Source organism: Hymenobacter glaciei (assembly GCF_039539585.1).
In the GTDB taxonomy this organism is placed as follows: Bacteria; Bacteroidota; Bacteroidia; order Cytophagales; family Hymenobacteraceae; genus Hymenobacter; species Hymenobacter glaciei.
On sequence record NZ_BAABDK010000029.1, the window covers coordinates 1 to 57,671 of the forward strand.

39 protein-coding genes (1 of these 39 running past the window's edge) are annotated in these 57,671 nt (G+C 61.6%); 12 read left to right on the forward strand and 27 right to left on the reverse strand.

What is annotated here, in order from left to right:
• Positions 1-171 precede the first annotated feature (171 nt).
• Positions 172-381, forward strand: a complete 210-nt coding sequence (locus ABD837_RS17900; RefSeq protein WP_345057206.1) for a hypothetical protein — start codon at positions 172-174, stop codon at positions 379-381.
• A gap of 86 nt (positions 382-467) precedes the next feature.
• Here ABD837_RS17900 and abc-f read toward each other — a convergent pair whose 3' ends face one another.
• Complete coding sequence (abc-f, locus tag ABD837_RS17905) at positions 468-2,384, reverse strand: ribosomal protection-like ABC-F family protein (RefSeq protein ID WP_345057209.1); 1,917 nt, start codon at positions 2,382-2,384, stop codon at positions 468-470.
• A gap of 99 nt (positions 2,385-2,483) precedes the next feature.
• Between abc-f and ABD837_RS17910 the strand changes: the two genes are divergently transcribed.
• The 3 genes from ABD837_RS17910 (at position 2,484) to ABD837_RS17920 (ending at position 7,125) form a co-directional block, all read left to right on the forward strand.
• Positions 2,484-3,854: a choice-of-anchor L domain-containing protein gene (locus tag ABD837_RS17910; RefSeq protein WP_345057211.1), complete on the forward strand. Its 1,371-nt coding sequence runs from the start codon at positions 2,484-2,486 to the stop codon at positions 3,852-3,854.
• 464 nt (positions 3,855-4,318) lie between these two features.
• On the forward strand, positions 4,319-6,400 hold the full coding sequence (locus tag ABD837_RS17915) for a tetratricopeptide repeat-containing sensor histidine kinase (RefSeq protein WP_345057213.1): 2,082 nt from the start codon (positions 4,319-4,321) through the stop codon (positions 6,398-6,400).
• Between the two features lie 533 nt (positions 6,401-6,933).
• Positions 6,934-7,125, forward strand: coding sequence for a hypothetical protein (locus ABD837_RS17920; protein WP_345057215.1), 192 nt, complete (start codon positions 6,934-6,936; stop codon positions 7,123-7,125).
• A 238-nt stretch (positions 7,126-7,363) separates the two neighbouring features.
• On the opposite strand, the gene ABD837_RS17925 is transcribed toward ABD837_RS17920, so the two are convergent.
• The 7 genes from ABD837_RS17925 to ABD837_RS17955 all read right to left on the reverse strand — a co-directional run bounded on the left by ABD837_RS17925 (position 7,364) and on the right by ABD837_RS17955 (position 19,976).
• Positions 7,364-8,470, reverse strand: a complete 1,107-nt coding sequence (locus ABD837_RS17925) for a pectate lyase family protein (protein WP_345057217.1) — start codon at positions 8,468-8,470, stop codon at positions 7,364-7,366.
• Between the two features lie 678 nt (positions 8,471-9,148).
• Positions 9,149-9,898 carry a CPBP family intramembrane glutamic endopeptidase gene (locus tag ABD837_RS17930; protein WP_345057219.1) on the reverse strand — a complete coding sequence of 250 codons (750 nt, stop codon included), beginning with the start codon at positions 9,896-9,898 and terminating at the stop codon, positions 9,149-9,151.
• A 396-nt stretch (positions 9,899-10,294) separates the two neighbouring features.
• Entirely contained in the window at positions 10,295-13,123 is a 2,829-nt protein-coding gene (locus tag ABD837_RS17935; RefSeq protein WP_345057221.1) for an alpha/beta hydrolase family protein, read from the reverse strand.
• A 251-nt stretch (positions 13,124-13,374) separates the two neighbouring features.
• Positions 13,375-14,781, reverse strand: coding sequence for an amidohydrolase family protein (locus ABD837_RS17940; RefSeq protein WP_345057223.1), 1,407 nt, complete (start codon positions 14,779-14,781; stop codon positions 13,375-13,377).
• A gap of 219 nt (positions 14,782-15,000) precedes the next feature.
• A complete protein-coding gene (locus ABD837_RS17945; protein WP_345057225.1) occupies positions 15,001-16,209 on the reverse strand; it encodes a porin in 1,209 nt (402 codons plus the stop codon).
• A 319-nt stretch (positions 16,210-16,528) separates the two neighbouring features.
• Positions 16,529-19,078, reverse strand: coding sequence for an ABC transporter permease (locus tag ABD837_RS17950; protein ID WP_345057227.1), 2,550 nt, complete (start codon positions 19,076-19,078; stop codon positions 16,529-16,531).
• A gap of 202 nt (positions 19,079-19,280) precedes the next feature.
• The gene (locus ABD837_RS17955) at positions 19,281-19,976 is read right to left on the reverse strand and encodes an ABC transporter ATP-binding protein (RefSeq protein ID WP_345057229.1); all 696 of its coding nucleotides are present in this window, start codon (positions 19,974-19,976) and stop codon (positions 19,281-19,283) included.
• A 312-nt stretch (positions 19,977-20,288) separates the two neighbouring features.
• On the opposite strand from ABD837_RS17955, the gene ABD837_RS17960 reads away from it, so the two are divergent.
• Both ABD837_RS17960 and ABD837_RS17965 read left to right on the forward strand, forming a co-directional pair.
• Positions 20,289-20,954: an arylesterase gene (locus ABD837_RS17960; protein ID WP_345057231.1), complete on the forward strand. Its 666-nt coding sequence runs from the start codon at positions 20,289-20,291 to the stop codon at positions 20,952-20,954.
• A gap of 161 nt (positions 20,955-21,115) precedes the next feature.
• Entirely contained in the window at positions 21,116-22,804 is a 1,689-nt protein-coding gene (locus tag ABD837_RS17965) for a cellulase family glycosylhydrolase (protein ID WP_345057233.1), read from the forward strand.
• A 19-nt stretch (positions 22,805-22,823) separates the two neighbouring features.
• Here ABD837_RS17965 and ABD837_RS17970 read toward each other — a convergent pair whose 3' ends face one another.
• The 5 genes from ABD837_RS17970 to ABD837_RS17990 form a co-directional block, all read right to left on the reverse strand.
• Positions 22,824-23,147: a hypothetical protein gene (locus ABD837_RS17970; protein WP_345057235.1), complete on the reverse strand. Its 324-nt coding sequence runs from the start codon at positions 23,145-23,147 to the stop codon at positions 22,824-22,826.
• Between the two features lie 369 nt (positions 23,148-23,516).
• A complete protein-coding gene (locus ABD837_RS17975) occupies positions 23,517-25,601 on the reverse strand; it encodes an Ig-like domain-containing protein (RefSeq protein ID WP_345057237.1) in 2,085 nt (694 codons plus the stop codon).
• Positions 25,602-25,844: 243 nt separating this feature from the next.
• The gene (locus ABD837_RS17980) at positions 25,845-27,506 is read right to left on the reverse strand and encodes a cellulase family glycosylhydrolase (RefSeq protein ID WP_345057239.1); all 1,662 of its coding nucleotides are present in this window, start codon (positions 27,504-27,506) and stop codon (positions 25,845-25,847) included.
• 159 nt (positions 27,507-27,665) lie between these two features.
• Complete coding sequence (locus ABD837_RS17985; RefSeq protein WP_345057241.1) at positions 27,666-27,803, reverse strand: hypothetical protein; 138 nt, start codon at positions 27,801-27,803, stop codon at positions 27,666-27,668.
• A 359-nt stretch (positions 27,804-28,162) separates the two neighbouring features.
• On the reverse strand, positions 28,163-29,197 hold the full coding sequence (locus tag ABD837_RS17990) for an expansin EXLX1 family cellulose-binding protein (RefSeq protein ID WP_345057243.1): 1,035 nt from the start codon (positions 29,195-29,197) through the stop codon (positions 28,163-28,165).
• Between the two features lie 613 nt (positions 29,198-29,810).
• Between ABD837_RS17990 and ABD837_RS17995 the strand changes: the two genes are divergently transcribed.
• Both ABD837_RS17995 and ABD837_RS18000 read left to right on the forward strand, forming a co-directional pair.
• A complete protein-coding gene (locus ABD837_RS17995) occupies positions 29,811-30,608 on the forward strand; it encodes a response regulator (RefSeq protein ID WP_345057245.1) in 798 nt (265 codons plus the stop codon).
• Positions 30,553-32,583 (forward strand): tetratricopeptide repeat-containing sensor histidine kinase, encoded by a 2,031-nt coding sequence (locus tag ABD837_RS18000; protein WP_345057247.1) that lies wholly within the window; start codon positions 30,553-30,555, stop codon positions 32,581-32,583. The genes ABD837_RS17995 and ABD837_RS18000 overlap by 56 nt, the downstream gene beginning before the upstream one ends.
• A 105-nt stretch (positions 32,584-32,688) precedes the next feature.
• On the opposite strand, the gene ABD837_RS18005 is transcribed toward ABD837_RS18000, so the two are convergent.
• The 4 genes from ABD837_RS18005 to ABD837_RS18020 form a co-directional block, all read right to left on the reverse strand.
• Positions 32,689-33,444: a S1 family peptidase gene (locus ABD837_RS18005; RefSeq protein WP_345057249.1), complete on the reverse strand. Its 756-nt coding sequence runs from the start codon at positions 33,442-33,444 to the stop codon at positions 32,689-32,691.
• 74 nt (positions 33,445-33,518) lie between these two features.
• The gene (locus ABD837_RS18010; RefSeq protein WP_345057251.1) at positions 33,519-34,421 is read right to left on the reverse strand and encodes a hypothetical protein; all 903 of its coding nucleotides are present in this window, start codon (positions 34,419-34,421) and stop codon (positions 33,519-33,521) included.
• A gap of 300 nt (positions 34,422-34,721) precedes the next feature.
• On the reverse strand, positions 34,722-34,949 hold the full coding sequence (locus tag ABD837_RS18015) for a hypothetical protein (RefSeq protein WP_345057253.1): 228 nt from the start codon (positions 34,947-34,949) through the stop codon (positions 34,722-34,724).
• Between the two features lie 95 nt (positions 34,950-35,044).
• Entirely contained in the window at positions 35,045-36,886 is a 1,842-nt protein-coding gene (locus tag ABD837_RS18020; protein ID WP_345057255.1) for a family 10 glycosylhydrolase, read from the reverse strand.
• A 199-nt stretch (positions 36,887-37,085) separates the two neighbouring features.
• Between ABD837_RS18020 and murI the strand changes: the two genes are divergently transcribed.
• Positions 37,086-37,937, forward strand: a complete 852-nt coding sequence (gene murI / locus ABD837_RS18025) for a glutamate racemase (RefSeq protein ID WP_345057256.1) — start codon at positions 37,086-37,088, stop codon at positions 37,935-37,937.
• A 120-nt stretch (positions 37,938-38,057) separates the two neighbouring features.
• On the opposite strand, the gene ABD837_RS18030 is transcribed toward murI, so the two are convergent.
• From ABD837_RS18030 to ABD837_RS18040, 3 genes are all read right to left on the reverse strand, one after another.
• Entirely contained in the window at positions 38,058-38,594 is a 537-nt protein-coding gene (locus tag ABD837_RS18030) for a YceI family protein (protein WP_345057258.1), read from the reverse strand.
• Positions 38,595-38,743: 149 nt separating this feature from the next.
• The gene (locus tag ABD837_RS18035; protein WP_345057260.1) at positions 38,744-40,363 is read right to left on the reverse strand and encodes a T9SS type A sorting domain-containing protein; all 1,620 of its coding nucleotides are present in this window, start codon (positions 40,361-40,363) and stop codon (positions 38,744-38,746) included.
• Positions 40,364-40,474: 111 nt separating this feature from the next.
• Entirely contained in the window at positions 40,475-42,130 is a 1,656-nt protein-coding gene (locus ABD837_RS18040) for a tail fiber domain-containing protein (protein WP_345057262.1), read from the reverse strand.
• Between the two features lie 996 nt (positions 42,131-43,126).
• Between ABD837_RS18040 and ABD837_RS18045 the strand changes: the two genes are divergently transcribed.
• From ABD837_RS18045 to pelA, 3 genes are all read left to right on the forward strand, one after another.
• The gene (locus ABD837_RS18045) at positions 43,127-44,908 is read left to right on the forward strand and encodes a T9SS type A sorting domain-containing protein (protein ID WP_345057264.1); all 1,782 of its coding nucleotides are present in this window, start codon (positions 43,127-43,129) and stop codon (positions 44,906-44,908) included.
• Positions 44,909-45,287: 379 nt separating this feature from the next.
• A complete protein-coding gene (locus ABD837_RS18050) occupies positions 45,288-45,644 on the forward strand; it encodes a cupin domain-containing protein (protein ID WP_345057266.1) in 357 nt (118 codons plus the stop codon).
• A 31-nt stretch (positions 45,645-45,675) separates the two neighbouring features.
• Complete coding sequence (gene pelA, locus ABD837_RS18055; RefSeq protein WP_345057268.1) at positions 45,676-47,700, forward strand: pectate lyase; 2,025 nt, start codon at positions 45,676-45,678, stop codon at positions 47,698-47,700.
• A 98-nt stretch (positions 47,701-47,798) separates the two neighbouring features.
• Here the strand turns inward: pelA and ABD837_RS18060 are convergent, their stop codons facing one another.
• From ABD837_RS18060 to ABD837_RS18090, 7 genes are all read right to left on the reverse strand, one after another.
• A complete protein-coding gene (locus ABD837_RS18060; protein WP_345057270.1) occupies positions 47,799-49,625 on the reverse strand; it encodes a hypothetical protein in 1,827 nt (608 codons plus the stop codon).
• A gap of 4 nt (positions 49,626-49,629) precedes the next feature.
• On the reverse strand, positions 49,630-51,885 hold the full coding sequence (locus ABD837_RS18065; protein ID WP_345057272.1) for a hypothetical protein: 2,256 nt from the start codon (positions 51,883-51,885) through the stop codon (positions 49,630-49,632).
• Positions 51,882-53,501, reverse strand: coding sequence for a BatA domain-containing protein (locus tag ABD837_RS18070; protein WP_345057274.1), 1,620 nt, complete (start codon positions 53,499-53,501; stop codon positions 51,882-51,884). The genes ABD837_RS18065 and ABD837_RS18070 overlap by 4 nt, the downstream gene beginning before the upstream one ends.
• Before the next feature lie 60 nt (positions 53,502-53,561).
• Complete coding sequence (locus ABD837_RS18075; protein ID WP_345057276.1) at positions 53,562-54,437, reverse strand: DUF58 domain-containing protein; 876 nt, start codon at positions 54,435-54,437, stop codon at positions 53,562-53,564.
• Positions 54,438-54,578: 141 nt separating this feature from the next.
• A complete protein-coding gene (locus ABD837_RS18080) occupies positions 54,579-55,556 on the reverse strand; it encodes an AAA family ATPase (protein ID WP_345057278.1) in 978 nt (325 codons plus the stop codon).
• A gap of 128 nt (positions 55,557-55,684) precedes the next feature.
• Complete coding sequence (locus tag ABD837_RS18085) at positions 55,685-56,308, reverse strand: DUF4159 domain-containing protein (protein WP_345057280.1); 624 nt, start codon at positions 56,306-56,308, stop codon at positions 55,685-55,687.
• Between the two features lie 151 nt (positions 56,309-56,459).
• Positions 56,460-57,671: the 3' portion of a TldD/PmbA family protein gene (locus tag ABD837_RS18090; RefSeq protein WP_345057282.1), read on the reverse strand. Its footprint extends 114 nt past the window's final position; only the last 1,212 of its 1,326 coding nucleotides appear in the window; its start codon lies beyond the right edge, outside the window; it ends in the stop codon at positions 56,460-56,462.

A 57,671-nucleotide genomic window follows, 5' to 3' on the forward strand; every position in this document is an offset into this window, starting at 1 on the left:
TAAATCCAGCGTGCAGGCCATCGAAAAGCGTATTTAAATCGGAAAAATACTGCGTAACATCAGCTGTTAAAGGAAAATGTTGTTTGTGTTTTTCCAAAAGGAAATGGGTGGTGTACATGGGATTTAAGCGGCTACGACATTATTGTTCCCAAGGGAGACTTGTTCGTCGCCATGGAATTTGGTGAGATGGAAGTCCGTTATGACAAACATTCTTTGGATGAATATTTTCCATCGGGTTATATCCTGCGCCCATCTTTCGATTTAGAGAAGAGCAAAACCTGGAGTTATGCACTGGGAGAAGGTTGGAGCTTGCTACCTCAAACCAATGGCTTGCGCAGGTACAATGGCATGATTAAGCTCGAAGTCAAGTCTTCTAAGTAAAAAGCATTGCTCACGGGTAGTAACCAAAACAGGCCGCCCCGATTGTTTCGGGGCGGCCTGTTTATTTAAAATAGCAACAAGATTGACTACCCCAATTCTGCCAGTTCCAGCCACCGTTCTTCCTTCTCGCCTAGCTCTTTTTCGATAGCTGACAACCGCGCACCCCAGGCGGCAAAGTCCTGTGGGCTACCTGCGCCGCCATTCAGCTTGGCGGTGATTTCTTCCTTCTCCGTTTCCAGCGTGGCCATGGCTTTTTCGAGCTGCTCGTATTCCTTCTTTTCAGCGAAGGTGGCGCGGCGCTTTTGGGGCGTAGGGGCTACGGCCGTGCTCACGGCTACGGGCGCGGCCAGCTTGGCGGCGGCGCGGGCAGCTTTGGCGGCTTTTTCTTCTTCGACGATGGCGGCTTCGGCTTCGCGCTCTTCGAGGTACTCGCGGTAGTCGGTGTAGTTGCCAGGGAAGTTGAGGACGGCCCCGCCGGGTTCGAGCACGAAGAGGTGCTCGGCGAGGTGGTCGAGGAAGTACCGGTCGTGGCTCACGATGAGCAGGCAGCCGGTGAAGTGCAGCAGGAAGTCTTCCAGGATGTTGAGCGTGGCCAAGTCCAAGTCGTTGGTTGGCTCGTCAAGAATGAGGAAGTTGGGGTTTTTGATGAGGACGCGCAGTAGCTGCAGGCGCCGCTTTTCGCCGCCGCTCAGCTTGTTTACCAATGTGTACTGCTGAGCCGGCGGGAACAGGAACAGGTTGAGGAACTGGCTGGCGGTGAGTACGTCGCCGTTGGCCAGCTCCACCACTTCGGCCACTTCCTTCACAATGTCGATTACGCGCTGCGTGGGGTCGAATTCCAGCTCGGTTTGGGTGTAGTAGCCGAACACGGTGTTCGTGCCCACGTCGATGGTGCCGGAATCGGGCTTCAGCTTGCCGGTGAGCATGTTGAGCAGCGTGGACTTGCCTGCGCCGTTGGGACCCACGAGGCCAATACGGTCCTTCTTTTTGAAGACGTAGCTGAAATCGTCGAGTACCACGTTGTCGCCGAATTTCTTGTTCAAGCTGTCGGCTTCGATGATTTTACCACCCTGGCGGGTGGTTTTCACGCTCAGCTCAATTTGCTGCTTGGTGAGGTTGGTGCTGGCCTTTTCCTTGGTGACGTAAAAGGCGTCGATGCGGGCTTTTTGCTTGGTGCCACGGGCCTGGGGCATGCGGCGCATCCAGTCGAGCTCCTTTTTGAAGAGCTGGCGGGCCTTTTCCACTTCCACGGTTTCGCGCATTTCGCGGTCGGCCTTTTTCTCCACGAAATAGGCGTAGTTGCCCTGGTAGCGGTACATGGTACCCTTGTCGAGCTCCACGATTTCATTGGCCACTTTGTCCAGGAAATACCGGTCGTGGGTCACCATGAGTAGGGTGAGATTGGGCGAGTTCAGGCGGTTTTCGAGCCACTCGATGGTGGCCAGGTCGAGGTGGTTGGTGGGCTCGTCGAGCAGCAGTACGTCGGGCTCTTCGATGAGCACGCGGGCCAGGGCCACGCGCTTGCGCTGCCCGCCCGAGAGCTGGCTGACGTTGCGCGTGAGCAGCTCGCCGAGAATGCCCAGTTTGCCGAGTATCTGCTGCACCTGGGCTTCGTAGTCCCAGGCGTTGAGGGCGTCCATGCGTTCGAGCACGCGCTGGAGGTCGTCGGATTTGTGGTCGGGGTCGTTTACGACGTGCTCGTACTCCTGGATGGCCTTAAGCGTGTCGTTCTGGCTGGCGAAGATGGTTTCTTCCACGCTCAGGCTTTCGTCGAACACGGGGTTCTGGCCCAGGTATGTCACGCGGATGCCCTTGCGGGAGCTCACCAAGCCGGTGTCAGGGGTTTCGAGGCCGGCCAGTACGCGCAGCAGCGTGGTTTTGCCGGTGCCGTTGATGCCCACAAAGGCCACGCGCTGGCCCAGTTGCAGGCCAAAGTTGAGGTTTTGAAACAGCCAGCGGTCGGCGTAATTCTTCGAGATGTTCTCGGCGGATAACAAGTTCATAGGCCGCAAAGGTACGGCCGGGACGGGTGGGGTTGAGAGTGCACGCAATATTGACTATCGGAATAACGTAATCCAAAATATCACACTTTCCTTTACGCTATGTACCAAATTCTCCTGCTACTGGTAGCTATCTGCTTGTTCTTGCATACTGCTGCGTTCTCCCAATCACGGATGCGAATTGAGTCTACATCTTCTATTGATTCTGTAGTTGATAATGTTTTGGTAGGCCAAGGCGTACGCATTGGCAACGTGAAGCTGACAGGCCTGCGCACTAGTCTCGGCTACTTTGCCAGCGACACCAGCATCATTGGCATGAAAGGCGGGCTACTGCTTTCAACAGGAAACGTGGATTCTGTGGCTCGTGCCAATATCTCTCCCGGAACAAGCGGAATTGCGGCCGATATGCAGCAAAAGTTTCGTCCTGATAAAGACTTGGCCCGCGAATGTCATTGTCGGGTTTACGACCAAGTTATTCTAGAATTCGACTTCGTGCCTTCTCATAATTCAGCATCTTTTCGCTACTGCTTTGCTTCGGAGGAATACAACGAATATGTCGGTTCAACATTCAATGACGCCTTTGTATTTATGCTGACTGGTCCTAAAGTCAAGCGTAAGAACATGGCTTTGCTACCAAGGAGTACGGCACGCGTAGCGGTAAATTCCGTCAATCTTCGACGGCGGCCAGAGTTGTACGTTAATAACGACTATTTCTTAAATTACGGACTACTCAAAAACATTGCACAACGGCCGCGAATCTTTTTTCTGCGCCGATGGTGGAATAATTTATTCAATAAAAAGAATGATTCACCACTTGGTTTTTTTACGCTTCCTGGTGAGAAGAAAAAACTGAATCAGGTTTTGGTAAATAATGTGGAATACGACGGCTTTACGCGAGTGCTTACAGCTTCAGCTTATGTAAAGCCTTGGCAGCTTTACCACTTAAAAATGGTTCTTGGCGATGTGGGAGATGATATTTTTGATTCAGGCGTTTTCTTGGAACAAGGTTCGTTGCGTAGCGAAAAAGATAAAACGGAACCTGGCTTTGCTGAATACCGCGACCTAAGCCGAACTATGAACTGGGACAGCATTTTCGGACAAGTAATAAAGCCTGTGTCGACTACATTGATGCCTCCTGTTTTACCTACTGCTTCTGTCACGTTCGGGGTAGATGAATATGCGATAACATCTACAGAACGCGATAGACTAGATGGCTTTGCCCGTTATGTTGTGGCGCATCCGGGCAAGTTGCAGATTCAAGGTTTTACAGATAATACTGGCACGCGCAGTCACAACTATCAACTCTCTTTGCGGCGTGCTTTAACGGTGATGTATTATCTCACAGGCCGGGGTATACCACGCAGCCAGATGCTATGCTTGGGCGATAATGGTGGAAGTATTATGATAAATAAGCAGGATGAAAAAGCCCAAGCCAATAGTCGTCGGGTAGAAGTTAGTTTTATTGAAGAATAAAAACTGTGTGCACCACAGCTACCGCACCTCCAGCGGCCCCCGCCACTGCCCGTTGCGGCGGTGGCAATGGCCCGAAGTGGGGAAAGCCACCCCTGCACTGCCTAACCAGAAGATAATCTCCACGTGTGTCGGCCAGCGCCCTGCGTAGCCCAACTGCATCTGGCACCCGGCGCAACTGTTGCACTAGTAGGTGCGGAATCGCGCTAGCAAAGCTTGGTATAACTGCAGTGAACCAACAGTTCCCAATTTGGTGTTGTCATAATTATTCATTTAAAAATCGGTATATTTATAGTGGCTGACGGCTACTGGTCGGCATTGGGACTGCTACAGACGGCTTCGGAGTGGGGGCAGGTCTGAACAAGGACGGTAGCAGGTGTTCGCGGCCAAGCACGGAACACCACTGTTTTTGCCGGGCTCTTGGTGACGGTGATAAGTTTTCCATCCGAGTGCTTCAGCTTTTCGCGATGACTACGTTTTGCGCTCTTTTTTTGTGGTGGCTGGCGCCCGCCTTTGGGCACCTGGCCCATTCGCCGGGCCGGGTCGACAGCCTTAGGTTTGCGTTGAGGACGGCCTCAGTCGATACAGTCCGGGTGTTGCTGCTCAACGAGCTGGCTTATGAGCTCACCCAGACTGACCCGCTGGCGACCATCGGTTACGGCAAGCAGGCACTGCAGCTGGCCCAGGAGTTGCGGTTTCGGCGGGGCGAGGGGTGGGCGCTGGTGCGGCTGGGCTCTGGGTTCCGGGAGGCCGGCAATTACCCGGCGGCGCTGCAAATCGGGCTGCAGGGCTTGCGGCTGGCCGAAGCTTTGCGCGACCCGGCGTTGCAGGGCCGGGCCCTCAACGCGCTGGGCTACCTGTACTGGGAGCAGGGCAACAGCCGCCCGGCGCTGGCGTATTTTTTTCGGGCCAAAGTCGTGGCCGAAAAAAGCGGGAACGTCAAGCTCCTCACCCGGGTAATGGGCAACATTGGCAATGTGTACGAGCAGCTGCAGCAGCTGGATTCGGCGCTTTTCTACCTGAAGCAGGGCTTTGCGATGGATGCGCGCGAGCACGACCTGACCAGCGAAATGGGTGATGCCGCCATGCTGGGCAACGTATATGCCGCCTTGGGCAACCCACAGGTGGCCCAGGTCTATTACCGCCACAGCATCCGGCGAGCCCAAATTGGGCACGTCACCTTTGCCTTGTGCCGGGCTTATCTGGGCCAGGCCCGCCTGTTTGAGCGCCTGGGCGGGGCCCGCGCCGACTCGGCCCTGCACTTTGCCAAACAGGCATTGGCGGCCGGGCAGCAGGGGCGCTACCCGAAGGGCATTCTCCAGGCCAGCCAATTTTTAGCCACGGCCTATGCGGCTCGGGGCAATAATGCCGCCGCCTTCCGGTACCTGACCCTGGCCAGTGCCACGCGCGAAAACCTGTTTGGCCTGGCCAAGATGGCCCAGGTGCAGGCCTTGGACCTCCGCGAACGAATGCGCGAAGATGAGCTCGCCGACCAGCAGCGGCTGGCCGCCGCCCAGCGCCGCCAGCTTGGCCTGGGTGCGGCGCTGCTGGCGGCCGTGCCGCTGCTGCTGCTGCTCTGGCGCAACAACCGCCTGAAGCAGCAGGCCAACCAGCAGCTCTATACCTGGAGCAAGAACCTGGCAGCCCACCGCGACGCCTTGCGCACGGCCCTGGCCGACCTTAAAACGGCCCAGGACCAATTGATGCGGCGTGAGAAGCTAGCTTTCCTGGGCGAGCTCACCGCCGGCATTGCCCACGAGCTGCAAAACCCCCTCAACTTCGTCGCCAACTTTGCGGGCGCCAGCGCGGAGCTGGCCGCGGAGTTGCTGGCCGAGGTAAGCCGTCCGGTGCTGGACCGCACCGCTCTGGAAAACCTGGCCGCGGATGTGCAGCTCAACCAGGAAAAAATTCGGCAGCACGGCCAGCGGGCGTCGTCCATTGTGAAGACCATGCTGGAGCACTCGCGCAATGGTGCTGCCCCGCGGCTTCCCACCGACCTCAACGCGCTGGTAGAAGAGGCGCTGATGCTGGCTTACCAAAACCTGTGCGGTAGCGACCACGCTTTTCGGGCCTACTTACACACCCGCCTCGACCCGGAGCTTGGCCCGGTGCCGGTGGTGGCGCAGGACCTGAGCCGGGTGCTGCTCAATGTGTGCGCCAACGCCTTGTATGCCGTGCGCCAGCGGGCATTGGCGGCCGTTTCGGGCGGTGAGCCGGCGGGCTACGAGCCCACGGTGGTGGTGAGTACCCGCCGCGCGGCGTCGGGCCAGGCGGTGGAAATCCGGGTGCGCGACAACGGAACGGGTATTCCTAAAAAGCTGCTGGCCAAAATATTTCAGCCGTTTTTTACCACCAAGCCGCCGGGCGAAGGCACCGGACTGGGCTTGTCGCTGAGCTATGGCATTGTGACCCAAACGCACGGCGGCACCCTGACCGTGGCGTCGAAAGAAGGGCGGTTTACGCAGTTCACCATTTCTCTGCCATGCGAAATTGCCGGGTTGGAAGCACCTCAGAGTTGGCAGCTTCAGCAAGACGTGGCAATTGGGTAGCACCTAGTGGTACGATGCATCCGAGAACGAATTGAGCAGGTTTAGAAACCACTTGGCCGAGGCCATCCGAGTGCCGTGCCGGATGGCGCATGGGCATCTCTGCCGTCGCATTTATTGCTGATGCGCGAACTGTGCGAACGCCCTGCGCTATGGGGGCAAATGGCACGAGTTGTCTCAGGAGTTGCCGCCGTGCGCTACCTGCTGCCAGCAGAAGAAATTCGGACTTGGAAGCAACTGCCGCCGTCGCGGCGGTTGTAGAGGCCAAACAAACAACAGTGTGATAAGCAGAGCTATAGAATACCGGCATATTGCGGGGAGACCTTTCCATCACCCTCATTCTACCGGCCTCACGGCCTACAAAGCCCCGAGTGCCTACCCCGTTACCAAAGCCCAGGCCCGTCCTGGCGGACTGGCTGCCATCGGCCCCAGGCTGGACCTGGGCGAAACCGTTTCCGTGGCATCCGGCGCTACCCACATCGCGGATGCCGCCAAAACGCTGAGCGACTACAACAAGGCCCTAAAAAGCCCTAAATGTGGCCGATGACCTGCTCAATCAACTCAAAAAGCAGGGAACGGATTTACGCAACTGGACCTCCCGTGCCATGAGCGGCGTGAAATCCAAGCTCTGGGCCGACGGCTCGGAGTATGAGGTGGACGGTGGGGTGCGCCAGTGCGAGCGCAAGAAGCCAGCGCGCAAGGCCAAGTGCACCAAGCCCGTGGCGTAGCCCGGCGCTGGGTTTTCTATCGCACAAAAGGCCCGTTTCCAGTCCGGAAACGGGCCTTTTGTGTGCCGTATCAACCCACTGCCGGCCTGGTGCTGGGCTATGCCCGGGCTCGTTGCGTTGGGCAGCTGGCTGTGCTGCCGCGAGCCGGGCCGTACCAGCAGGGGAATGTTTCGGCCTGCTCTCGGCAGATAACTGGTTCCCAGGCTGCCAGGCTGCGCCACGGGGCGGCAGGAGCCGGCTAAATGCCGCTGTGCGCGCAAGTATTGCCCCCCACGGTGGCCCCGGCACCCGAAGTGCCCGTCACCGCTGCCTTCACGCTGGAGGCGCTGAGCAGTGACAGGGTGTACGGGGGCGTGAAGGCCGTTTTGCCGTTGCCGGCGGTGTTGCCGGTTGTGCCCGTGAACGTATTGCCGGTGACCTGCACGGCCGTGGAATTGTTGGCCATCAAGTCGATGGGCCGGTTCACGTTTTCAAACACGTTGTTCTGCACTAGGAGGTTGGCTTCGAAACCGGCCTGCACGCCGGAGGTACTGTTGGCGCTGTTGAACAGGCTGTTCACTACCTGCACCTTGCCGAAGCGCACCCGCGGCATGCGGGCCACGCAGCCCGGCGCCCACCAGCACCGGGCGAAGGTGATGTTGAGTTTGCCCCGGTCGGCGGTTGCGTCGTCGGACGAGCCGATGAGGTTCGAGAAGCGGTGGTCGTTGGAGCCGCCGGAGCCGCCGGCGCGCGGGGCTTTCAGGTAGGCGAACTTGGTCCAGGAAACGGTGATGTAGCTCGATGTGTTCTTGATGTCCAGGTTGCCGTCGAGCCCGTCGCGGAACTCGCAGTGGTCCACCCACACGTTGGTGCAGGCGTCGATGGTGCAATCGTCCTGCCCGTTCACGTCGTACGCGCCGGGCCCGTCGAAGATGAGGTTGCGGATGACGAGGTTTTTGCAGCGCTTCACGTAGAAGATGCCCGAGCCGGCCGCCGTCTGGTCGGTCGTCGCCAGCTTGGCCCCGGTCGAGCCGAATACCGTCTTGCTGGTCTGGTCCTGGAAGGAAATGCGCCCGCCCGACGGAATGGTAATCGTGCCGTTGACCTGCACCACCTTCACCGCCGTGTTGGTGATGGCGGCCTTGAGCTGGTCGTACGTCGTGACGATGGTGGGAGTGGCGGTACCGCCGCCGGTGGTGCCGCCGTTCTGCGAGGCCCAGCCCGGGGCCACACAAGTGGCTTCGACATCGGCCGTGGCGACGGCGCCAGACACGTTTTCGGTGGTGGGGGCGGGGTTGCTGCGGTCGCAACCGCCGAGCATACCGGTGCAGGCCACCAGGGTGGCCAGGAATGCGGATGTTTTCATCGTTGTGGGAATTGGGATGTGGAAAATGACTGCCACACCGGTGGCAGGTGGAAAGCGCGGAACGGAGCAGCAAGGAGGCAGAACCTTGCCCACTGGTTGGGGAGTGGTGCCGGCACAAGGCCAGGCGCTTAAGCAGCGCTGGGAAGTGTCGGGCTAGCTTAGCAACGATGGATTGAAGGTAAATCCACGCGTCTAAATCCAATAGCAAATTCCCCTATTAATTTGTGCAATCGTTGCCGGCAACGTTGCCAGGCCCCGTATCCGTCCCCGTCCCTGTAAGCAGCGCACCAAGAAAGCATGCGCAAAGCCAGCGCCACACTAAAAGTTTGGGTGCCGGGAAAGAGCCGTCGGAGGCACCGCTCGTGTTGAGCTGGGGCGCATAAACAGGCTGGTAGCGTAACGGCTTGCCTTGTTGCCCTTCGCGGCGGGAGTTCCAAAGGCCAGGCTTGTAGGCAAACAACTTGCGGGCACCTCCGAATGGCTGGTTTGCATGCGTGCAGTGGGGCTGGCCCTGCGCTTGCCGGTAGAGTGGGCAATTGCCAATGGCGCCTCCAACACGCCGCGGGTACACCCGGGCAGCAGCGCGCCGCAGCCACGCCGGCAGGGTATAAAAGCCAGCTTCGGGTGCGATTGGTGTGGTCTGGGCGCCGTGGCTCGGGCCGCAATGCCTGCGCAGACTCAGAGTATACGGTAGAATATACAGTAGTTCATGGTCAGGTTGAACAGCGCGTGCGCCACCACGGCCCCGACTATCGACCCACTCTTTGCCCGGGCAACCGAAAACAACAGGCAGGTGATGAACAGGCCCGCGACCCAGAGCAGGGTCGGCCCGGCCAGCAAGTGCCAGCCGTGCCCGGAATAAACCAGGCCGAAATGCGCTACGTGCACCAACGCAAACGCGGCGCTGTCGACCAGTGCAGCCTTCCGGTTGCCCACGCTTTGCGCAAAGCATTCGTGAATCAATCCCCGGTAAAAAACCTCTTCGCCGAGGGGGCTGAACCCCATGCTGATGCCCGCATAAATCAGGAAATAGGTGAGGCGGTTGTGCTCATTCAGCACGCTGGGCAAATTGGCGTAGCTTCTGGCTATGTACACCAGGCTGTTGCCCTCGCCGAAGCCAAAAAAGAATACCGTAAGATAGAAAAGGGCCGCGCAGCTTGCGATGCCCAGCAACGCGCCCAGCAGCACCCCCCACCAGCGTGTGGGCCAGACCAACCCGATTTTTTGGCGGCCGGGCCGGGCCAGCAGTATCAAAGGCAGCGCCAGCATCGCCCCGAAAATGTACGGAACCGCCTGGTAGCTTTTGGTGGCGTTGGCGTACAGCACCAGGACAAACCGACTAACCGTAAAAATGGCAATCAGGAACGCCCCGGTTTTCCAGTTGAAACGGATGCGACGCGCCACAAAGAGTCTGAAATAGTCACTCATCAAAAAAGCATCAGTCACCTTTCATCAACTGCAGAAAAGGTAAAATTGAATACAATGATAGGGTGATGCGAAATGACTTCGCTAGGTTGAAGCGCTTCCAATGGTGGTGGCGCTCCCGCGACTCCTGCTAATGCCCGTTGCGGTGGTTGCGAAGGATGCGCTTGTTGCCTGGCCTGCCACGTTTTGAGTTAATTGGGTCATCGCCCGGCCCGGTCCGACCGCCCTAGGCGGTCCGACCGGTTGTCGTTCGGGCAAAACCGGTGGTGCTTCAACCGGTCGGACCGCCTAGGGCGGTCGGACCGGGCCAATGCCGAATTACTGCTGAACCCCTACTTAAACAATGCAAAAGGCCCGCTTCCGAATGGGAAACGGGCCTTTTCTGCTGTTTTGCTGGGTCTACATCCCACTGCCCTTCGATGTTTCGAGGCCCCAATTGCGGCCTTTTTCTACGGCGGGCACGCCGGTAGAGAGCCACACGGGGGCGGGCTGGCCTTTGAGGTAATGGTCGAAGAACTGCAGCTCGCGGATGGAAATGTCTTTGCGGTTTTCGCGCCTCACGAGGTTGTGGGCCTCGCCGTTGTATTGCAGCAGCCACACGGGCTTGTTCAGGCGGCGCAGGTCGGTGAACATCTCGATGCCCTGGTACCACGGCACGGCTCCGTCGGCGTCGTTCGACATGATGACCACCGGGGTTTGCACCTTGGGCAGCGAGAACAGCGGCGAGTTGCGGATGTAGGCTTCGGGTTTTTCCCAGAGGGTGCCGCCGATGCGGCTCTGGGTGCGCTCGTACTGGAACTGCCGGCTCATGCCCGATTCCCAGCGGATGCCGCCGTAGGCCGAGGTCATGTTCACGACGGGCGCGCCCGCCCAGGCGGCGGCGTACATGTTGGTTTGGGTGATGAGGTAGGCCACCTGGTAGCCGCCCCAACTCTGGCCCTGAATGCCCAGGTGCTCGCCATCCACCCAGGGGTTTTTCTTCAGCGCCTCTACACCCGAGTTCACGTACTCCACGGCCGAGGGGCCGGGCTCGCCCACGGTATAGCTGATGTCGGGCGTGAACACGAGGTAGCCGTTGCTGGCAAACATGGCAATATCCAGCTTTGAGGGCGACGGCGCAGGGGCCTGGTAGCGGAAAATGCCGTCCGACAGCTTCTCATAGAAGTACGAAATCATCGGGTACTTCTTGGTAGGGTCGAAGTTTTCGGGCTTGTAGAGCACGCCGGTGGCGGCGTGGCCCTGCGGCGTGGTCCAGTGCACGAGCTCGGCCGTGAACCAGTTGTAGTCCTTCTGCTGGGCGTTGATGGCGCTGAGCTTGGTTTCCTTTTGCAGGTCGGCGCTCACGTACACATCGGCCGGCTGGCTCACGCTCGATTTGGTGTAGATATAGCGGCGGGCGTTTTCGGCCCGCGCCACGTTCGAGTAGGCTAGGGGGGCGAGGGCCAGGCGCTCGGGGGCTTGGGTGCTGGCGATGGGCTTGCGGAAGTAGCCCCACTCTTTGGTCACGTCGTTTTGGGTAAGCAGCAGCAGCTCATCCTTGGGCTCGATGAATTTCAGCTTATCCACCGGCAGGTGGTAGCGGAAGCGCAGCTTCTGCTGGCGGCCCAGGCCGGCGGTGAAGTTGCTGGCGAGGCCAGTTTTGGGGTTGATTTTCCAGATATCGTACCGGTCGTAGAGCAGCACAGCTTCGTCGTTCTTCGTCCAGGCGGCCACGCCGTAGGGCTCGGGGTCGGTGGGTGAGTCGTTCTCCTCGTCGGCGAAGGACACGCCGGTTTTCTGGGTCAAATTCACGGTTTGGCGGGTGGCCACCGAGTAGGCAAACCAGGCCTTGGCCGCGTCGTCGTACCACAGGGCGTAGTCGCCGTGGGGCGAAATCTGGAAGCGGCTTTTGGAGGCTTTCGGGTTGATGGAAATACGCTGGCCGGTGCGCGTCGACACCAGATAAGCCTGCTTACGGGTGTTGCCTTCCCACTGCAGCGACACGCGCTTGGCGGTGTCGGTGGTGGCCAGCACGTACTCGGCGTTGGTGTTGTCGGCCAGGTAGGAGTCGCGCAGGTACTCATCCTCCAGCTGCACGAACTTGTTGGCCTGCTTCGGGTAGATGACGGCCAGGTAGTTGCGCTGCAGGTCCTTCTTCAGTGTTTTCAGCTGCATGGGCTGCAGGTAATCGTCCTTGTAGTTCCAGATATCGAGCTTGGCGTGCTCGAAGTCCACCAGCGTGGTATCCTGCGGCAGTGGGTTGGGCGCGGTGCCAAAAAATAGCTTCTCGCCGTTCTCACTGAACACGATTTTGCCAAAGCCGCTCGGCGACCAGTTCGCCTTCAGCGCTTTGTCGCCGGGCCGCATCACGATGGCGGCCGAGTCAGCGAGGAAGTTGGCGTAGTACAGGCTGAACGGCTTCACCAGCGCCTTTTCCGGGTGCTTCTCGGCCGCGAAAGCCAGCTGCTTGCCCGCGTCGTCAAACGCCAGGTTCTTGTAAGTTCCCTTGCCGCTGCTCAGCTGCTTAAGCGAGCCCGAAGCGACCTCAACCGCAAACAGGCCCGAGCGCACGTCCTTGCTGTTCTTGGGGGCCAGCACGGCGAAGGCCACGCGGTTGCCCGGCTTGCTCAGCTGGTAATCGGTGACGGATGTAAACTCGCGGCTTTTGCTCGTCAGCAGGTTGAGCACGGTGAGGGGCGCACCGGCTTTGTTGGCGTCGAGCAGGCCGTCGGTGAGCTTCTTCAGCGTATCGGCCGGGGCTTTGGCTTTGGCGTCTTTCAGCACCGGCTTGTTGCCCAGGAAGGCCAGCACCGACGCTTTCTCGGCCAGCTGCCACGATTTCACGTTGGGGTATTTCGTGAGCTTGCCGGTTTCGAAGGCGTACACGCCCAGCGAATCCTTGGGCATGTCGTCGGGCTTTTTCTTCTTTATTTTGGCCTGCCGCACCAGCGCATACGGCGGCTTGATGGGGAACACCGCAAACTTCGAATCCGCCGAAAACGCGGCCGAGTCGCCCCGGCTGATGCTGGCGAGTGGGCGGTTGTCGAAGGTTTTCAGGTAGAGCGTGCCATCGCCCTGCTGGGGCCGCACCTGGTAGAGCACGTACTTGCCGTTGTTGCTGATTTTTTGGTTGATGACACTTTCCCATTTGTCATAAACGGAATGGTCGAGCGGCTTTTTGGGGCTTTGCTGGGCCAGCGCGGGCAACTGGTTCAGTAGACTTGCAACGAATAGAATGGACTTACGCATAGTAGGGAGGGATTATGCCCAAATATACTTCCGGCGCGGGGTTGAACGATGGGGGCCCCCACGATTCCGCAAACGCCGTTTTGGCTGTAGAGACGCGACCCATCGCGTCTCGGCGCGTGAACGATTGTCGTGCTGACGGGAGACGCGAAGGGTCGCGTCTCTACAACCATACGATGCCGAATTTGACCGGTTTAGCAGTCCGATGCAGCCGCTGCAAAAGTCGTTGCCCTCGCACCAGTAACCGCCCCTTACTACTTCCCAATAGCCACTTGCTGCAACTGCTTCCGCAGTGCCAGTAGGTCTTGTTGCGAGAGATATTGCCCATCGGCCAACACCCCCACAATGCGCTGGGTGTTGGCAATATCCGTTAGGGGGTTGGCGCTGAGCAGCACCAGGTCGGCCAGTCGGCCCGCCTGCACGGAGCCAAAATCCTGCTGCCGGTTGAAAAATTTCGCCGGGTTCAGGGTAGCGGTTTGCAAGGCCTCGAGGGGAGTGAAGCCGGCCGCCACGAAGCGCTGCAGCTCGAGGTGCAGGCTGGCTCCGGGAATCAGGTCGACGCCGGCCGGCGTGTCGGTGCCGGCCAGGAAGCCGACGTGGGCGGCGTGCAGCTTCCGCACGAGTTCCAGTTCGTGGGTGACGAAGCGGGCGCGCACCGGCAGTGGTTCCGTATCGAGGGTGCGGGCGATGTTGGTTTGCGCCTTGGGCCAGCGCTGCGCCACCCAGGTGCCGCCCGCGTAGGTCAGGTCGGGGTCCTGGCGCCAAGCAATAGAATCGACCAGCCACTGGCCCCGCTCCCAGAACAGGGTGGGGCATTGCCATACCTTCGGGTGCGCCGCCAGCGTCCGGATGATGGCGGCTTCGCGGGCAGCGTTGTAGGTGGCCAGCAGCCGGCCGGGCGATTTCTCCTGGCCCGCTGCTACGTAAGCATCTTCGGCCGTCGAGCTGGCTTCGAAAATGCCAATCAGATGCTCGAAGGAACGTTGTCCGGCGGTCAGGGCTTCGGTGGCCCGCACGGCGTCGGGCACGTGTCCATCTATCGCGAGGCCTACCTTTTTGGCTTCGGCCGCGATGGCAAAATAAGCTTCGCGGGGCACCAGCGACTGCACCTTGATAAAATCAACGCCCCGCGCTTTGAGCTGGTCGACGGCTTTACGGCCATCTTCTGCCGTAGCAATGGCTATGGAAGCTTTGTAGGGCGACTTAGGCCCGTCGAGCATGGGCCCGCTCACCACCATGCGCGGCCCCACCAACCGGTGCGCGGCGACATCGGCCCGGGCTTTGAGTACCGCTTCGAGCTCGCTGCCCATGTCGCGAATGCCCGTGACGCCGTTGGCCACGAACAGGGGCAGAATCAGGTCGGTGCCGGCTGCTGCCGTCCCGTCGAAGTAGACGTGCGTGTGCATGTCCCACAGCCCGGGAATCAGGTATTGGCCGGTGGCGTCGATGACCTTCCCGGCCCGCGGGTTGACGCTGGCTGATGGACTCACCCGGGCGATGCGTTTGCCGGCAATTACCACCGTCATATTGGGCCGGATGTTGCCCGTTTCCACATCTACCACGTTGGCGTGCACGATGGTAAGTTGCTGCGCCCGCACCGTGCCGGCCGCGAACAGCAGCACGATGGAAAGCCGTTTGGTGAAACCTATGAACGCGGACATAGAGTAAAGTACAGAGAATACACATGTCCCAACGCAAGTCGTTGGTTGACTCGAAGGTAGGGTGCGTAGCGGCCAGGAAAAGCCCCGCAGCTTACCGGTATAGCTGACTTTATAGGATAAACCCGGTCCGCCTCAGTCCTCCGCGCGCAGCACCTCCAGCGGCGAGCGGCGCAGCACGCCGCGGCCATTGAGCAGGCCAAGGCCGGGAAGAGCCCGCGCTTAAAAATTAAGCTGGGCCTGGAGGCGCAGCAGGCCGCCGCGCTGCTGGTTGTCGGGGCGCTGGAAATCCTCGAAGCGGCGCGACGAGAGCGTGTACATGGCTACCAGCTCGAAGCTGTTGAGGGGCTGCCACTCCACGCCCAGCTCGGCCTCGCGCACGGTGTAGCTGCGGGCATCGCGCTCGTGCTTCTTGCCGCCATCGTAGTACTGCACCCGCACAAACGGGAAGAACTGCTGCTGCTGGTAGCGCAGTCGGTAGTTGAGCAGGAGGTAGCCACCGTGCAGCCGCTGGGTTTCGATGCTGTCGGTGCCGGGGTTGAATTCGGGGCCGCGGCCTACGTTGTATTCGGCCTGCACGCCAAAGGGCTGGGGGTAAAGCACGAAAGTGGCGGCCATGCGCTGGTCGGGGTAGCTCAGGTCGGAACGGTGCTTCACGCCGGCCGAGAGCTGGTCGCGGTTCACCACGTAGTCGCCGGTGTAGGCCTGGATGCCGGGCTCGATAATTTGCCGGCCCAGGGGCAGCGGGTAGCTGACGCGGGCCACCAGGTGACGCTGGTTGTTGAGTTCGGGGCGATTGGCAGTCTGGCCGTTGAAGGCGCCCAGGCCCACCACGCCGTAGTCGCCGGAGCCTTTCAGGCCATCCTTCACCAGCTGGCCGAAGCGGTGGCGCACGGCCGTGGGCGCCCAGTACAGAAAGGCCCCCAGGTCGCGCTCGTTAGAAAAAGCGCTGTTGATGCCGTCGCTACGGTCCAGGGGCAGGCGATTCTGGCTCGACTGCATGTTTTCGAACCCGAACGGAATCTTGCTCTGGCCCAGCCGCACCCGGAACTGGCTGGCCTTGTCGAGGCCCACATCAACATAGGCATCGCGCATCAGCGCGGTATTTAGGGAAGAGCTGCCGCTCAGGCTGCTGGCAAAATCGGGCTGAATGTAGAAATATATCCGCTCGTGCAGCTGGCCGAAGAAGATAATGCGAATGCGCCGGAGCGAAAACCCGCCGTTGTTGCCCCATGACCGGTCGCATTGCTCGCAGCTTAGGTCGGGGTTAGTTTCGAGCAGGCGGTTGTAGCGGCTCTGCACGTATCCCCGGATGGCGAACGTTTCAAACCACTTTTTGGTAGCGACCGGGGGCCGATACACCGTATCGGGAGCCTGGCCCCGGACCTGCGTGGCCAGTAGCAACAGCAGGCTAAATAATAATTTGTTCATGAAACGATAATGCTGGCACAAAGGGCGTAATTATACATGTCTTGGTAGTTAACACAATGTGATGCTAATGTTACGGATGGATTCGAAGCTGTCAGATGGGCTTTAGAAGCCCTTTGCCCGCTCATTTGTGGGCATAAATACCCGTGCTAAATGCCCAATTCACAAGCGTTAAGCGCAGTGCACCTCTTGGGGTAGATTCCAAATTGGTGTGCCAGTCCGTTAGATTGTTTCCCATGAGGCGGCTCATTGAATGGCCGGGTATACCCGACTGAAATCTGCGCTAAACCCGCGCCAGTGAATGCCGGGGGGGGGATTGAAATCACCCCTCGGCCCGCAGCACCTCCAGCGGCGAGCGCCGCAGCACGTCGCGGCTATTGAGCAGGCCGATGCCGGCCGTGAGCGCTGTGACAAGTGCCGCCAGACCCAGCAGCGGCAGCACTGCCGGCCCGAAGCTGGCCTCAAATACCAACACGGCCAGCGCCCAGGCTGCCAGTACCGCTAGCCCGATGCCGGCCAGCGCCGCCAGCAGCCCGAGCAGCCCATATTCGACCAGCGTAATCCGCAGAATCTGGGCGCGGCTGGCGCCCAGCGTGCGCAGCAGCACGCTTTCGCGCACCCGCTGGTAGCGGCTGATAACCACGGAGCTGCTGAGCACCAGCAAGCCGGTGAGGATGCTGAACCCGGCCATGAAGCGAATGACGAAGGATACCTTGTCGATGATGTCGTCGAGGGTCGCCAGAATGAGGCCCAGGTCGATGGCCGACACGTTGGGAAACTGCCGCAGCAATTCCTGCTGCACGCCAGCCAGCGCCGCCGGGTTGGGCGTGCGGGTTACTTCCACCCAAAACTGCGGGGCCTGCTCCAGTACGCCCTTCGGAAACAGCACCAGAAAGCTGGGCTGCACCTGGCCCAACTCGACCGAACGGGTGCCGCCCACGATGGTGCGCAGCGGCGAGCCCTGCACATTGAAATCGAGCGTGTCGCCCAGCTTCAATTTCACACGGCCCAGGTAGCCGTCCTCCACCGAAATGCGCGCGATGCCGTCGGAGCCAAGGAGTGGGGCGGTGCCGGCCGAGAGCTTCTCGGCCCGGCTCAGGGTGTCGCGGTACGTTACGCGGTACTCGCGGGTAAGAGCCCAGGCCGGAATGCCGCGGGCTGTATCCTTCTTGATTTCGGACACCGTTGTGCCGTTGATAGCCGCCAGCCGCATGGTCACGATGGGCACGCGCTGCATCATGGGCAGGTTTTGGGCTTTCAGCAGGGCCTCGACGCCGGCGCGCTGCTCGGGCTGAATATCGAACAGTACCAGGTTGGGCTGCCGGCCGCGCTCGGATACCCGCACCCGGCTCAGCAAAAGGGCCTGGGTGAGGAAAAGCGTGGCCAGCAGAAAGGTGCCCAGCCCGATGGATGTCACCAGCGTGAGGGTCTGGTTCTGGGGCCGGTAGAGGTTGGCCAGGCCCTGCCGCCACACGTAGCCCCAGCCGGCCGGGAAGAAGCGCCGCACGCCCGCAATCAGCAGGCGGCCCAGGCCGGCCAGCGCGCCAAACGCCGCCAGCAGCCCCGCGCCGAAGCCCAGCGTCAGCTTCCAGTCGCGCGTTTGGCCATAGGCGAAGGCCAGCACAAAGAGGGCAATAATGCCTACCACAAGGCCGCGCACCGGGTCGGGCGTAGCGGTGTCGTCCTCAAACGCCACCCGCAGCACTCGCAACGGCGACACCCTTCTGATGCTCAGTAGCGGCAGCAGCGCAAAAAGCACCGCCATCAGCAGCCCCGTGAGCAGGCCGGTGGCAATAGCAGGCCACGACACGCTCACGCTAATGCTCACGGGCAAAAAATCGCCCAGCACGCGGGGCAGCAGGGTTTGCACCGCCGCGCCGAGCGCCGCGCCGATTAGCGCGCCCACCAGCCCCAGCCCGGCGGTTTGGATGAGGTAAATGAGCAACGCCTGCCGGCCACTGGCTCCCAGGCAGCGCAGCACGGCCACGGCGGCCAGCTTTTCGCGCACGTACAGGTTCACGGCGCTGGCTACGCCCACGCAGCCCAGTAGCAGCGCCACAAAGGCTACCAACCCAAGGTAGCGGGTGAGGTCGGCGAAGACGCGGCCCATGCTTTGCTGGCGGCCGGCCACGGTTTCGGAGTCGATTTCGGCCTTGTCGAGCCGGGTTTGCAGCGGCTTGATGACGGCGGCCACGTTAGCGCCCGGCGCAAAGCGGTAAGACCGGCGGTACTGCACCCGGCTGCCCGGCTGCACCAGCCCGGTGGCCGCCACCTGCGCCAGCGGAATAAACACGGCCGGGGCCACCGCCGAACTTACGCCCGACTGCCCCGGCGTTTTCAGCACCCGCCCCACGATGGGCAGCACCACGCGCCCCACCTGCACCGAATCGCCGATTTTCACGCCGAACTGGGCTAGCAGTGCCTCGTCAACCAGCGCGCCCGCTGGGTTGCCCGCCTGCCCAAACTGCGCGGCCGCTGCCTGCGGCTGCACCTGCCACTCGCCGTAGTAAAAGCCGCCTTCGCGGGCCCGCACCTGCGCCAATCGCACGCCCCGCCCGGGCCGAAACTGCACCAGCGAGGCAAACGCCATTTCCGACTGACGGGCCTCGCCCAGTTGGCTCAGGGCTGGTTCCAGGGCGGGTTCGAAGGGATGGTTGGCGGTGAGCACAAGGTCGGCCCCGAGCAACTCGCGGGCCTGCTCGGCCACGCTGCGGGCCAGGTTGTCGCCAAAGGAATTGATACCCACCAGCGCTGCGATTCCCAGGATAATGCTGGCCATGAAGAGCAGCAGCCGCGCCCGGCTGCGGCGGCTGTCGCGCCACGCCATGCGGAAAAGCCAGGCGGTAGCGGAAGTGGTGGAAGAAGGCGTCACGAAGAAAGTCAAAAAATAGAATAATTCGAGGGCAGCAAAAGCCGCTATCGTTGCGGGCAAAAGGTCCGGATAAGGGTGCCAACTCTTCAGGATGTTTTGCCCAAGTCTTCACTATGTTTTGCCCAAAACGTAGTGTAAAGTTGCAAAGTGGCCCCCATTCGTCGCAAACGCGGGTGCCGAACACGGGGCCGGGGAAACCCGTTTATTGTTTTTCCGGGACGGCAGCCAGCATTTCCTCCACCACCTTGCCGCCGCGCATTCGCAGCGTGCGTTGCGTTTTAGCGGCCAGTTCTAAGTCATGCGTCACCAGCACGAGGGTGGTGCCGGCTTCGCGATTAAGCTCGAATAGCAGGTTCACGACTCGTTCGCTGGTGTCGGGGTCGAGGTTGCCGGTGGGCTCGTCGGCGAAGAGCACGGCGGGGCGGTTGGCGAAGGCGCGGGCGAGGCTCACGCGCTGCTGCTCACCGCCCGAGAGCTGGGCGGGGTAGTGGTTGGCGCGGGCGGCCAGGCCCACGCGGTCGAGCAGTTCCAGGGCCGTTTTGGTGGCGCCGCGCTGGCCGCGCAGTTCCAGCGGCACCAGCACGTTTTCGAGGGCCGTGAGGGTGGGCAACAGCTGGAAGTTCTGGAAGATGAAGCCCACGTGCTGGTTGCGCACGGCGGCGCGCTCGTCCTCGCTCAGCGTATCAAGCTGAATGTCATTGACCCAGACGCTGCCCGAAGTGGCGCGGTCGAGGCCGGCACAAAGGCCCAGGAGCGTGGTTTTGCCCGAGCCTGAGGGCCCGACGATGGCAAACGTGTCGCCGGCCGCCAGCTCGAAGCTGACTTCGTGCAGCACCGTGAGCGGCTGGCCGGCGCTGGGGTAGGTTTTAGTAAGGTTTTCGACGCGGAGAATGCTCATGCGATTATCGGGGTAGGAGGGTACGGGGGTGGGCGGGTAGGAGGAGAGGGCTAAAGAAGAACGTCATGCCGAGCGTAGCCGAGGCATTTCGCGTGCAGCAGTAATCCAATCGTGAAAGCGTCTTTGAGTAGTGGTGGCACGCGAGATGCCTCGACTACGCTCGGCATGACGCTTATTGCGACATTCCTTCGCGTTCCGGAACAACCGCGTCGCCCCCCGTTCGTTACGCAAGACGTGAAAACCGGCGGCATGTTTTCCGGACTTTGTGTTTTCGTACTCCAAACGCCTGCTATGAAATTCAACCCGCTACCTATGGCCGCCCTGCTGGGGTTGGTCCTTACCGCCTGCAACTCTGGCCCGGCCGCCGAAAAGTCCGCTGCCTCTAGTGCCCCAGCCGCTACCTCGGCCACGCCGCCCGCCGCAGCTAAAAAGCGCCTGCTGTTTTTCGGCAACAGCCTCACCGCCGGGCTCGGCGTGGAGCCTGAGCAGGCCTTTGCCGGCTTGGTTGGGCAAAAAGTCGATTCCCTCGGCCTGCCCTACGAAGTAATAAACGCGGGCCTGAGCGGCGAAACCACCGCTGGCGGCCGCAGCCGCGTGGGCTGGATTCTACGCCAGCCAGTGGACGTATTTGTGCTGGAGCTGGGCGCCAACGACGGCCTGCGCGGCATTCCGCTGGCCTCGACGCGCCAGAACCTACAAGGCATTGTCGATACGGTGCGGCGGCGCAGTCCGGGCGCGCATATCGTGCTGGCCGGCATGCAGATTCCGCCCAACATGGGCCAGGCATACGCCACCGAGTTCAAAGCCGTGTTCCAGGAAATAGCGGCCAAAAACCACCTCGTTCTCATTCCCTTCCTGCTCGAAGGCGTAGGCGGGCACCCCGACCTCAACCAGGCCGACGGCATTCATCCCACGCCGGCCGGGCACCGCGTGGTAGCGCGCACGGTGTGGGCCACGCTCGGGCCGTTGCTTAAGTAGGACGCCAAGCGCTGTGTGCACGGAGTAAAACTTTGCGAAGGAAATATTTAATTATTCGTTAAGCTACTGATTTACAGGATGTTTTTGTGGTAGGTTTAGGTCGTTTAAGGTAGCCTCGTGCTGGTTTAATGGTTTATTCTTCACCTCACTCCATCCTTTTTATGAAAACAAGTTTCAAATTACCCGTCCGTCACGCGCAGTTGGGTCGCCTGCTGTTTGTTTTGCTCCTGCTCCTGCTGCTGGCTGGAGGGCGCGCAACGGCGCAAACAGCCGTCGGGAAATACGGCGCCTTGCGCGTGCAAGGCAACAAGATAATGAGCCAAACCACGGGGCAACCCGTGAGCTTAGCTGGCAGTAGCCTGTTCTGGAGCAACGCCGGCTGGGGCGGCGAGCGCTACTACAGCGCCAATGTGCTGGGCTGGCTGAAAAACAACTGGAATGCCACCATCGTGCGCGCCGCCATGGGCGTGGATGAAGGTGGGGGCTACCTCGAAAACCCGGCCCGGGAAAAAGCCAAGGTGAAAATCGTGGTCGATGCCGCCATCGCGGCGGGCATGTACGTCATCATCGACTGGCACAGCCACCACGCCGAGCAGCACCAGATCGAAGCCATCGCCTTTTTCAAGGAGATGGCCACCACGTATGGCAACTCGCCCAACGTGATTTACGAAATCTACAACGAGCCCCTGCAGGTGTCGTGGAGCGGGGTAATCAAGCCCTACGCCAATGCCGTTGTGGCGGCCATTCGGGCCATCGACCCCGACAACCTGATTGTGGTGGGCACGCCCACGTGGTCGCAGGACGTGGACGTGGCTTCGGCCGACCCCATCCAGGGCACCAACATTGCCTACACGCTGCACTTTTACGCCGCTACTCACAAGCAGTCGCTGCGCGACAAAGCCACCACGGCCCTGAGCCGGGGCGTGGCGCTGTTCGTGACGGAGTGGGGTACGTGTGAGGCTTCGGGCAATGGCTTCGTCGATTCCGCTTCGACCCAAGAGTGGATGAACTTCATGAAAGCCAACAGCATCAGCCATTGCAACTGGGCGCTGAACGATAAGGGTGAAGCCGCTTCGGCCCTGGTAACGGGCACCAGCCCGATGGCATCCTGGTCCGATACTTTTCTGACGGCTTCGGGCCGTTTGGTAAAGGGCTACGTGCAAAACTGGGCCGGCACCGTCACGCCCCCAACCACCGGCGGCACGGCCACCAAAGTGGAAGCTGAAAGCTACCACGTGATGTCCGGGGTGCTAACCCAAGCCACCAGCGACACCGGTGGCGGCTTGAACGTGGGCTGGCTCGACCCCGGCGACTGGATGGCCTACACCGTGAACGTGCCCACGGCCGGCACCTACACCATTCAGTACCGGGTGGCCAGTCCCTACACCGGCGGCCAGATTAGCCTGGAGCAGAATTCGGGTGCCACGCGCCTGGGTGTCATCACGGTGCCCAACACCGGCGGCTGGCAGAACTGGACCACCATCACGAACACGGTGACGCTGAACGCAGGCGTGCAGGATATTGCCATCGGCGTACCCGTGGGGCGCTACAACATCAACTGGTGGAGCTTTACCAAGGCCGGCACTGCTGCTCGCGTGGCTAGCAGCCCGGAGCTGCAGCTGTACCCCAACCCGGTGCAGAACAAGTTGCATCTGACCCTGACGCAGCCCGGGACGGCGGCCTCGCTGTATGTCATCAACGCCTATGGCAAACCGGTGCAGACCCTGACACTGCCCGCCAGCACTTCGCCAGAAGCGGCCATCTCGGTCGAAGGCCTGGAGCCCGGTATCTATACCCTGCGGGTGGTGGAAGCCGACCGCACTACTTCGACCAAGTTTGTGAAAGAATAGCGCCTGGCTAGCTGGGTAGCTAATCGAGGTCAATGGTGCTTTCTCCTTCCGGGCCGATTTCAAAATCGGCCCGGTTAGGAAGCGCCGTTATTCCCGGCCCGAACTGTAGCACCCGGTCTACGAACTGGATGCCCCACGAAATACGCTGGTCCCGAATGCAGCTTTGCAGCGCTTGCGGATAGTCTTCCCCCAATTCGTAGGCCTCGCCTTGCTCGTCTTGCACGGTCCCGCGCAAGTCGTCGGGCCGAAGAACGAGGGCCTCATTCAGCGAGAACGTGACCAGCGTTTGGCCGGCGGCCAGACGCTGGTGCACGGCCGCAAACAGGGACCATTCGTTTTTCATGATGCATTCGACACCCAAGTTTATGACTTGGGATTATGTGCTCGTAGCCAATGAGAACAGGTGCTTGACTTACAAAATTCCTGCTTGAATCGGTACTGCTAAAACGGACCCGCCGGCGTTACACTGGTAGCTTGCCCAAGCTGTAATCTGCTCAAGTCGCATACGCTCTTCCGAACAGAAATTCAGCCAGCGTTTGGCTGACCTGACAAGAAAAAAGGGAGTCGACCACTGGTCGACTCCCTTTTTTAATGGACTAGCTGGAGCATCCTGAGGCGTGGTTTCAAGCTGTTGCTTGGGCTAGTGCACTGCGGTAGCGCCCCCACCGTGCGGCTCAGGGTGAAGCTAACCGTGAGTTGCGTTGGTAGCCACTTATTGCTCGGTGCTTTTGAGGATTTTTACCACCGATAAGCCGGTGGACGAATAGAGGTGCGCCACGTACAGACCAGGCAGCAGGGCCTTGCCCACTTCCACGTCGGCGCGGTGCAGGTTGCGGGCCCGGTATACTTCGACGCCTTTCATATTGTACACTACTACCTCGTCGATGAGGCTGTGGTCGGCCAGGTGCAGCGTGGTGCTGGCGGAGAAGGGGAGAGGGAAGGCCTCCGAGGCCGGCTGGGCGCGCCCGGCGGGGCAGTTGCCCACTTGTACCGTCTTCGTATACTCCACGTACCACGGGGCTACGTCAATATTCACGCCGGCCGTCACCTGAATGCTGGAGCCGGTGGCGCTGGCGGGCAGCGTGAAACTCATCTGCGAAGTATTGGCCGCGTTGGTATTCACGGGCGCGCCGGTATTGGTCCACCAGCTGGCCGAACGGAAGGGGTAATTGTCGGGCTTCACCGAGTACGAAACCGTGCTGCCCGCCGCCCCGCACGCGGGGCCGCTCACCCCGGAGGCGCTGGTAGGGGGCGTACTCGTGCCGCCGCTCTGCACGGTCACCGTGATGGACGTGCTGGTGGTTTGGCCGGCGTTGTCGGTGGCGGTGGCGCGCAGGGTGTAGGTGCCGGCGGCCAGGTTGGTTAGGGGCGCGTCGACCACGCTTTGGTTCCAGATATAGGGGGCCGTCCCTTCGTTGCGCACAAAGACGTTGTTCAGGTACAGGCCCACCGACGCCACCGAGCCGCCCGCATCGGAGGCATTCACGGTCACGACCAGTTGGGCGGGCGCGGTAAACGTGGCCCCGTTCTGTGGGCTGGCGAACGACACGACCGGGGCCGGGTTGGCGGGGCTCAGGTTAAAGGGCAGGCTGCCGTGAGTCAGGGTTTCCCACTTGAACACCCAGTGGCCGGCGGTGGCCGGGCGGTGGCGGTTTATCAGTTGCAGCGTGTAGGGCAACGCGCTGTAGTTGAGGCGGGAATGCAGGTGGTTGTAGGCAATTTCGAAGGCTGCCCCCCCGCCCCCGTTGGGCGGCTGAATGCCAGCGGCATCGCCCTGCCGCACTACTACCTCGCCGCCGCATACGCTGCTGGGTACCGACTTCGACCCGGTCATCCAGCCGCCGTGGAGCTCAAAGAAGTCGGTCAGGCGCTTCTTTTCGGGGCCGAACAGGTCAACGCCCTGCTCCCAGGCAATCTGGCCGGCGTACATCATTGAGTTGATGCCCAGCTTGAGGTGGCCCAGGTCGCGGCAGGTTTCGTCGGCAATGCCGTTGAGGCCCGAGCTGGCCCAGGTGGGCCGCACGGCATCGGTTTGCTGGTAGATGGAGTTGCGCACGTACTTGGTCCAGCGCGCGGTGCCCTCGTTGAACTCCGTGCGGTCGTCGGTGAACACGGCAATGGCCAGTTGCGCTTCCACCCGCGAGTGAATCCAGTTGTTGTACGGCTTGTCGTCGTTCTTCACATAGGGCAGGAACTTGCCCAGCATGCCCTCGAAGCGGGCAATGTCGGCGCCGCTCCAGCCCGCGTTCGTGTAGCGGATAATTTCGGCCGCGTTCACGAACCAGGGCGTGGCCCAGGCCACCACCAGCCGGGAGTTGGACTCGGTGTTGTTCTGGTACTTGGCCGACCACGCGTTCATAATGGCAATGGCGATTTTGGCGTGGCGCGGGTCGCGGCCGTAGGCCCACATCAGGGCCTGCGAGTAGGCCGCCATGCCGTCGTCGACCATCTCCGTGCAGCCGATGTTGGGGTTGTTGTAGGAGCCGCACTCCACGGTGGCGTAGGGCGAAGCCGTGTAAGTGAGCGAAGAATACCGGCTGCCCGCCAGGTTGTCGAACGCTTGCTTCCAGGGCTGCTGACTGTTGGCAATTTTAGCGCGGACAAAATCCAACTCGGCCTGGCTGTTCAGCACCCCGGGGTGGCGAAAGGCCTGGGCCCGCACGTGGCCGATGCCCAGCAGCATCGCCAGCAGCAGCAGCAGCAACGGCAGCCGGCGTGCGGGGGCCGTTTTACCGTTCGATACGTTCCAAAACCAGGGGCCCGCCAGCGAACGGCGATACGCAAAAAAACAATTCATAGGGTCTGTGAAAAAGGATGAAAAAAAGTCCGTAATCCGATGCCTGATTCGGAAGAGCGAATGCGACTTGAGCAGGTTACCGCTTACTGCATCAGGGACCAGCGCATTTCCTGGAGTATCAACCCGGCACAGCTGCTGCGGTGGTTTGGGCCGGGGGTAGGCCGTCTCAACTCAGCAGTAAAACCATCGTTTCGGCCGAAACGATGGTTTTACTGCTGAGTTGGCAGGACCGGCCAGCTTCGGCTATTCCTTCACAAACCGGGTGGAAGTAATGCGGTCGCCCTCCACAAGTCGCAACGTATAGACGCCCGGCTCCAACCCTTCTACCGCAATGGTAGCGTCGGTTGCCGTGCTGGCAGATAGCTGCTGGGTCCGCACTTGCTTGCCGTACGCATTTATAATCTGCACCGAGGCCGCCGAACCGGGCTGGGCCAGGGTCAGCTGCAGTTGGTTCTGCACCGGGTTGGGATACAGCTGCAGCTCCGCCGTGCTCGCCGTGCGGGCAGCCGTCGTGGTTTTAGTAAAGCTCCACCAGTTGATGTTGTAGTCCCCCACGGGTGCGCTGATGGCAATGTCCTGCACGCCCGCGTTCAGCGTGACGGTATTGGTGATGGTGGTCCAGTTCTGCCAGCCGCCGGTGTTGGGCACCGTGATGGTCGCCAGCTGCGTGGTGCCAGCGTTTTGCTCGAGCCGAAGCTTGCCGCCGGTGTTGGGGCTGGCCACGCGGTACTGAATGGTGTAGGTACCGGCCGTGGGCACGTTCACGGTGTAGGCCATCCAGTCGCCGGGGTCGAGCCAGCCCACGTTCAGGCCGCCGCCGGTGTCGCTGGTGGCTTGGGTTTGCACCCCGGACATCACGTGGTAGCTTTCGGCTTCCACTTTGGTCGCAGTGCTGCTGGGCGTCCAGTTCTGGATGTAGCCTTTGGCCAGGCGGCCCGATGCGGTGAGGAAGTCATTCGACCACGCCGCGGTCGGGTCGGTGCCGGTCACCAACGCCGAGGCGGCCTCGGCCTTGTCGTTGAGCGCCCAGTTGCAGTGGCTGATTTGGTTGGTGCGCATAAAATCCATCCACTCCTTGGTCGAGGCGGCGTCGATGGCCCCGTTCCCGCTGGCTTCGCACGTCCCCCACTCCGTCACGAACAGGGCCACGTTGAGGTCGAGGGCCTTTTGGGCTTTGTCGCGCAGCGACTGCTTGTGGGTGGCGGCGTAGAAGTGCAGCGTGTAGGCAATGTTGGTGCCCGTGAGCTTGTCCGCTGCGGCCACGTCCACGTCCTGCGACCAGTTGGGCGAGCCCACGATGATGAGGTTGTCGGGGTCGATGGTCCGGATAGCGTCGGCCACATCCTGGGCGTAGGGCTTCACCACGTTGGGCCACGACACTTGCTTGGGCTCGTTGTAGATTTCGTACATCACGTTTGGCGTCTTGCCATACTTCGTGGCCATGGCCTTGAAAAAGGCGATGGACTGGGCCTTGTAATCCTCGGCGTGGTGGCTGTGCCAGTCGATGATGACGTAGAGGCCGGCCGCGATGCAGGCATCGACCACGGCTATCACCTTGGCCTTTTCGCGGGCGGGGTCTTCAATGTAGCCACCGGCATCGTCCACGCCCATGGCCACCCGCACCACGCTGGCGTTCCAGTTGTTTTTGAGCCAGCCCACCACGTTGGCCTTGTAGTATTTCTCGCCGCCCCAGCCCTTGTTGCTCCAGAACAGGCTGTTGCCGGCTAATCGCACGGGTAGCCCCGTGGTTTTACTGACTATCTTATTGCCTTTCACGCTCAGAGCGCCGAATCTACCGACGTCGGTTTGTGCCGTTGCGCGCCCTCCAGCCAGCAGCAGGAGCAAAACGAACAGCAGGCGACCCAGCTGTGCGTGACGAAGGGGGGATTTAAACGTTGTTTTCATAAAATGGAAAAAGAGGTGAAAAATAAACCGTTGAACCAGCACCATGCTGCCTTCAACGACCTAAGCCTGCTGCATAAACACCTTGTTTATCAGGTATTTAACGAATAATCAAGTATTTGCTTTGCACAGTTGTATTTTGTGTGCAAAGCTTTTCGCGGCCTACTTCAGCAGCGGCCCGAGCGTGGCCCGCACCGTGCGGGCCACGAAGCGGTAGCCCGCCGCCGTGGGCTGGATGCCATCCTGCTGATTGGGTTTGGGAACCCCGCCCACGTTTTCCAGGACAAAAGGAATCAGCACCGCCCGGTTTTTGGTGACGACGTCTTGAACACATCCTGGAAGTGGCTCCCGTAGCCCACCCCAAAATCACCGGAAACTTGCAGGCCCGCCATTACTATCCGGGCCTTGTCCTTACCCAGAACGGCGGTCGTTGCTCCGGTCCGACCGCCTTAGGCGGTCCGACCGGTTGTTGGCGGAGCGAAACCGGGGGTTCTTCAACCGGTCGGACCGCCTAGGGCGGTCGGACCGGACCGGTCAAGTGCCGCCAGCAGGCTGGCAAAGAGTGTTGGGTAAGGACAAGCATTACCATCCGGGCCCGGGCTTCAGCCGTTTCTCGGCTTGCAACGGCGCGACTGGCGCATGATGGGGCCACCCGGGGCCTAATGCTGAACCATTAACGGGGCATAGTTGGTGGCGCTTCCGGCCTGCAGGCTGATGTGGTAAACGCCATTGGGTAGCTCTGCCGTGTCTAAGGCGTAGGCCGTCAAGCTTTTGATATCCTTCCGCTGGACCACTAGGCCCTGCGCGTTCACGATGGTCACCCGCATGGGCTCGTCGTTCCTGTCCGTCCAGTTCAGGCGCACCACGCTCGTGGCCGGGTTGGGCCACACTTCCAGCTGGTGCGCACTGGGCACCAGCTCCTCCGCATGGGCCGGGCTGGCCAGTGGCGCGGTGGGGTCGAAGGCCGCGCGGGCGGTGGCGCAATTTGGAAACTGGTGCTGCCCCGGCACCGTCGGGCCTTGCCGTGGGGTGGTAATAGTGGAAAATTTAACGGTTTCGGTGATGGCATTGCCGTTGTTGTCGGTCACCCGAAAGGTGGCCGTGCGTCCGGCCAGGCCCACCCCACTCAGCGGAAAGTAGTTGTCCTGCGTGCGCTGCAAGGCCAGGTATTGGCCGTTGCTCTGCCGGTATTCCAGCTTGGCAATGGGGTAGCGAGCATTGCGCACCTGCACCGACGACCAGTAGGGGTTGGTGCCCTCTTTCAGCGCAAATTGCACCGGCGCAGTCAGCGGGCAGGCCACTACCTTGAAGTGGGTAGCGTTTTTGCCGTCGAAAGTGCCGAAATACCCCACGTAATGCAGGGCGCTGGCTTGGATATCGAGTTGATTGGCCGCACACTCCGGGCACCGGTCGCGCACCATGAACACCTTCTTGCCGGCCGGGCCCGTTACTTCCACGCACGCGCCGCACAGGTCGGCCTGCGTGGCCGGCGTCGTGCCGTAGCGCAGGTCGCTCACGGCCACGGTGGGAATGCCGGGTGCCAGCGCGTCGGGAAACGCACAGTTGAGCGTGCCCCCGGTGCTGGGCGTGTAGTAAGTCGAGCGCCCGTAGAACGAAGGGGTGGCCACGCATTGAGCCAGGGCTGCCTGGCCGCCTGCCAGCAACAGGGCCAGGAGTAGAGCATTTGGTTTCATGATTTGGTAGAAAAAGGAGGGAAGAAAGTTGTCGCCGGCCGCGCCAAAACCGGCGTGCTTTGTGGGGATAACGCCCCGGCAAGCCGGTTTGGAAGAAGCGAGCTGCTGCAGCTGTTTAGGTAGGAACGACGGTCTCAATCCAGTGCAGGGAATTGTAGTCAGCCATTAGTAGTGAAGAAGCGCGTCATGGGAAAAACGAAAACCGGTGGCAAGGCCAACTGCTGCCTCGCTGCTGCTAGCTGGCGCGAGGCAGCAGCGCAGGAGGAAGGACGCTTGAACGACTCGAGGCAAGCGCGAGAAGCCGGGAAGGCCATTCAATTGACCGATGCATGGGTTTATGATTGGTGAATTAAAGTATTGGCCAAGTGCAATGCTTGCAAATGGTGGTAGAATTGACTTCTAAAGCTGTGGAGGGCACGAGTTTGTATGTGGCCGCCGGGCCCTCGTGCCGACGCTTCTATTCGCCGCAACCTTTTGACCCTGCTTGTGCGTTGCAGTGCATTACAGTTAAGGCTACTTCCTCCTCTGACGACTATCCTGTCCTGTAAAATGGAGGACGGAGGAGCCGGGAGAATTGTTAAAGACCAACTGCTCACCACTTTTCCATTCGCTCATGCTGCCTTCTCTACCCGAGACAGCCATCCGCATTCTGTTGATTGAAGACGAGGCCATTCTGGCCCTGGACCTGGCCGACCTGCTGCAAGGAGAAGGGTACGCGGTGGTTGGCATCGCCGACAACGGCCCGCAGGCGTTGGAGCTCTACCAGGAGCACATCGTGGACCTGGTCCTGTGCGACATTCGGATTCGAGGGCCTTGGGATGGCATCGAAACCGTAAGGCGACTGGCCGCGGTGCGGGCGGTGCCGGTTATCTACCTGTCAGCGTTTTCGGACCGGGCCACCCGGGAACGGGCCCTGCTAACCCTGCCGGCGGCTTACCTGCTCAAGCCCGTTACGCTGGATAGCCTACGCGTTGCCATAGAATTGGCGTTGCACACCCTGAGCTGTCAAATCGCCGTTGCGGCGGTCCCGGAGACTGACGTCGGGGCGAGGGTGGTGCCGCCTGCTATCGGGCACGAACCCCTGCTGCGGCTGGCCGACCAAGTGTTTATCCGGCAGAACTACCGTTTCATGCGCGTGCCTCTAGCGGAAATTATCCTCCTACAAGCCGATAACACCTATACCCTGCTGTTCGCATCCGGCCGCAAATTCGCCCTGCGCCTGCCACTGGGCCAGGTACTCGACCGGCTGGCCAGCGACGACCTGGTCCGGGTGCATCGGTCGTACGCCGTGAACATCCGTCGAGCGGATTCCTTTACCGAACAGGAAATTATACTAGCCGAACAGGTTGTGCCACTTGGGCGGCAGTATCGGGAAGAATTTCTTCGTCGCTTCAGCAACCCCGGTTCCTGAGCGTATCCGTGTCCTCGTGCGACTCATGCCGGGCAGATGGCCGGGCTTGACTGCGCTATCTTGCAAGGGCCAGCTACTTACCATAGCAAGAGGTTGTTACCAAAAAAGCAACCGGCGTTACTCATTGCTCTTGTTTATGCCGCGACACCTGCTGTTTTTTTTTGCATTGGTCGGCTTGCTGCTGGCCACTCACCCCCTGGTGGCCCGCATCCTCCAGGCCGAACCCGTTGGGGTCGATACCGCCCGCATAAGCCGCCTCTTGCAGGAAGTCGAGGCAATAGCTAACTCGGGACGCTTGTACTCGGCGCATGGCCGGCTGGACACGGCTTTACAACTCGCTCAGGGGGCAGGATATAGTCACATCATCGGTCGGGTACGCTTTATGAGGGGCGCCCTGGCTCGCCGGGAAGGCAAATATGAGGAGTCCATTCAAGAGGGCCAACAAGCCTTGGCTTTGTTGCAGGGCACCACCGAATACCGGACGCAGGCCCGCACGCTGCATGGGCTAGGCAGTACGTACGCCATGAGCGGGGACTTGGCGAGTGCCGAGCGGTATTTCAAGCAAAGCTTGGCAGTCGCGCAAAAGCACCAGATTTCTGCCTCAGAAGCGCAGGCCCACGCGGGGTTGGCGAATATTGCGGGCACCAAGGATGACTATGCAGGGGCCCGGCAACACAACGACCGAGCCTTGGCTATCTACCAGCAGCTTGGGGCAGAAGCCCGTTACAACCACGTGTTGATGAATCAAGCGCTCAATTACTTTCGGTTAGGCCTTAACCAAAAGGCCGAAAAAGCATTTCGGCGAGTTCTGGTGTATGGACAAAAGAAGAACGACAAGTCGCTACTCCTGTATTGCCACGCAAATTTTCCGTTGGTTCTGGTAGAACTTCACAAACTCGAGGAAGCCGAAGCCATGGCCACGCTGGCCTTAAAGGAAACGCACACGGGCCCGGACCAAGCCTACGTGCGCCAAATCGTGTACCAGACCCTGGCAATAACTCAGGAACAGCAAGGCCGCTACCGGTTAGCGTTGGCAAATGAACGGCTAAGTGCGGCGTATGCTGATACCATCGTCAATGAGGAACGAGCCAAGGAATTGGTCGCCACCGAAACCCGGTTTCGAACGGCCGCAAAACAACGGCAAATCGTAGGCCTTTCCGCCGAAAACGAGCGGCAAAAGCACCGTTTCTGGCGGTTATTGGCTGGCACGTTGGGCCTGGCCGCACTGGTGAGCATTGTGGCAGGGCTGTACTGGGTGATTCAACGGAAGAACCGTCAATTAATCCACAGCAACCGGTTGGTTGAAGAACGAAACCAGCGAATTACGGCCCAAGCCCACAAACTCACCCTGCTCATGCGGGAGCTCCACCACCGGGTAAAAAACAACCTGGCCATCGTTGCCAGCCTGCTGCGCTTGCAATCCAGCAAGTTGACGGATGAGCACGCCGTGCAAGCCGTGCAGGAAAGCCAGCAGCGGGTGGAGGCGATGGCCCTTATCCACCAGAGCTTGTATTTGAACGACGATGCTACTCTGGTGGATATGCACGAGTATGTCCACAACCTGGTGAATCAATTAATGCGCGCCTACGGCTATTCGTCGCATAATTTGCAGCTGCGGGTGGAGGTAGTTGCGATGGAGCTTGATGTTGACATTGCCATGCCACTGGGGCTTATTCTGAATGAACTCGTTACCAACACCTTTAAGCACGCGTTGCCCAAGGCCAATGCCCCAGCGCTAACCATTCGCTTGCGGGACTGCCCCGACACGCCCGCCGTGATACTCGAGGTGGAGGATAATGGCCCGGGGCTTGTCGCCGAAAGTCGGGTCTTGCCTGGCAACTCGTTTGGTACCCGGTTGGTGCAGGCCTTGGTCCAACAGATACGGGGCTACTTGAAAACGGACAACCGCCCAGGCGTATATCATTACCTCCGTATCGATAAGGCACAATTACCTATTGCACTTGTTCCTGAATAGCGAAACGTCATGCAGCGCGCAACGAACCGCAGGTCGGCTGCTTGTACTTGAGTACTTAAGAGTCGTTTTTGCAGACTTTTCGCATTATAGGCACGGCGGCCTGGCCTATTCCTGGAGGTAGCGTTTTACCACGCCAATGGGGGTGATGAGGGTGAGCTTCTCCCCGGACTCATACTTTAAGCTGGACGATAGCAGCCCAATCACTCGTCCCTGCTTGTCAACCACCGGGCAGCCGCTGAATCCACTCAGATTGGGGGATTCGTTCTCGGTCAGTAGATAGGCAGTAGGCGAGGTTTCTACCACCCGCACCGGGTAACGGTTTTGGGTGCAGCCTGCTTCGGCATAGGGGCAGCCAATGAGGTATACTTCCTCGTCCTTCGCGGGCGCGTCGTACCGGGGCGTGAGGGCGTGATATGTAGTGGTGGTGCTTTTGAGGCTGAATACGAGAGCGTCAGAGGAGTCACTGTCCAAGGTGTTGAGCAACTGGCCAATCTGGAGCGTATCGGTGGTGCGCTGGCGAGCAAATAATTTCCAGGCTACTATCTCCTTGTTGAGCTGTGAGGGTGTCTTTTGGGGCTCAATACCTCCGTCTTCGCCGAGCAGGTGTTTGGCCGTCACGGCGTATTGTTTTTGCCCTACCTGCACCAGAAAGGCACTGGCCCCTTCCAGGCGCTGCCCATCGGTGAACTCCGCATCGTTGGTCAACAGGGCTTGGGGCGATGTAGCAAATGACTCGGTCATCCAGCTTTTTAACGGTGGTGCCGCCTCTGTAGTTTGCGGCGCCTGGCCGTTGCAGCCGGCTAGCAGGAGGGTTGCGCCAGCGGCCAGGCACCGCAGCGAAAACGAAAGGGAAGTTTGCATCAAAAGGTGTTTTTCTGAATGAAGAAGTTGAGGGAGTTGAAATCCCAGCCACAGGGGTCGTACAGTGCAGCCAACTAGCGGTGGAACTGCCAGGCAATTTTGGCCAAAGCCTCCGGATTGGATACGGCCTTTGCAATGGGCTGCAGCGCTTGCTGGCCGTTGTCGTCGGCACCCGGGCCGGTGCTGAACATCATCTCGGCCGGAAGCTGGGGCTGCTTGCCAAATACGGTTTCGTAGAGCAGCACCGAAGCCATAAAGACGCCGTCGTTGAGCATATGCTGGGTGTCTTCGCCGTAGCGCAGGTTGTCTTTGCCCGCCACCTTGTACTGGTAGCTGTTACGGCCTTCGTAAGCAGCTTTCACGGCATCGCCTACCCGGTAGAGGCCGGCATTGGATACCTGGCCCAGTGCTGCCAGCGTGTGCTCGCGCATGGAAGCATGGTCGGCGTTGAAGCCCGCGGAGTCGGCCGGGTACGCGTCGAAGGAAGCTAGCTGGTAGAGGTAGACGGCGGCGCCGGGGCTGTGCTCGCGCACTTTGTCGACCCACAGCTTTACGTTGGCGGCGTAAGCGGCCGCGCTGTCCACTACCACCGGCGTTCGCTCCTGCAGCACCACGTAGTCGAAGAAATTGCCGTCGGCCTCGGTTTTGGCAAACAGGGCTTCCGCCTCTTCCCGGTCGGCCACGTAAATGTCGTGCATCGAAATGCCCATTTCCACCAGCAGGGCTCCATCCATGGGCACCTTATTGTGCTCGCACAGCTCTCGGAATTGCTCCGGAATGCTGGCATAGTAGGAGGTGTGGCTGTTGCCTACAAACAGGATGCGGGGAGCTCCGGCAGCTGTTGGCGGTTTTGGCTGGGGGAGGGGTGCCTCGGCCGCGGTTGGCGGAGCGGAGGTAGTGGTGCTGCCTTCGCAGGCCGCGAGCGACAGGGCGGTGGCCAGCAGGCCAAGCGGCCGAAGCCGGGTAGAAAATAACATACTAAACATGTTGCGCCGCTGCATTCGCGCAATGGCAGGAAGGTTCGTTCCTGAGGTCAGGCAGGAATCGGGAAAGGCTGGAAAGGCCGAAAATCAGATGTGAGCCAGGGGGCTGCCACAGAGCCATTTTGTTCAGCAGCTCGCGCAGTAGCCCCTCTCCTTGGTTGTATAGAAATCTATAGCTCTATAGAGCGTATTTCAAGGCAAGGAGAGCGAAGGTAGCCCCTGAAGCTAGCGGAGCGCCGGCCTCGGTTCGAAATCAACAACTCGGGGATAGGGGTAGGCGAAGGCCAGCGCTTCTCAAATCACCCGCACGGCGTCGAGGTTTACTTCGTCGCGCAGCAGCTCGAGGTTGCGGTAGGTGCGGGGGCGGCCAGCGTCGGTGCTAAGGTTGGGCAGGGCCGCGCGGGCCGCGTCGAGGGTGAGCTGCGTGAGCTTACGTTCGCCCAGGTATATGGCCATGGGGCGGCCCAGGCGCGCATCGTGGGTGGCCAGAGCCTGGTCGATTTCGGTCAGAATGAGGCTCATGTTAGCGAAGAGCTGAAGAAGGGCGCTGAAATATAGCGGGGATTTCAGTTACAGTGCAGGAGTTGCGGTTGCCAAGCAGCAGGGTAAGGGGCTCTCTACAAGGTTCGCATCACCTTTTGGCGGGCAATGCCATCGCGGGTTTGCAGTACCAGCAGGTAGAGCCCGGCCGGCAATTGGCCCGCCTGCAGCGTGGCCGTGTGGCGACCGGCCGCGTGCAGGCCGCTTGCCAGCACTGCCACCTCGCGGCCGGTTATATCAAGCAGGCGCAGTTCGGCAGGGCCAGGCGCTGGCAGGGTAAAGGCCACATTCGTTTCCTGGGAGAAGGGGTTGGGAGCTGCCGGCTCGAAGGTGGCGGCCAAAGTTAATTGGCTTACCGCTAGTAGCATGAAGTCGACGTTAGCCGGGGGGCTTTCGTTGTGCAGCCGGTCCAGAGCCGTCACTACGTAGGCGTACCGGCCGGGGTCGGAAGGACCGGGAATGCTGAAAACCGTGGTATCGGTAAGGCCCACCAGGTTGGCTGCATTGGTAATGTCGGGCGCGGTGGCGGGAGTACTGCGGCCGGGCAGGCGGTACACGGCGTACCACCGGGCGGCTTCGCCATCGGGGGCAGGCAGTGGGGCCTGCCAGCTCAGTTGCGTCTGTGGCAAGCCCGGGTCGTTTAGTTGGCTTACCAGGCGCGGGGCTAGCGGCGGCACATTGTCTTTCCAAGGCATGGTGGGCACGAGCGCCGGGTGCCGGTAAAAGTTGGTTCGAAGCGAATCAACAAAGCCCATGGGGTTGGCCAGCAGGGGAGTACTGTTGTAAAAAATGCTGCCCTGCACGTTGGGCTGCTGGCGCAACAGCCGAATCTGGCTGGGCAGCTGGCTGGGCGAGCGGAAGCCGGGCTCGGTGGACGTGGCACTTACCCGGTACGGAGCCTGCCCGATGTACACATGGCGCACCGTGTCAGGATTGACCTGCTGGCTCCACCACGGCACAATCAGGCTGTAGTTAGCCGCAGCCTGGCCGATGGCAAAATACACTTGCGGCGCGAGGTAGTCGACCCAGCCGCGCCTGAGCCACTTGCGCGAGTCCGCAAAAATGTCGCTATAGGAGGCAAAAGCCGTAGTAGCCGTGCCGCCCACACTGGTGCCGTTGCGCCACACACCGGGAGGCGAAATGCCAAACTTTACCCGTGGCTTGGCGGCCCGGATGCTGTCCGATATCTGCTTCACAAACAGGTCCACGTTGTTGCGGCGCCAGTCGGCCTTGGTGGTAAAGCCCCGCGGGTCGGCTGCAAACGAGGCGTCGTCGTTGAAGGTCAGGCCCGATTGTGGAGCAGGGTAGAAGTAGTCGTCAAAATGAATGGCATCGATGTCGTAGCGCCGCACCACGTCCATCACCACCCGCACCAGGTACTGGCGCACGGCGGGTAGCCCGGGGTCCAGCACCCGGAGGCTGCCGTAAGCCACCACCCAATTGGGGTGCAGCTGCGTGACGTGGTTGGGTGCCACGCTGGACGTAGTGGCATTGGTAAGCGCCCGGTACGGGTTCATCCAGGCGTGGAACTCCATCTCGCGCCGGTGGGTCTCGCGCACCATAAACGCGAGAGGGTCGTAGAATGGGCTGGGGGCCAGGCCTTGGGTACCGGTTAGCCACTCGCTCCAGGGCTCCAGCGTGCTGGGGTAGATGGCATCGGCGGAGGCGCGTACCTGCACCACCACCGCGTTGAGGCCGTTTTGACGGTGCCGGTCGAGCAGGTTTGTGAACTCCTGGCGCTGCTGCGCAGGGGTGCGCGTGCGGGCCGTGGGCCAGTCCAGGTTGAACACGTGAGCTACCCAGGCCGCGCGGAGTTCCCGCTTGGGCGGTGCCGAAAGCGACTGGGCCGCCGCCGGCCCACCCAGTAGCAGGTTGCTAAGGAATAAGCCATAATAAAACCACCGAGTAGAAAGAGTCATGGCAGAAAGAGTGTGTGGGAAGTAGATTCAACAGCGCCTGATGCCGTCTATAGGAGCTTAAGCGGAAGGGTAGTAAACGAGAAGAGCAGTTCGGAAAGACAGCGCTAATACTCTATTTGCGTTGCGTCAAGGTACATCAATGCCGTGATATTTGCGAGCGGAACTACGCTCAACAGCGCTACCAGCTACCTTTGTCGCCATGACAACTGCTGCTTCAGCATTACCCACTTCGGCTGCTGCCCTGGCAGCCCGGCCCATTGGCATGTTCGATTCCGGTATTGGAGGCCTCACCGTGGCGCGGGCCGTGGCCCAGCGCCTGCCCCATGAGCGCATCGTTTACTTCGGCGATACGGCCCACCTGCCCTACGGCGACAAAAGCGCGGCCGCCATTCAGGCCTATTCGGTGAAGATTTGCGACCTGCTGCTGCGCCAGCGCTGCAAGCTGATTGTGATTGCCTGCAACTCAGCATCGGCGGCGGCCTACGAGCTGGTGCGCGAGTACGTGGGCAGCAAGGCCAAGGTGCTGAGCGTGATTGACCCCATTGTGGCGCACCTGGGCCAGGCCTACGCCGGCCGCCGGGTGGGCCTCATCGGCACCAAGCAGACGGTGAACTCCAACGTGTACAAGAAGAAGGTCGACGAACTCGATGCGGGCGTGGACCTGCACTCGCTGGCTACCCCGCTGCTGGTGCCCATGATTGAGGAGGGCTTCTTCAAAAACTCCATTTCCGACGACATCATCGGCGCTTACCTGGGCAACGCCGCCCTGGCCGACATTGAGGCGCTGGTGCTGGCCTGCACGCATTACCCGCTCATCAAGGAGCAGATTGCGCGCTACTACGCCGGCCGCGTCGACGTGCTCGATGCATCCGACGTAGTGGCCGCCGATGCTGAAGCCTTTCTCACCGCGAATGAGCTGCTGGCCCCGGCCGCACCCACGCCGCCGGTGCACCATTTCTACGTATCCGATTTCACCCGCTCGTTTGAGGAAAGCACGCGGATATTTTTCGAGCAGGAGGTGCACCTGGAGCATTACCCTTTGTGGGATTAGGTTTGTACGCCATCGCAGACCAGGGCAACAAGCCTAACCAGCTCCCATTCGCTGCTTTCGTAGGGTAGTCTCGTGCTACCGGCTTTTGAAGTGCCACCCAATTCAAAAAGCAGGATGCGCCTAGTGGCTTACCGGCACCCGCAGCGTCACCTCAAGCTCTTCCCCGACCGTGAAGCCCAGGGCATTGCCCTTAATGCCGAAGTCTTTGCGGTTTACCTGAAACTGGCCGGTGAATACGCCTTTGGCACCTTGCTGGCTAAACTGAAACGGGATGGCCACCGGCTTCTTCACGCCGTGCAAGGTCAAGTCGCCGCGCACCACGTAACCATTGCCGGCGCGGGCAAACGCCGTGGATTGGAAGTAAATTTTGGGGTACTTCGCCACGTCGAACCAACTATCGCCGCGGGCGTGCTTGTCTTTGAGGGAGTTGCCGGTTTTGATGGTCGTGGCATCCACCACCACGCGCATTGTGGCGTTGCTCAGGTTGGCGGGGTCGTAGGCAACGGTGCCGGTCAGGCCCGAAAAGGTGCCCGCCGCCTTGTTGCCCGCAAATCTGATGGTGTAGCCCGGGTCGAGGTTCCAGCTACCGGCCAACAGCCCGGCGGCAGGCACCAGCAGCACTGCCGCTTTGGCAATAACGGGACGGAGGCAGTACATAAGCGGGAAAGCAGGTGAGAAAGGAACCCAACATGTTTCTGAACAGGTACCGTTCTTGGATGGTTAAAAGTCCGAAAGTAAATTCCTTCTTACAGCATCTGCTCTTTAAATCCAAAGTGCGTAGCCTAGGCACATTGCCGGCCGGCGCCCTACTCGCGCACCAAGCGGCGAGTGGCGGTATGCGCTCCCTGGCGGGCCCGCAGCAGGTAGGCTCCGCTGGGCCAGCTGGTGCTGGGCAGCGAGACCGAGGCGCTTGGCTCGGTGGTTCGACGGAACAGCAGGCGGCCCGTGGCGTCGTATACTTCTAGTTCCACGGGTTGAGTACCGGCAGCGGTTACGCGCACCTGCGCGGCTCCTGTGGTGGGGTTGGGCCAGAGCTCCAGGGTTAAGCCAACTACGGGCTTCGGCGTGAGCACAACCACGGGTGAGTACGCCATGGTGCCGTCCTGGTCGACCTGGCGCAGGCGGTAGTACACCAGCAGCAAGCCGTAGCGGCTGATGCGGGCGTCGGTGTAGGCGTACTCGCGGGGGGCGGTGCTGGTGCCGGCGGCCGGCACGGCGGCCAGGGCCTGCCAGTTGGTGCGGCCATCCGAGCTTTGCTGCACGTCGAAGTAGGCGCTGTTCTTCTCGCTGGCCGTGCGCCAGCGCAGCAGGCCGTCGTCGCCTACCAGGGTGCCGCCGAACGACACCAGCTCGACGGGCAAGGGGTTGGCAGGGCTGGTGCTGGCCAGGGCCAGGGCCGTGTAGGCTGGGCCAAGGGCCGCCGGCAAGGTAACCGTAACGGTTTTGGCCGTGGTGTTGAGAACATTGGCGGTGGTGACGCTTAGGTTGCTCCACTGTGTGCCGTTGTAAGCGGCAATGGTGAGCTTGCTGGGGTCGCTGACGTAGGGGGCGCCGATGCCCGTGGGACCAAAGTTGCCGTAGGGAATGGTAATGGTGGCCCCAGCCGGTACGTCTGCCGTGCCAATGGGGTAATACTCGTGCGTGCTCACGTTGGTGAGCTGCAAGCCGCTGCCCTGGGTGGCCCGGCTGTTGGGCGTGGGGGTAGGCCCGGCAATGTAGCGGATGGCGGTGCCCCGGGGGCTGCTCACCGTGATGGGCGAGTAGATGCGGGCCCCCACGGGCGTGCTGTTGCCGCCCTGCGAGTTGGTGGCGCCAAGTGGGAAGGTGAAGGGAACGGGGCCGTCTTTGGCCAAGAAGCCGTCGACGTACGTGCTGGTGCTGGGCGCATTGCCGGCCAGGGCCTGAGAGCCCGGGTTAGTGATGCGAATGGCCCGCACGGGGGTGGCCGTGAGGTCGGCCGCCGTGTTGGTCACGGTGGTGATGCCGTTGGCTAGCGTGAGCAGGTTGGTAACGTTGATGCCGGCCGTGTTGCTCACCGTAAACGGCTGGGCAGAGCCGTTTACGAAAGCCAGGTTGTAGAAAGTGGGCGGCGCACCGCCGGTAATTTCCTGCGGGCCGGGCATCCCGGCCGGGCCAATGAACTGGTCAGTGGCTTGGTTGCTGCCGTCGAGGGTGGCCACGTAGCCGCCGTCGTTGCGGAAGGTAGCCAGAGCAGCCCCGGCATGGGTAACGGTGGCCCCGGTATTGGAAAATGTGCCCGTCGGGCTGTTTACAAACGCCCCGGCGTGGTATAGGCTGCCGTGATAGGCAAGGGCCGACCCCATGTTGTGGGTTTGGGCATGGCCGGCCAAGGCAGGGCCCAGCAGGGCCAGCGCGAAGGCTCGCAGAAGTGGCTGGCGCAGCAAAGCGGTGTATAAAGGACTCATGGGCAATCGAAAAAGGAAAACAAAGCAGCGGTGCTGGGTCGGAAGGAGAGCGGAGCAAAAGCCCACGAGCGGCCCGGCCAGCTATGGCCGGGCCGCTCGGAAGGCCGGCGCTTACTTGCCGCGGGCGGTGGTTCCGGTGGCTTGCAGGGCCTGCATCTCGCCGCGCAGGGTTTGCAGGGCGACCTGCAGGGCATCCAGGGTGCTGGCCGAGGCCTTGCCATCGAGGCTGGTTTGCAGGGCGGCGTTGGCGGCGGTTAGCTTGGCGTTGGCAGTTTTGAGGCCCTCAATTTGCACCTGCTGCTCCTGAATGGCTTTGGTGAGCACAGGGATAAGTTCGGTGTACTTCATGCCGTAGTGCTCCCCGGCGGCTTTGGGCGCCTCCACGGCTTCGGGCACAATCTGCTCCATCTCCTGGGCAATGAAGCCCACCATGTGGTTGGCGGTCGGCTGCGCCTTCCAGTTATAGGCCACCGGGCGCATCTTCAGCACGTCTTTCAGGCCGTAGGCCAGGTTTTCAATATTCGTCTTCAGGCGGCTGTCCGAGGTCTGGACAGTCCCGTTGTAGCAATAAACCGTACCCCAACGGGCGTTGCTATTACCCAGGTTCTTGGCCTCGTTGGCGAACATGCCGTCGACGTCAGGTACTACGTTGCCCCCAAATACGTGGTTTTCGTTGCCGGCAGTGTCGTAATAAAAATTGCCCGCTGAGTTGGCCGCAACGTTGCCTATTGATGCCGTAGTGGACGTAATCGACATGGTGGGCTGGCCAGTGCTTCTGATGGATACCCCGTTGTTGCAAGTTGTGCGGCCGGATATCTGCGCATCCCCGGTTACGTTCAATACATGCGTAGGGCTGGCGTCGCCTCCTATGCCGACAGCCCCGTTGCCGTACACAAAGAACCGGGGCGTAAACGTGCCGAAATTAGCCTGCCCGGCGACGGATACGGTGGTAGTACCCAGCACGAAGCGGTCGGCAGACGAGCTGTTCGACGAGACTACGTCATCGCCCATCACCAGGCGCAGCTCGCTGTTGTTGCTGGCCGCGGAGCCAACGGCGTTGTTGTAGCGCACCAGGCCGATGACGTCGGTGTTCACCCCGTTGCCGTTGAACTCCAGGTAGCTGCCGGGGCCAACGAAAGCCGCTGCCGGTTCCGACCCCAGGCGGATGTTGCCGTTCACTTCCAGCTTTTCGGCTGCCGTGCCCGCCGTGCCGATGCCCACGTTGCCCCCCGAGGTAAACGTGGTGCTGCCGCCCGCGCCGGCAATGGTCAAGGGCATTCCGTTGTTGGTAAGCGTAGTGGGTTGCGTCAGCGGGCCACCCAGCTGAACGGTGTTGCCGGTTTTGCTCAGGCCGTTGTTGGCGCCCACGCCATTGCTGCCACCGGCCGAAGCCCGCCAGCCACTGGCCGAATACAAAAACTCGACCGCCTGAGCCGCTGGAATTAGCTGGCTGTTGAGGGTGGCTGGCACGCCGGTGTTGTTGTACACCACCAGCCGCTGCCCCGGTACGGCAGCGGCGGTGCTGAGGCCAATGGTACCCGTGGGCGTGCCGCTGAGCTGCACCTGGCCCACGGCGGGCACCTGGTAGGAGGGGCTGGCGCCGCTCAGGGTGGCCGTGGTTTCGTAGGCTGCCGTGGGCCCGTTCACGTCGAGGGTGGTGCGGGGCGGGTTGCTGCCCGTGCCGATGCCTTGTTGGGCGAGGGCCGTGTGGCCGCCAAGCAGGGGCAGGCCCGTAAGGCCAAGCAGTAATTTGTATAAAGGTCTCATGGCAAAAATGGAAAAATTGATTCGAGGGAGAGGGATAAGCAGCGCACGCGCTTACCGGCCAGTTAGTGCCAGCAGCTGCCCGTTTTCAGGTTGAAGGAGTTGTTTTACCGGCAGACGGCTATGGCGCCGGCATTCGCCGTATTGGCCGGCTTGGTTGTAGCCGCCGGTTGTTCCCATTGCGCTTGTTTGAGATTAGCGCTTCCATTCGGCGTTGCCTTTGGGCAGTGGTTTCCGCACGTCATTGGTATTGCCTTTTCTTCCCTCCGCAGTTCGGGTGTGTCACGAAGTGGAGGTGAAAGCATGGGGGAACCGGATAATAATGCCTGCTGCGACATGTTGTTGGTTCGCAGGGCTTTGTAAGGAGCGAAATCAAGCTGGATAGGGGAAGTAAGAGTTTTGAAAGTCAGCGACTTCTCTTTCACTTTCCAGGGCGACAAAATTACTTGTTAGTTATTGACAAGTAAATGTTTGTAGAATTCAATTAGGGCAAGACACCAAAAAACTGCGTTGAACGACACGCTCGCTAGTTCAAACGACGGAATAAGTAATGTCGGCCCCGACACGTAGCACCCCCATTTCCAGGCAAAACAACGAGCGAAGCCTGGGCCATTCGGCCCCCGTCCCGCTGATGCAGGGAGAGTTGCTGTGTCGTATCACAAGTCTTTGCGGTTTCTTCAGCCGGCCTTTTCCAGATTGCCTCCCCTTCCGCTGTTCATGTGGCTCAGGTTCTTATCGTCGAAGACGAATTCTTTATTGCGGAGCACCTGCGCACCATGATGACTGGGTGGGGTATAACGTAATGGGCGGGGCCTATTGAAGCACTTTTCAGCAGTGCGACGGCCCCGTGCTACCGTTCGAACACATTGGTAGGGATTCCGTGATTTCCCGAGCTTTCGATGCGCCTACCTTTGATGCGGCTTGCAACGTCGGGCCGCTCCTTCCTCGAACGACGATATTCTCCTCCGCCTTCACTTTTTACTTTTACAAACTTTTTACATGAGTCACTTCTTCGCGTCACGGGTCCGGCAATTGCTGGCGATACTGCTGCTCATGCCCCTGGTTGGGCGTGCGCAAAACCTCACCCAGACCGGCTTTACCGGCGTGCTGGTACCGCAATACGCGAGCAGCGGTACCGCAACACGCCTGCCCGTGATGTACCGGGCGACGGTGAGCGGCCTCACCTCGAATACGTTGTACCGCTACTACACGCAGGCGGCCATCAGTGCCGACCTCGGCACCGCCGTAACCGGTGCCGGCAACCCCCTCCTCATTACCCCGGGCGCCACTCCCGCTGCGACCACCTACGCTTACACCAGCTCGGCCAGCCTGAGCGTAGCCGGGGGCTACGCCACCTTCACCACCAACGCTTCCGGTTCCTACACGGGTTGGTTTGGCTACGTGAACACGGGTAATACCCGCTTCACGGCCGGTAACGTGCTGTATATGGCCATTGTGCTGGCGACCGATGCCGCGCCCGCCACCGTGGAGAAGCGCCTGGCCCTCGACCAGACCCTGACCGTGCTGGCCCTGGGCACCGGTACTACTGCTAACGACGCCACCGGCTTGCGGGGCAGCTCGTCGGCCACTCCCAAAAACCTGGTGGCCGTGTACGGCAGCGAGGCCGGCACCGGCCGCCCTCTGGGCTTGACCGTCGTGGAAGCCATTGCCCCCACCGGCTCAGCCCTCACGGGCGTGCCGGCGTACTACACCACCAACGCCGGCGACTGGAACACCCTCATTCCGAACGTGCTGGCTACCGGCGTGCGCCGCATCGAGCAGCGCTCGGTGGTGGATGGCACCGTGGTGGGCTGCGCCACCGATGCCGATGGCGTGTGGCCCAGCGGCGCGAATACCGTGAACCCCACTACCGGCACCGCTGCCGTTTCGCTCACCGCTACCGATGCGGCCCTGAGCACTTGCAGCACGGCCACCGCCACCCTCACGGCCACGCCGGCTACGCTGGTGGCCTTCACCACCACCGCGGGCACGCCTTCGGCTGCCCAAATCATTACCGTGGGCGGCAGCGCCCTCACCGCCAGCGCGGTGGTGACGGCCCCCGCCGGCTACGAGGTTTCGCTGGCACCCACCAGCGGCTTCGGCGTTTCCGCAGCGGTGCCGCAAACGGGCGGCACCGCTGCGGCTACCCCCGTGTATGTGCGCATGACCGGGACCGCCGCCGGGGTGTATACCGGCAACGTGGCCGTAACCAGCACCGGCGCGCCCACCCAGAACGTGGCAGTATCGGGCACCGTAACGGCCGTAGTGGTTGCGGCGCCTACCATCACCAGCTTCACGCCCACCACGGGCGGCCCCGGCACCCCCGTTACCATCACGGGCACCAACCTGACGGGGGCTATGGCCGTCCGCATTGGGACGTTCAACGTGCCCGTGTTCACAGTCGTGAATGCGACGACCATCACCCTGACGGTGCCCAGCGGCACGGGCAGCGTGAACGGCCTGGTTTCGGTGACAACACCCGGCGGTACGGCTGTCAGCACGGCCACCTTCAACCTGGTATCGGCCACGCTGGCCGCCAACGCCCTGCCCGGCCTGACGGTGTACCCCAACCCGGCCACCGAACGCCTGACCGTTGCGCTGCCCACCTCGGCCCCCGCCACGGTAGCCCTGCGCGATTTGGCCGGCCGCCTGGTGCTGGCTCCCGTTACCCTTGGTGCCAACCAGCAACTCCTGCTGCCGGCCTCGCTAGCCCGGGGCCTGTACCTGCTCGAAGTGCAGCAGGGTGGCGTGCTGGCCGTGCGCCGCATTGCCCGCAACTAAACTGCCTTGCATTCGCCTTCGGGCTGCGCACTAGCGCGGTTTCGTGGTCAGTGTACAGGTGGAACGATGTAGGGGCGGGGTCGTACCCGGTAGGGCTTGCCCCCGCCCGTCGTTGAACGAAACCGGTCAACGGGCGTCAACGTCCGGGCGGGGGCAAGCCCTACCGGGTACGACCCCGCCCCTACATCCACTGACTCCGAAACTGCTCTAACTTGATTTTGCCAAAAAGTCCCTGCACCAGCAGGGGCTTTTTTTGTTGCTTAAGTCGGCATCGTTGTCGGGAACGATTGCGCAAGTAAATCGCGTCGAATGCTTGCTTGCGGCTTCGCAAAGCCGGACTTTTAGGTGCTTGCCCGGCCTGAACTTTTACCCAACCACGATGCTCGCTGCCATTGCCATCCCTTCAACCCCAGCTTTTGTGGCCAATGATTCGGCCGCCTGGGAAACCACTGGCCCCGGCGTGCGGCGCAAGGTGCTGGCCCACGGGCCCGACCTCATGCTCACCCGCGTAGCCTTCGAAACCGGCAGTGCTGGGCCCCGGCACCAGCATCCGCATGCCCAGTTGAGCTATGTGGAAAGTGGGGTGTTTACCTACACCATCGAGGCTGAAACACATACCCTGCGGCCTGGCGACAGCTGCTATGTACCGCCACTGGCCTGGCACGGCGTGGTTTGCACCGAAGCCGGGGTGCTGGTTGATGCGTTTATCCCCCGGCGCGATGACTTCCTGGTTTAAGTGGCAGCGGGCGCTGCCGAGCTGCTCCGTAATGCAAACGACCGTACTGCTGGTACTGGGGTTATTTACGACCGCCCACGCCCAAACGGTAACCGTAGCTGCCAACGGCACCGGCCAGTTTCGCACCATTCAGGAGGCCATCAACAGCTTGCCCGATGCCGCAACTAAACTGCGCACGGTCTTCATCAAAAACGGCACTTACCGCGAGAAGGTCTACCTCGACGGCAAGGCCAGACTCGTGCTGAAGGGGCAGAGCGAGCGGGGTGTCGTCCTGACTTACCCGCAGGCCCGCGACATGTGGTTGTGCGGCCCTGGGGCTACCGCTGGCGACTGGGGCGTGGCCACCCTCAACCTGCGCAACAGCCCCGACATTACCCTCGAAAACCTCACCGTCATCAACAGCTACGGGTTCGATGCCACGGGCGAGGTCACCATTGATTGCCCCAGTACGCCCACCGGCAAGAAAACTGTGAGCAAAACCGGCCACCAAATGGCCCTGCGCACCCTGCCCGGCACCACGCGCCTCATTGTGCGGCACTGCACGTTCCGGGCGCTGGGCGGCGACACGGTGAGCCCCTGGGACACGGAGGCCGGCGCGTATTATTTCAAGGACTGCACCCTGGAGGGCGGCGTGGACTTTTACTGCCCGCGCGGCTGGGCCTACGCCGAGAACTGCCGCTTCATCTGCCACAGCAAGGAGGCCGCCATCTGGCACGACGGCTCGGGCAGTCGCGACTCGAAAACCGTGCTGCGCAACTGCACCTTCTCGGGCGACGACGGCTTCAAACTGGGCCGCTTTCATCGGGAGGCGCAATTTTATCTGGTTGATTGCCGGTTTGCGGCCAACATGGCCGATGCCGACATCTATCACGCCGCTTCGGGGCCGGGGGCCAAGCAGTGGGGCCGCCGCGTGTACTACGCCGGCTGCCACCGCCAGGGCGGCGACTTCGCCTGGATGAAGGACAACCTGAACACCGCGGAGGGCGCGCCTAAACCCCAGGACCTCACCGCCGCCTGGACGTTTGGTGGGCGCTGGAACCCGCTCACCGGGGCCGTGCGCGCCACGCCGCAATTACCCGCCAGCCAAATCGATACCACTGCCGAAAAGATGCTGCTCTACCAGCGCGCCGTGGGCGGCTGGCCCAAAGCCCTGGGCGAGGTGAAGGTGAACTACGTCGCACGCATCAGCCCGGGGGCCCGCGCGGGCCTGCTCGATGGCAAGAACCAGAACGATGCGACCATCGACAACGACGCTACCACCCGCGAAATCCATTACTTGCTCAAAGCGTTTCAGCAAACCAACAACCCGGCCTACCGCCAGGGCGCCGAAAACGGCATCCGCTACCTGCTGAAAATGCAGTACGCCAACGGCGGCTTCCCGCAGTTCTACCCCGACCTGAGTTCGTACCGCCACGAAATAACCTACAACGACGACGCCATGGTGCGGGCCCTGACCGTGCTGCGCCGCGTGGCCCGGCAGGACGAGCGGTACGCGCTGGTGAGTCCCGACTTGGTGGGCCCCGCCAAAGATGCCGTGGCCCGGGGCCTGGCCTGCATCCTGAAAACGCAGGTAGTGCAGCACGGCCGCCCCACCGCCTGGTGCGCCCAATACGATGAAGTAACGCTGCTGCCGGCCAAGGCCCGCGCCTTCGAGCTGGCCTCGCTCAGCGGTGATGAGTCGGTGGGCATCGTGCACTTTCTCATGGATACCGAGCAGCCCACCGCTGAAGTAAAAGCGGCTGTAGCAGGAGCCGTAGCATGGTTTGAGCAAGTGAAAATGCCCGGTTTCGCGCTCAAGGAAATCCCCGCCCCGCAGGAGACGCGGGGCATCGACCGTGTCATTGTGGCCCAGCCCGGGGCGGTGCTGTGGGCACGCTTCTACGAGCTGGGCACCAACCGGCCGATTTATGTGGGCCGCGACAGCCAGGTGCACTACCAGCTCCGCGAAATCGAAAACGAGCGCCGCGCTGGCTACGTCTACGCCGGTACTTGGCCCGCCGAGTTATTGGCCGTGGAATTTCCCGCCTGGCTGAAACGCATAGGTGGCCAAAAGTAGAAACGCAGCCCTTTCGTGCCTCCGCTTTTATGCTACCTGTATTTGAGGGGGTGCTTTTGGCGTATCAGTGCACCGCCGAGACGCGAAGGGTCGCGTCTCTACAGCTTTTCTTCTAGCCACAGATACCCGGCCGCCAGTAGAAACAGCCCAAAAAACCAGCCCGCCGGCCACGTTTCCGTTACGGTATCGATAGCAGCAGAGGCGCCTTGGGCTACTGGAAGCGCGTTGCCCGCCTGAATCATAGCCGCTTGCTGACGTTGCTGCACCTCCGGCCCCTGCCAGACGGTGGGCGGGTACACGTAGAAGGTGAAGCTGGCCCGGCCCGGCCCGCTGATACGGTGCCAACCTGCTGCGCCCGGCCAGAACTGAGCCGTACTCCACTCGGGCAGGCGGGTATCCTGACGCAGGGCGAGGCGTACGGCGGGGCCCCCGGCCAGGGCCGCTACGGTAGGCGGTACCGGTGGCAACGTTGCCGTGGCCAGGTGCAACGTGAGCGGCTGTGCCACGCGGGGCCAGCGCGTACCTGTGCGCCAGCGGGCAACTTCTGGGGCTGGTGGCACCGCTGCCTGCAACAGCCGATTCCAGAACGAAGCGTAGACTGACAAATGGCCCTGCAAACCCCAGCGGAAGGTTTCGGGCACTACCGACACTACCACGGCACCCAGCCCCACGCGCCGGCTGGCGGCGGCTATTGCCTGCTGCGGACCCCTGACGAGAGGCCGCAGATTGGGCCGCGGCTGAAGCTGCGCGGGCAGCGGCGCGCGGGCCTCACCGGGAACATCGGGCCAAGCCAGTGCGGGTAAGTTAGCTGGCGTGGCCGGGCGCGGCAGTACCGTGAAGTCGGCTCGGGCGAGAGCATTGCGGGGCAGCGGTGCGGCCTCGGCCAGGGCGACGAGGCCGAGGCGGCCGTTGCGAACTGCTGCTTGCAGCGCCTGGGTTTCGGCGCTGGAAAGGGCTGCCAGCGTCCCGGCATCGGCCACTACCACGGCGTAGCGGGCCAGCAGAGCGGGCGTAAGCTGGGTGAGGTTTACGGTAGGCTGGTTTACAAAATCAGTCTGCACCAGGCCCCGGCTGACGCTGGTGCGCAGCCCCACCGGGTAATGGGCCTCAGCCAGGTAGTTTTTCAGAAACTTGAACTCGAAGGAGGGAGTAGCGGCCAGCAGCAGTACCGCCGGCAGCGCAGGAGAAGTGATTTCGATGGGGACAGGCTCTGTTAGCAGCGGCTGGCCCGACTGGCGCAACAGCAGCGCGTAGATAGCCAGCCCAGCCGTTTTGGGCTGATAACGCAGACGGAAACTGCCGTGGCTGGCTACCGCAAGCCGTACGGAATCGCGCGCGCCTCCTGCTGCGTGCAGTACCACCCACGCCTCTTTGGCACCGGTCGGCAGGTCTACCGCACCTTCGATGGTAAATGCTTCACCCAATGCCAGCTTATCGGGCCAAAAAGCGGAGCGGAAGCCTGTGAACAACATCCCAGTGTGCTGCCGAACAATCAGTGCTTTAAGTAGCGGCAAGTCGGCGGTGGGCAGCCCATGGCCAAGTATGTGGAGACGGCGCAACGCCGGCCGCTGCTCAGCCAGCGTGAGCAGGCTGGCGATAGGGCGCGCTTTCGGGGCGTTTTCCACGGTGCCATATTTCCACACCGGCGTGCCCGCGCCCAGTTGCCGCAGTAGCTGGCGCAGCGTATCGGGCGCGTAGCCTTCGGTGAGGAGAATGGCTTCGGCGCGGGCGGCGGGCAGCTGGCGCTGGGGCGGAAACGCTGTGAACCACAGTGCCGCCGCTGCCACCGCACCAGCGAGCATGCGCAGGGCCCGCTGCCGTTGGCGCGGACGTCGCCAGGCCAGGGCAGTCAACGCAAGGCCAAGCAGCAGGCAGAACGCCAGCAGGCCGTAGTACAGAGCAGGAGCAGGAGACAAAACGGACAACGGACTAGCGGGCTAATTCCTGAAAGTAGCGCCGGGCCAGGCGGTCGGCGGCGGGCGGCGGAGCAGGAGTGGGGGCCGGCGCAGCCAGCAAATCGGTGAGGGCACGGGCCACCGGAGCGCGGCTGGTGGCGAGCGTGGGCCGGCCAGCGCGCACGGCCTGGCTCAGTTCGCGGAGGGCGCGCAGGGCCGGCAGGTAGAAGCTGGGGCGGGAGAGGGCTGCTCCGGCCAGCACCGCGCCCGCCTGGTCGAGCACGGCGGCATCGGCGGGGCGGGAGGGCTGGCCCTGGTCGGCGGCGGCCAGCCAGCGCAGGGCAGCGCGCACGGCGGGCTGTGGGTTTGGCGCGGGCAGCATTTGCTGATGGTGGGGCACGGTGGCTCCGGCCAGCTCGCCGGTGAGGCGCAGCGTGGCTTCGGGCATGGGCGGCGGGGTGAAGCCGGCCTTCTTCACGAACACGCGAGTTTGCTGCTGCACTTCCTTCAGCAGCCGCAGGGCGCGGTACTCGTAGGGACGAGCGGCCGTGAGCTGGCCGGTGCGCAGGCGCAGTTCGGCGGCCCACATCTGGTCGAGCACGGCGTGGAGTTTGGTTTTAACGGCGGGCTCCAAGAAGTCGGCCGTTTCGGCATCATCGTGCTTGTGGATGTAGGGGTCCATCAGGGCATCGGTTGCGGCCGTGGGCGAGGCTTTAGCCGACGAGACAGGCGGCGCCGCGTGGTCGTGGTCGTCGTGTTCGGGCGCTTCCGCCGTCGGCGATGCAGGCGCATCCTCGTCTTCGGCAATGGGCGAATGCGGTGCCGGAGCACCAATGCCGGCCTCCGATTCTTCGCCCAGAAACTTGCCGTAGCGCAGGCGCAGGCTTTGTTGGTCGAAGCCCAAAGCGTTGGCCCGGCTGGCGAAGGTAGCCGCATCGAGCTTCGGCTTTTCGGCCAGCAGCTTGTCGGTGTCGATGATAATCTGGCGTTGGCTGCGGAAATAGGCTGGGGCCACTTTCACGCCCATGCCCAGGTCGGGGGCGCTGTCGGCTACGGCCGTGTCCTGCCACTGCACGAGGTACGAATCGGTGCGGGTGGTGTGGCCGTGGTTGTCGCGCGCCGAGAGGTAAAAGTACAGCTCGTCGCCGTAGGTCAGGCCCAGTTTGGGCAGGTTGAGCACGCTGCCTAGGTTGGCTTGCGACCCATTCAGGCCACCGCTTAAATCGCGCCGCAGCTCCCGGAATTTCACCGCCTCGCCCTGGCCCTGTGCCACGGTAATCACCAACTCAGCGCGTGTCAGCCCATAATCGTCGCGCGCCGTGGCCCGGATGGGCACCTCCGGCCGCTGGCCCAGGGCGGCTACCAGCGTGTAGGCCTTGGGCGTGACGATGCGCAGCACCGGCGCAAGGTCGGGCCGCACGTCGATGGCGTAATCATCCGAAACCGTGCCGGCGTAGCGCAGCCGGTACAGCACCGAAGTGGTCAGAATTTGCTCAGTAAAAAATGCGCCCGTCTGCCCGGGTACCGGCCGCAGCGACAGGCGCTGCGTGCCCAGCTCCAGCACCGGAGCCGGCTGGCCCGCGCCGTTGCTCACACGCACCTGCCAACGCACCCGCGCCTCCTGCGGGCACTGGAACGAAGCCTGGGCGGGCGCAAAAGCAGCCAGTCGGATGTAGGCCGGTGGCGTCACCAAGAGTGTGGTTGCGCTGATGCGAGGTGGTGCTGGCTGGCCGGGCTTGGTGGGCTTATTTGTAGGTGAAAAGTGAACGGGCACGCCCCCGGGTTTACTGGCAGATTGCGGCCTGGGCCACACCCACACAGCTGCGCCGACGGCAAGCAGCAGAGCTGTCAGCCATAATGCCCGACGGAAATCCACGGGTAGCGAGAGTCTGTCGGCAGCTTGCAAGTCATCCAGCTTATGCGCTACCCGCTGCTGCTGCAGCTGCTCCAGCAAGTTCAAGTCTTCATGGTCCTGCAACAGAAGGCCAGTGCTGTCCTCGAGTTCAGTGAACTGTCGGTCGAGTCGCGGCCCGATGGTAGCAGAACTAACCTCCCGCAACGGCCAAAGCAACAAGCAAAGGGCCATTAAGCCCAATACTGCTCCGGCCACCAGCCCGGGCTGTGCAACCGGCCAGCGCCAAGCCAGCAATCCCAGCAATGCGGCGCCAGCCAGTGCGGGAAACAGCACGGCCGCCGCCCGCCGGCCGGCATAGCGGCGCGCCACGACCCGCAGCTGCTGCCGGGCCTGCGCTACATCAGCGGTGGGGGAAGGGTGAATAGCCTGGCTCATAAAGCAGGAGACAAGTTCTGGGCTTCCCGGCGGCGGGCCAGCAGGCGTTCGAGCAAAAACAACAGGCCGGCGGCAAGTACCAGCCAAGGCCGCAAATCGGTGGTGCGGAAATCAGGGGACGAAGTCGTAAGATGGGGTTGAAGCGTGCTGGTGCTGATAAGCTGCGACGGGTCGAGGGCGCGCTGGTCGTGCACCGCCAGCTGGGCATCCAGCAGCGGTTGGTCTAATGGCGAGGTAGCTGGGCTGAAGCTGTTGCCGAGCTCAGGTTGGAGCAAGGTGAGTAATTGGGCAGGCAGTTCCGGGTTGTCGGCCAGTTCGCTCCAGGCTGGGTTCAGGCGGGTGCTGAGGTGGTAAACTGCGCCGTGGCCAATGGGTTGAAACGACAGTACGGGACGGCCACGTGCATCCGTCCACAAGGGTACGGCCGAAGTGACGTTCTGCTGTTGGGCCTCACGCCGAAATACGTTAACAGCCGCTCCGGAAGTTGCCAGCCGCGTTGTGTCGGCTACGCCCGAGCCAATGGCTTCTTGCCAGAGGTGGCCGCCATGCCGCATTTCTTCGCGCCAACCGGCGGGCAAGGCCTCCTCCGAAAGCCAGAAGGTCCAGCCCATGGTCGTCAGTTTGTTAGGGCGCACGGTCACCCGGCGTAAATGGGGCGGAATAGCCAGTCCCGTTGCTGCCGCTCGCAGGGCTGCCTCCAGGTAACGGGCATCCGCAGCGTAAACCGGAGTTGCGTAAATCTCAATCACCATGGGCACTGTCCTGACTGTTACTCCGGCTGCAGAGTTAGCTTCCGTATTGGCCGGAATGAGAACCATATTCCCACGGCTAACGGGGTTGGGTTGGTAGCGTAGAGGAGGCAGCCTCGGCACCCGTACGCGCTGACCGGGCTGCTGCTGCCGCACTTTCTCCAGTCGAAAGGTGGTCTGGGTTTCGCTGCTTCGGCCTACCAACAGACGCAGACTATCACCCACCGTATTCGCAGCGGCCAGCCAGGAAGTGGTGGTCGTGTCAGCGAGTATCTGCCAGGTTATGTTCGTCTGCAGCGGACCGTGGGTTCCCTGGAAGCGGGAGAGTGCGGCGGGCGTTACCACATACAAGGGCTGGCCCACGAAGGCCTCGGTGGCCTGCTGCACCCGAGCCCACTGCCATTTGGTTGTCCCACGCCCGGCTTCGGCCAGTAGGCGGCTGCTATCACCAGTTGAGTTACGCCGCCACATCGCACCAGAAACCCTTGGGAATCCATTAGCCAGCCACCGTAGCGCATAGCCGCGCCGCCGCAGTGAGTCGATACTGGGCCGCAGGGGAGCGAAAGCCGGCTTGCCCAGCACCTGCGGGCTCAGCAGCACCACGCCCCGGCTGCTGGGCTGCTGCTGTCGCCACACCGGCCCGGCCACCGCCACGGCCAGTACGGCCAATAATGCGGCCCGCAATAGCAGCAGCCAGAGTTGCTCGAGCTTCAGGTTGCGCAGGCGGCGGTTGGCGCCCGCGGCCAGCCAGCGCAGGCTGCCCACTGCTACTTCGCGGCCCGGCCGGCGGTTCCAGAGATGAATGGCTACCGGCACCAGCAAGCCCAGAAGGGCCAGCAGGGCGGCAGGGTTAAGCAGGGCAAACAATGGCTAGCGGAATCAGAATCAAGATGACAAACGGAAAACAGTGGCAACGGGGTCCTGGGTTTAACTGCTGAGGTTACGCCGCCGCAGAAACTCCCGCATCGCCGCATCGAGCGGCTGCGAGGTATCCAGCAAATGGTAGTCGAACCCTTGACGGCGGGCCTGCTGAGCAGTGGTTTGCAGCCACTCCTGCAACTGCTGCTGGTAGGCGGCGCGCTGCGGGCCAGCATCAATTTGCAGCGTCTGCCCGGTTTCCAAATCCTTGAACGTCACAGCTCCCTGATAAGTGAACTCCAACTCGTTGCGGGCCATCAAATGGAGCAGCAGCACATCGCCGCTAGTGGCGCGCAGGCGGGTCAGCAGGCTATTGATTTCCGTGCCTTCCTCATATAAGTCGCTTATGCACACCGTGAGCGCCCGCTGACGGCGGGCCGTGAGGGGCGCCAGCGTTTCTGACGTGGGGAAGCTACCGGCAGCTTCGACCGTTTCTAGGGCGTGGTAGAGACGGGGCAACTGACGGGAATCGGCGCGGGGCGCTAGGTGGCGCAGGCCAGCCGGGCTGAGGATGCTTAGGCCTACGGCGTCGCCCTGCTGGGTGGCGATGTAGGCCAGCGCGCCGAGCAGCAGCCGGGCATAGTCGAGCTTGGTGAGGCCGTTGTCGTCGCGGTGGTTCATGCTGGCGCTGGCATCCAGCAGCAGGTGCACGGTCAGGCTGGTGTCGATTTCCGACTCGCGCAGGTAGTAGCGGTCCGAGCGGGCGGCCAAGCGCCAGTCGAGGCGGCGCAAGTCGTCGCCGGGCTGGTAGGGGCGGTACTGGCTAAACTCCATGCCCGCGCCGTGCCGCCGACTGGCGTGCGCGCCGTTCAGAAAACCCTCGGCCGCTTGCCGGGCGGCGAGCGGGAGGTTCTTTAAGGCATGGAGGAGTTCGGGCGAAAGCATTTTGGCTAGTGATAAGCAAAAGGACGGTCATGCTGAGCGTAGCCGAAGCATCTCGCGTGCAGCAGTAATCAAGGCGATTGCAACGAAGCAGTAGAGATGCTTCGGCTGCGCTCAGCATGACGTTCTACAAGAGACGTGCAATCAGACCGCCACCGCCTTTAGCAACGCCTCCACGGCATCGTCCGGCGTGATATTCTCCGCTTCGGCGTTGAAATTCAGCAGCACCCGATGCCGCAGCACTGGCGGGGCCAAGGTCCTGATATCCTCCAGCGTGGCGGCGAAACGGCCGTGCAGCAGCGCCCGTGCTTTGGCGCACAGAATGAGGGCCTGCCCGGCGCGTGGCCCCGCGCCCCAGCGCCCGTAGTCCTTGATGAACTTTACGTCGGAAGTTGCCGGCCGCGTGGCCCGCACCAGCCGGTTCACAAAATCCATCAGTTCGGGACTGAAACTGACCTGCCGCACGAGTGCTTGCAGGGAGCGGATATCGGCCCCGCCCAGCACCGGCTGTACCGTTTGGCCAGCCGCGCCGGTGGTGCCGCGCAGCACCGCCAGCTCCTCTTCGGCCGTGGGGTAGCCGATGCGCACGTACAGCAAAAACCGGTCGAGTTGGGCCTCGGGCAGCGGGTAGGTGCCGCTCTGCTCGATGGGGTTTTGGGTAGCCAGCAGGAAGAAGGGTTTGGGCAGCGCGTGCTCCTGCCCGGCGTAAGTAACATGGCCTTCCTGCATGGCTTCCAGCAGGGCGGCCTGGGTCTTGGGTGGCGTCCGGTTGATTTCGTCGGCCAGCACCAGGCTGGCGAAAATAGGTCCGGGGTTGAACTTGAACGAGCGGCGGCCGGTGCCGTGGTCTTCTTCCAGCACCTCCGTGCCGAGAATATCCGTCGGCATCAAGTCGGGAGTAAACTGGATGCGGCGAAAGGGCAAATCCGTCGCGGCGGCCAGCGTGCGCACGAGCAGGGTTTTGGCCAGGCCGGGCACGCCTTCGAGCAGGGCGTGGCCGCCGGCCAGCAGCGCCACCAGCACTTCATCGAGCACGGTCTCCTGACCCACGATGACCTTGGCGATTTCAGCCTTCAGCACGGGCAGCTTGGCGAGGAGCGTGTTAACTTCTGGTTCGGTCATTCGGGTTGATGATCGTGTTGTTAGAACGTCATGCTGAGCTTGTCGAAGCATCTCTACCGCACAAGTAATTAATTAGTATGGAGGTAGCGATGCTTCGACAAGCTCAGCATGGACGTTCCAATTGTCGTTCAAGTCAGCGCATACAGCAAAATGTTCACCCCAAACTTCGTGTTGTCTTCCGCCAGAAAGCGCTTGTTGCGGAAGTCGTAGTCCCACTCACAGCCGTAGTCTTTGTTGGAGTACAGCACGCCGATGCGGCCCTTTATTTCCACCGCTTTCAGGTAGTCGTGCACGAGGTCGTCGCCCCAGCCGTTCAGCTCGAAGCCGGTGTTGGGCGGCCCGTCCTTAAAGGTGAAAAACTGGGAGTAAATCGGGTGGGTTTTAGGGATTTTCTTCAGGGAATTGCTGCCAAAGCACTGCCGCATCTGCTCCTCGAAGGAGCGAGCAAACAGGCCGTCGATGTCGTGGTTGCAGTCATCTACAAACACGAAGCCACCGTTGCGCACGTACTGCGTAAAATTCTGTTTTTCAGCGCCCGAGAACTGCACCAGCCGGTGCCCGCTCAAGTAGCAGAAGGGGTAGTTGAACAGCTCCGGACTATCGAGTGCCACCACTTTTTCCTTGGGGTCGACGGGTACTTTGGTGTACTGTACCAGCGAGTGCAGCAAGTTGGCTGGCATGCGCTCGTCCACCGAGTCCCAGTCGCCGGAGTGGTATTTCAGGCGCACAAACGTGAAAGCGGCAGCGGGCATCAATCAAAAATAGCGGTGGCAGAGGTATTAGACGGGCACGATGACATAGTCGTGAAATGCCACCAAAAAGTTGCGCCGCCCCAAACGTAGCGTGGTCGTAGCCGGCAGGGACTCACAGAGTCCCTGCCGGCTACGACCACGCTATAGATTCCTAAATCGCGTCCGACAGGCTTGTGAACGTAAAATCCCGGATTTTCAACGGCGGAATCATACAGCCCGCCAGGCGCTGGGGCCGGCCGATGGCCTCGATATTATTCAGCATAATTATCGGGCTTTCGTTGAAGCGCAGGTTCTTAATAGGAAATTTGATGGCCCCGTTTTCAATGTAAAAAGTGCCGTCACGCGTCAGGCCGGTATAGAGCAGCGTTTGCGGGTCGACTTCGCGGATGTACCACAGGCGCGTCACCAAAATGCCCTTGGCGGTGCCTTTGATGAGCTCGGCGGTGCTTTGGGTGCCGCCCGCCATGATGAAACCACTGGGGAAAGCGGTGGCGGCCTGCTTGTTTTTCTCGGCCCAGAAGCGCGAGTAGTACAGCTGCTTCACCACGCCTTTTTCAATCCAGCTCAGGCGCTTGGTGGGCAAGCCGTCGCCGTCGAAGGCGCTGCCCGGCACTTCGGCGTTCATCGGGTCGGAATAGATGTTGATGCGCTCATCAAAGAGCTTTTCGCCCTTGCGGTTGCCGCCGCCCTTCTTGGTCATGAAGCTGCGGCCTTCGTCGGCTGAACGCGCATCCAGCCCGTACATCAGCCCGCCGAGCAGCGACAAGTCGCCGCCGTCCATCAAGGCGGCCGGCTCCAGAATCACAGTGTATTTGCCGGGCTCGATGGCCTTGGCGTTTACCGAGCCCAGGGCTTTGTCGGCGGCGCGCTGCGTCAGGGCTTTGGCATTGAGCTTGGCGGGGTCCGTCACGTCGGCGATGGCGTAGCCCGAGCCGCGCCCGTCGGCGGTGCGCACCGTCACCGAAAAGTCGGTGTTGGTGGACTGCTGGTAGGCTTCGAGGCCCTTGGAGTTGCGCAGGGCCTGGAAGCGGGTGCCGCCATCGAGGAAGCCGGCGGCGGTTAGGTTTTTGGCCGCGCACAGGGCCATGCTGTCGGCAGCAGCTTGGGCGCGGGTGGTGGCCGTGAGCAGCGTGGTAGCGGCCGAGGGTGGGCTCACGTAGGCTTGGGGGCCGAGCAGGGGCACGTACTCGGGGCTTTCGGGGGCGAGCTTGGCAATTTCCTCGGCCCGCAGCACGCAGCGTTTCAGGGTGGCGTCGTCGAACTCGTTGCAGGTGGCAATGCCGCTGCGCTTGCCGAACCGGCTTTCGACGGCCAGCGACACGGAGTTTTGCGAGCCAGCGGTGCTCACGCTGTTGCGGGCGTA

Bases quoted from the DNA above. Each gene is read 5' to 3' on its own strand.
- ABD837_RS17925 (WP_345057217.1), bottom strand. From the start codon at position 8,470: ATGAAAACATCCGCATTCCTGGCCACCCTGGTGGCCTGCACCGGTATG.
- ABD837_RS17970 (WP_345057235.1), bottom strand. From the start codon at position 23,147: ATGAAAAACGAATGGTCCCTGTTTGCGGCCGTGCACCAGCGTCTGGCC.
- ABD837_RS17935 (WP_345057221.1), bottom strand. From the start codon at position 13,123: ATGCGTAAGTCCATTCTATTCGTTGCAAGTCTACTGAACCAGTTGCCC.
- pelA (WP_345057268.1), top strand. From the start codon at position 45,676: ATGCAAACGACCGTACTGCTGGTACTGGGGTTATTTACGACCGCCCAC.
- abc-f (WP_345057209.1), bottom strand. From the start codon at position 2,384: ATGAACTTGTTATCCGCCGAGAACATCTCGAAGAATTACGCCGACCGC.
- ABD837_RS17960 (WP_345057231.1), top strand. From the start codon at position 20,289: ATGGCCGCCCTGCTGGGGTTGGTCCTTACCGCCTGCAACTCTGGCCCG.
- ABD837_RS17975 (WP_345057237.1), bottom strand. From the start codon at position 25,601: ATGAATTGTTTTTTTGCGTATCGCCGTTCGCTGGCGGGCCCCTGGTTT.
- ABD837_RS17945 (WP_345057225.1), bottom strand. From the start codon at position 16,209: ATGAACAAATTATTATTTAGCCTGCTGTTGCTACTGGCCACGCAGGTC.
- ABD837_RS18030 (WP_345057258.1), bottom strand. From the start codon at position 38,594: ATGTACTGCCTCCGTCCCGTTATTGCCAAAGCGGCAGTGCTGCTGGTG.
- ABD837_RS17955 (WP_345057229.1), bottom strand. From the start codon at position 19,976: ATGAGCATTCTCCGCGTCGAAAACCTTACTAAAACCTACCCCAGCGCC.
- murI (WP_345057256.1), top strand. From the start codon at position 37,086: ATGACAACTGCTGCTTCAGCATTACCCACTTCGGCTGCTGCCCTGGCA.
- ABD837_RS18080 (WP_345057278.1), bottom strand. From the start codon at position 55,556: ATGACCGAACCAGAAGTTAACACGCTCCTCGCCAAGCTGCCCGTGCTG.
- ABD837_RS18020 (WP_345057255.1), bottom strand. From the start codon at position 36,886: ATGACTCTTTCTACTCGGTGGTTTTATTATGGCTTATTCCTTAGCAAC.
- ABD837_RS17995 (WP_345057245.1), top strand. From the start codon at position 29,811: ATGCTGCCTTCTCTACCCGAGACAGCCATCCGCATTCTGTTGATTGAA.
- ABD837_RS18045 (WP_345057264.1), top strand. From the start codon at position 43,127: ATGAGTCACTTCTTCGCGTCACGGGTCCGGCAATTGCTGGCGATACTG.
- ABD837_RS17940 (WP_345057223.1), bottom strand. From the start codon at position 14,781: ATGTCCGCGTTCATAGGTTTCACCAAACGGCTTTCCATCGTGCTGCTG.
- ABD837_RS17900 (WP_345057206.1), top strand. From the start codon at position 172: ATGGAATTTGGTGAGATGGAAGTCCGTTATGACAAACATTCTTTGGAT.
- ABD837_RS18015 (WP_345057253.1), bottom strand. From the start codon at position 34,949: ATGAGCCTCATTCTGACCGAAATCGACCAGGCTCTGGCCACCCACGAT.
- ABD837_RS17980 (WP_345057239.1), bottom strand. From the start codon at position 27,506: ATGAAAACAACGTTTAAATCCCCCCTTCGTCACGCACAGCTGGGTCGC.
- ABD837_RS18075 (WP_345057276.1), bottom strand. From the start codon at position 54,437: ATGCTTTCGCCCGAACTCCTCCATGCCTTAAAGAACCTCCCGCTCGCC.
- ABD837_RS18040 (WP_345057262.1), bottom strand. From the start codon at position 42,130: ATGAGACCTTTATACAAATTACTGCTTGGCCTTACGGGCCTGCCCCTG.
- ABD837_RS18085 (WP_345057280.1), bottom strand. From the start codon at position 56,308: ATGCCCGCTGCCGCTTTCACGTTTGTGCGCCTGAAATACCACTCCGGC.
- ABD837_RS18050 (WP_345057266.1), top strand. From the start codon at position 45,288: ATGCTCGCTGCCATTGCCATCCCTTCAACCCCAGCTTTTGTGGCCAAT.
- ABD837_RS18010 (WP_345057251.1), bottom strand. From the start codon at position 34,421: ATGTTATTTTCTACCCGGCTTCGGCCGCTTGGCCTGCTGGCCACCGCC.
- ABD837_RS17930 (WP_345057219.1), bottom strand. From the start codon at position 9,898: ATGAGTGACTATTTCAGACTCTTTGTGGCGCGTCGCATCCGTTTCAAC.
- ABD837_RS17910 (WP_345057211.1), top strand. From the start codon at position 2,484: ATGTACCAAATTCTCCTGCTACTGGTAGCTATCTGCTTGTTCTTGCAT.
- ABD837_RS18005 (WP_345057249.1), bottom strand. From the start codon at position 33,444: ATGCAAACTTCCCTTTCGTTTTCGCTGCGGTGCCTGGCCGCTGGCGCA.
- ABD837_RS17965 (WP_345057233.1), top strand. From the start codon at position 21,116: ATGAAAACAAGTTTCAAATTACCCGTCCGTCACGCGCAGTTGGGTCGC.
- ABD837_RS18065 (WP_345057272.1), bottom strand. From the start codon at position 51,885: ATGAGCCAGGCTATTCACCCTTCCCCCACCGCTGATGTAGCGCAGGCC.
- ABD837_RS17915 (WP_345057213.1), top strand. From the start codon at position 4,319: ATGACTACGTTTTGCGCTCTTTTTTTGTGGTGGCTGGCGCCCGCCTTT.
- ABD837_RS17990 (WP_345057243.1), bottom strand. From the start codon at position 29,197: ATGAAACCAAATGCTCTACTCCTGGCCCTGTTGCTGGCAGGCGGCCAG.
- ABD837_RS18035 (WP_345057260.1), bottom strand. From the start codon at position 40,363: ATGAGTCCTTTATACACCGCTTTGCTGCGCCAGCCACTTCTGCGAGCC.